Source organism: Massilia sp. CT11-137, from assembly GCF_047302885.1.
Taxonomy (GTDB): domain Bacteria; phylum Pseudomonadota; class Gammaproteobacteria; order Burkholderiales; family Burkholderiaceae_D; genus Telluria; species Telluria orientalis.
Genome location: NZ_JBKYMP010000002.1, coordinates 2,909,066 through 2,966,736 on the forward strand (window position 1 = coordinate 2,909,066; position 57,671 = coordinate 2,966,736).

At 63.3% G+C, this 57,671-nt stretch carries 35 protein-coding genes and 5 pseudogenes (2 of these 40 running past the window's edge); 31 read left to right on the plus strand and 9 right to left on the minus strand.

Features of this window, described 5'->3' with window-relative positions:
• A protein-coding gene (locus tag ACEN98_RS29910) for a GDSL-type esterase/lipase family protein (RefSeq protein WP_413388459.1) crosses the window boundary here: on the minus strand, positions 1–1,791 show its 5' portion. The gene continues 321 nt to the left of window position 1, outside the view; only the first 1,791 of its 2,112 coding nucleotides appear in the window; it begins with the start codon at positions 1,789–1,791; its stop codon lies beyond the left edge, outside the window.
• A gap of 83 nt (positions 1,792–1,874) precedes the next feature.
• Positions 1,875–4,679, minus strand: a complete 2,805-nt coding sequence (locus ACEN98_RS29915) for a TonB-dependent receptor domain-containing protein (RefSeq protein ID WP_413388460.1) — start codon at positions 4,677–4,679, stop codon at positions 1,875–1,877.
• Between the two features lie 10 nt (positions 4,680–4,689).
• Between ACEN98_RS29915 and ACEN98_RS29920 the strand changes: the two genes are divergently transcribed.
• The 4 genes from ACEN98_RS29920 to ACEN98_RS29935 are packed head-to-tail and all read left to right on the plus strand — an operon-like array spanning position 4,690 to position 10,430.
• Positions 4,690–4,911 (plus strand): hypothetical protein, encoded by a 222-nt coding sequence (locus tag ACEN98_RS29920; RefSeq protein ID WP_413388461.1) that lies wholly within the window; start codon positions 4,690–4,692, stop codon positions 4,909–4,911.
• Complete coding sequence (locus ACEN98_RS29925; RefSeq protein WP_413388462.1) at positions 4,908–5,492, plus strand: RNA polymerase sigma factor; 585 nt, start codon at positions 4,908–4,910, stop codon at positions 5,490–5,492. The genes ACEN98_RS29920 and ACEN98_RS29925 overlap by 4 nt, the downstream gene beginning before the upstream one ends.
• On the plus strand, positions 5,476–6,441 hold the full coding sequence (locus ACEN98_RS29930; protein ID WP_413388463.1) for a FecR family protein: 966 nt from the start codon (positions 5,476–5,478) through the stop codon (positions 6,439–6,441). The genes ACEN98_RS29925 and ACEN98_RS29930 overlap by 17 nt, the downstream gene beginning before the upstream one ends.
• The gene (locus ACEN98_RS29935; RefSeq protein WP_413389110.1) at positions 6,441–10,430 is read left to right on the plus strand and encodes a TonB-dependent receptor; all 3,990 of its coding nucleotides are present in this window, start codon (positions 6,441–6,443) and stop codon (positions 10,428–10,430) included. The genes ACEN98_RS29930 and ACEN98_RS29935 overlap by 1 nt, the downstream gene beginning before the upstream one ends.
• Here the strand turns inward: ACEN98_RS29935 and ACEN98_RS29940 are convergent.
• On the minus strand, positions 10,382–11,017 hold the full coding sequence (locus ACEN98_RS29940; protein ID WP_413388464.1) for a hypothetical protein: 636 nt from the start codon (positions 11,015–11,017) through the stop codon (positions 10,382–10,384). The genes ACEN98_RS29935 and ACEN98_RS29940 overlap by 49 nt on opposite strands.
• Positions 11,018–11,273: 256 nt before the next feature.
• On the opposite strand from ACEN98_RS29940, the gene ACEN98_RS29945 reads away from it, so the two are divergent.
• The 4 genes from ACEN98_RS29945 to ACEN98_RS29960 all read left to right on the plus strand — a co-directional run bounded on the left by ACEN98_RS29945 (position 11,274) and on the right by ACEN98_RS29960 (position 18,038).
• Positions 11,274–12,308, plus strand: a complete 1,035-nt coding sequence (locus tag ACEN98_RS29945) for a LacI family DNA-binding transcriptional regulator (protein WP_413388465.1) — start codon at positions 11,274–11,276, stop codon at positions 12,306–12,308.
• A 265-nt stretch (positions 12,309–12,573) separates the two neighbouring features.
• Positions 12,574–15,471: a TonB-dependent receptor gene (locus ACEN98_RS29950; RefSeq protein WP_413388466.1), complete on the plus strand. Its 2,898-nt coding sequence runs from the start codon at positions 12,574–12,576 to the stop codon at positions 15,469–15,471.
• A gap of 98 nt (positions 15,472–15,569) precedes the next feature.
• Positions 15,570–16,733, plus strand: a complete 1,164-nt coding sequence (locus tag ACEN98_RS29955; RefSeq protein WP_413388467.1) for a glycoside hydrolase family 88 protein — start codon at positions 15,570–15,572, stop codon at positions 16,731–16,733.
• 33 nt (positions 16,734–16,766) lie between these two features.
• Complete coding sequence (locus ACEN98_RS29960) at positions 16,767–18,038, plus strand: DUF2264 domain-containing protein (protein WP_413388468.1); 1,272 nt, start codon at positions 16,767–16,769, stop codon at positions 18,036–18,038.
• 43 nt (positions 18,039–18,081) lie between these two features.
• Here ACEN98_RS29960 and ACEN98_RS29965 read toward each other — a convergent pair whose 3' ends face one another.
• Positions 18,082–18,219 carry a hypothetical protein gene (locus ACEN98_RS29965; RefSeq protein WP_413388469.1) on the minus strand — a complete coding sequence of 46 codons (138 nt, stop codon included), beginning with the start codon at positions 18,217–18,219 and terminating at the stop codon, positions 18,082–18,084.
• Between the two features lie 214 nt (positions 18,220–18,433).
• Between ACEN98_RS29965 and ACEN98_RS29970 the strand changes: the two genes are divergently transcribed.
• The 3 genes and pseudogenes from ACEN98_RS29970 to ACEN98_RS29980 form a co-directional block, all read left to right on the plus strand.
• Complete coding sequence (locus tag ACEN98_RS29970) at positions 18,434–19,630, plus strand: flavin-dependent monooxygenase (protein ID WP_413388471.1); 1,197 nt, start codon at positions 18,434–18,436, stop codon at positions 19,628–19,630.
• Between the two features lie 14 nt (positions 19,631–19,644).
• Positions 19,645–20,307, plus strand: coding sequence for an FAD-dependent oxidoreductase (locus tag ACEN98_RS29975; RefSeq protein ID WP_413388472.1), 663 nt, complete (start codon positions 19,645–19,647; stop codon positions 20,305–20,307).
• Positions 20,229–20,537, plus strand: a pseudogene (locus ACEN98_RS29980) (4Fe-4S dicluster domain-containing protein); the annotation flags it as partial. The gene ACEN98_RS29975 and the pseudogene ACEN98_RS29980, both read left to right, overlap by 79 nt.
• Here the strand turns inward: ACEN98_RS29980 and ACEN98_RS29985 are convergent.
• Together ACEN98_RS29985 and ACEN98_RS29990 are read right to left on the minus strand one after the other, a co-directional pair.
• A pseudogene (locus ACEN98_RS29985) lies at positions 20,522–21,071 on the minus strand (gamma carbonic anhydrase family protein). The pseudogenes ACEN98_RS29980 and ACEN98_RS29985 overlap by 16 nt on opposite strands.
• 488 nt (positions 21,072–21,559) lie before the next feature.
• Positions 21,560–22,393 (minus strand): annotated as a pseudogene (locus ACEN98_RS29990) (integrase core domain-containing protein).
• A gap of 151 nt (positions 22,394–22,544) precedes the next feature.
• On the opposite strand from ACEN98_RS29990, the gene ACEN98_RS29995 reads away from it, so the two are divergent.
• Positions 22,545–23,102, plus strand: coding sequence for a hypothetical protein (locus tag ACEN98_RS29995; RefSeq protein ID WP_413388473.1), 558 nt, complete (start codon positions 22,545–22,547; stop codon positions 23,100–23,102).
• Between the two features lie 430 nt (positions 23,103–23,532).
• On the opposite strand, the gene ACEN98_RS30000 is transcribed toward ACEN98_RS29995, so the two are convergent.
• Complete coding sequence (locus tag ACEN98_RS30000; protein ID WP_413388475.1) at positions 23,533–24,624, minus strand: IS481 family transposase; 1,092 nt, start codon at positions 24,622–24,624, stop codon at positions 23,533–23,535.
• Between ACEN98_RS30000 and ACEN98_RS30005 the strand changes: the two genes are divergently transcribed.
• From ACEN98_RS30005 to ACEN98_RS30035, 7 genes are all read left to right on the plus strand, one after another.
• Positions 24,550–29,265 (plus strand): DUF4214 domain-containing protein, encoded by a 4,716-nt coding sequence (locus ACEN98_RS30005; RefSeq protein WP_413388476.1) that lies wholly within the window; start codon positions 24,550–24,552, stop codon positions 29,263–29,265. The two genes, ACEN98_RS30000 and ACEN98_RS30005, sit on opposite strands and share 75 nt — an antisense overlap.
• Positions 29,266–29,267: 2 nt before the next feature.
• On the plus strand, positions 29,268–29,651 hold the full coding sequence (locus tag ACEN98_RS30010; RefSeq protein WP_413388477.1) for a hypothetical protein: 384 nt from the start codon (positions 29,268–29,270) through the stop codon (positions 29,649–29,651).
• Positions 29,652–29,776: 125 nt separating this feature from the next.
• The gene (locus ACEN98_RS30015) at positions 29,777–30,049 is read left to right on the plus strand and encodes a colicin immunity domain-containing protein (RefSeq protein WP_413388478.1); all 273 of its coding nucleotides are present in this window, start codon (positions 29,777–29,779) and stop codon (positions 30,047–30,049) included.
• A gap of 169 nt (positions 30,050–30,218) precedes the next feature.
• Positions 30,219–30,989 (plus strand): hypothetical protein, encoded by a 771-nt coding sequence (locus ACEN98_RS30020; protein ID WP_413388479.1) that lies wholly within the window; start codon positions 30,219–30,221, stop codon positions 30,987–30,989.
• Positions 30,976–32,931, plus strand: coding sequence for a transglycosylase SLT domain-containing protein (locus tag ACEN98_RS30025; protein ID WP_413388480.1), 1,956 nt, complete (start codon positions 30,976–30,978; stop codon positions 32,929–32,931). Before ACEN98_RS30020 ends, ACEN98_RS30025 begins: the two co-directional genes overlap by 14 nt.
• A 23-nt stretch (positions 32,932–32,954) precedes the next feature.
• Complete coding sequence (locus tag ACEN98_RS30030) at positions 32,955–33,437, plus strand: hypothetical protein (RefSeq protein WP_413388481.1); 483 nt, start codon at positions 32,955–32,957, stop codon at positions 33,435–33,437.
• 18 nt (positions 33,438–33,455) lie between these two features.
• Positions 33,456–36,869: a DUF4214 domain-containing protein gene (locus ACEN98_RS30035; protein WP_413388482.1), complete on the plus strand. Its 3,414-nt coding sequence runs from the start codon at positions 33,456–33,458 to the stop codon at positions 36,867–36,869.
• Between the two features lie 755 nt (positions 36,870–37,624).
• Here ACEN98_RS30035 and ACEN98_RS30040 read toward each other — a convergent pair.
• Positions 37,625–38,299, minus strand: a pseudogene (locus ACEN98_RS30040) (IS5 family transposase); the annotation flags it as partial.
• Between the two features lie 8 nt (positions 38,300–38,307).
• Between ACEN98_RS30040 and ACEN98_RS30045 the strand changes: the two are divergent.
• From ACEN98_RS30045 to ACEN98_RS30090, 10 genes and pseudogenes are all read left to right on the plus strand, one after another.
• Positions 38,308–39,402 (plus strand): annotated as a pseudogene (locus ACEN98_RS30045) (efflux RND transporter permease subunit); the annotation flags it as partial.
• A gap of 49 nt (positions 39,403–39,451) precedes the next feature.
• The gene (locus tag ACEN98_RS30050) at positions 39,452–41,068 is read left to right on the plus strand and encodes an AMP-binding protein (RefSeq protein ID WP_413388483.1); all 1,617 of its coding nucleotides are present in this window, start codon (positions 39,452–39,454) and stop codon (positions 41,066–41,068) included.
• Positions 41,065–43,389: a bifunctional salicylyl-CoA 5-hydroxylase/oxidoreductase gene (locus tag ACEN98_RS30055; protein ID WP_413388484.1), complete on the plus strand. Its 2,325-nt coding sequence runs from the start codon at positions 41,065–41,067 to the stop codon at positions 43,387–43,389. The genes ACEN98_RS30050 and ACEN98_RS30055 overlap by 4 nt, the downstream gene beginning before the upstream one ends.
• A complete protein-coding gene (locus ACEN98_RS30060) occupies positions 43,389–44,144 on the plus strand; it encodes an SDR family NAD(P)-dependent oxidoreductase (protein WP_413388485.1) in 756 nt (251 codons plus the stop codon). The genes ACEN98_RS30055 and ACEN98_RS30060 overlap by 1 nt, the downstream gene beginning before the upstream one ends.
• Positions 44,141–44,605 (plus strand): MarR family winged helix-turn-helix transcriptional regulator, encoded by a 465-nt coding sequence (locus tag ACEN98_RS30065; RefSeq protein WP_413388486.1) that lies wholly within the window; start codon positions 44,141–44,143, stop codon positions 44,603–44,605. Before ACEN98_RS30060 ends, ACEN98_RS30065 begins: the two co-directional genes overlap by 4 nt.
• An 8-nt stretch (positions 44,606–44,613) precedes the next feature.
• Complete coding sequence (locus ACEN98_RS30070) at positions 44,614–45,432, plus strand: enoyl-CoA hydratase family protein (RefSeq protein WP_413388487.1); 819 nt, start codon at positions 44,614–44,616, stop codon at positions 45,430–45,432.
• Position 45,433: 1 nt separating this feature from the next.
• The gene (locus ACEN98_RS30075) at positions 45,434–46,591 is read left to right on the plus strand and encodes an acyl-CoA dehydrogenase family protein (RefSeq protein WP_413388488.1); all 1,158 of its coding nucleotides are present in this window, start codon (positions 45,434–45,436) and stop codon (positions 46,589–46,591) included.
• Positions 46,591–46,983, plus strand: coding sequence for a RidA family protein (locus tag ACEN98_RS30080; RefSeq protein ID WP_413389111.1), 393 nt, complete (start codon positions 46,591–46,593; stop codon positions 46,981–46,983). Before ACEN98_RS30075 ends, ACEN98_RS30080 begins: the two co-directional genes overlap by 1 nt.
• Before the next feature lie 140 nt (positions 46,984–47,123).
• Positions 47,124–51,854, plus strand: coding sequence for a discoidin domain-containing protein (locus tag ACEN98_RS30085; RefSeq protein ID WP_413388490.1), 4,731 nt, complete (start codon positions 47,124–47,126; stop codon positions 51,852–51,854).
• Between the two features lie 8 nt (positions 51,855–51,862).
• Positions 51,863–52,465 (plus strand): NF038129 family PEP-CTERM protein, encoded by a 603-nt coding sequence (locus tag ACEN98_RS30090; protein ID WP_413388491.1) that lies wholly within the window; start codon positions 51,863–51,865, stop codon positions 52,463–52,465.
• A gap of 12 nt (positions 52,466–52,477) precedes the next feature.
• Here ACEN98_RS30090 and ACEN98_RS30095 read toward each other — a convergent pair whose 3' ends face one another.
• Entirely contained in the window at positions 52,478–54,604 is a 2,127-nt protein-coding gene (locus ACEN98_RS30095) for a LamG-like jellyroll fold domain-containing protein (RefSeq protein ID WP_413389112.1), read from the minus strand.
• Between the two features lie 458 nt (positions 54,605–55,062).
• Between ACEN98_RS30095 and ACEN98_RS30100 the strand changes: the two genes are divergently transcribed.
• Together ACEN98_RS30100 and ACEN98_RS30105 are read left to right on the plus strand one after the other, a co-directional pair.
• Positions 55,063–56,538: a hypothetical protein gene (locus tag ACEN98_RS30100; RefSeq protein ID WP_413388492.1), complete on the plus strand. Its 1,476-nt coding sequence runs from the start codon at positions 55,063–55,065 to the stop codon at positions 56,536–56,538.
• A 38-nt stretch (positions 56,539–56,576) separates the two neighbouring features.
• Positions 56,577–57,671: the start of a glycoside hydrolase family 2 TIM barrel-domain containing protein gene (locus ACEN98_RS30105; protein ID WP_413388493.1), read on the plus strand. It continues 2,031 nt past the right edge of the window; only the first 1,095 of its 3,126 coding nucleotides appear in the window; it begins with the start codon at positions 56,577–56,579; its stop codon lies beyond the right edge, outside the window.

Consider the following 57,671-nt stretch of genomic DNA (forward strand, 5'->3'; position numbering starts at 1 on the left):
GTAGTCGGTCATGTAGGCGGGCTTGGCCGCGAACGTCGCGTGGTAGGCATCGTCCAGGATGGCCCCCATGACTTCGCGCGACAGCGGACCGTCCGCGTAGGCGGAAAGCAGCCCGGCGGGCAAGCGCATCAGCATCGCCAGCGCCTCGCGGAACTCGCTCGTTCGCATCGGCGCCTCGGGATGGAAGCGGCCCTGCGCATCCTTGTGGAGCGCGCCCAATTGCAGCAGTTTCTCGATCTGGTTGCGATAGTAGGCGCCGTCGCCGTCCGTGATGTCGGCCGCGATTTCCGGGTAGACCGGCGACCAGTCGTTCACCGCGATCGCCCGGCGCACCTCGGGACGAAGCTGGGCCACCATGCGGCCGGCCACCGGATCGCCCGGGTTGCCGTCACCGGCGAGGCGGGCCAGTTCGGTCACCACCATGCGCGCATACTGTTTGGCGAGCGTTTCCTTGAAATGCGTGCCGTCGATCTTGTTGGCGGGATGACCGTTGGCATAGCTGCCGTCGTTGGTCTTGCCCGGCGTCTCCCCGGCTTCGATCGACATCACCATCGCGGTAATGGCCTGCTGGCCGGTGGCGTTGTAGTACTCGACGCTGCGCGCGTTCAGGTCGACGACCGGGACGTCCAGTTCGGCGCCGAGCTTCCGCATCAGGTCCGGAAAGCGGCGCTTGTCGAAGGAATCGACGTAGGGCTGGCCCGGCTTTTGTGCGCCGTTCACGCGCGACATCGGCGTGACGAAGACCGGCACCATGCCGCGTGCGCGGATGGCGGGCACGTAGACCTCGCGGATCATTTCCTCGTACATCGCCTCGGTGGCGCCGCGGCCGAAGCGGCGCGTCTCATCGAGGCTCTCGTCGTTGTGCCCGAACTGGATCATGACGACGTCGCCGGCGTACCCGGTCAGCAGCAGGTCGTTCAGCCGGCCTTCCGCGTAGGCGCTGCGGAACGAACGTCCGCCCATCGAGTAGTTCACGACCCGAACCCTGGTCGAATCGAACAGCCGGCCGATGACCTGGCCCCAGCCGCTCATCGGGGCCTCGTCGAAGGTGTACGACTTGACCGTGGAATCGCCCAGCGTGTAGATGGCGGGCAGTACGCCGGCGGGGCGCGCCTGCGGCGGGATCGGACTCAACACGATTTCCGAGAGCCCGACCGGCACGCCGGCCTTCTTCGGTTCGATCTCGATGTCGATGGCGCCGCGGCCGTTCACGTAGCGGTAGGTCCAGTCGCGTCCCTGCGCCACCGCCATGGTCTTGTTCGGCAGCCGGCCCGCGGCGTCCCAGAAGACCGGCTGGGACAGGCGGCTGGCTTGCATGCCGGTCACGGCAACCGTCGTGTCGGCCGCGTCCGATGTGGTCTTCACGCGGATCGCGAACGCGCCGGGCCCCGCCTTGATGCGGAAGGCCATGCCGAAGTTGTTGTAATGATCGGTGCCTGCGTTCGGATCGAGCGCGGGTTCCGTGACGACATAGCCGGCGGCCGTGCGCCGGATGGACGCCGTGTGGACGGGACGGGCCGGTAGCGCCCCCGTCGCGCCGACGAAGCCGTAGCCGGTGGCGGCGTCATACAGCGGGACATCGTTGCCGGGCCTGGCCTGGACTGCGATCGCGTCCGTTGCGGGACGGCTCGTGAAATCGTAGCGAAGCTCGACGCCGGGCTGGGACGCCTGCGGTTCGGCCCGACCGGGCAGCGCGCACCAGAACAGGCATGCAGCGACCGTGGCGGCGCGTGCGAAAGGACGCGTCCTGGCGAACGGGCGTGCCGCAGTCGGATGAGGGAGGTGTGTCATATGGTCGGCGAAAAAATCCCAGGCAGGAACATCCGGCCTGGGCAAAGGAGACAGCCCCCGCGGGCCGTCATTCGATTCATCGATCAGAACGTGTATTCCGCGCGCGTCAGCCAGGTACGGCCGATCGGCTTGGCGACGTTCTGGGCGAACACCACGCGCGACGAGATGCGCTGGTTCGACAGCGGCGGGTCGACGTCGAACAGGTTGTTGATACCGAAGCTGACCGTCAGGTGCTTGCTGAACTTGTAGTGGGTGCTCAGGTTGTACAGCTTGTACGACGAGATCACGTGGTAGTACGGCTGGCCCGGCTGCTGGCTGGGCAAGGCGTTGGTGTCGATGTAGTGCGAGGTGTACTGCTGGGTCAGCTGGGTCCCGAATCCGCGGTAAGACCAGGACAGGCGCAGGTTCGACTTCCAGCGGAAGACGTAGGTATTGGCCGACGTGGAGCCGGTCGCGAGTGCACCCGGCTGGCCCACCGCATCCACCCAGGCCCCGCCCGAATCGGACTGGGTCTCGTATTTGCGTACGTAGGTGCCGTCCAGGGCGATGCCGAACTTGCCGAGTCTTGCGGTCGGAACCGTGTAGCTGAACGTGGTGTCGATACCTTGCGTATGCAGGCCGCCCAGGTTCATGCGCGAGACGTCGATGTACCTGAGCGTGCCGTCCGGGTTGCGCACGAAGAGGTTGGCGTACTTCTGCACATTGCTGAAGATCGTATCCTCGGTCATTTGCGCGATCGTGCCCTTCATGCGGACATCCCAGAAGTCGAACGAGACCACCGCATTCTTGACCGGTTCGAACACGATGCCGGCGGTGAAGGTCTTCGACTTTTCCGGTTGGAGGTCGGGATTGGCGCCCGTCAGGGTGGTCAGCTGGGTGTTGCAGACGGTCGCCGGATCCAGGCCGAGGTTGGCATAGGCCGGATTGGGCGTGCCGGTGGCCGCGACCGACGGCGTGGGACCTGGGCACAGCAGCGGGTCGTCCCAGCGATGGGTCGATGGCACCAGTTGGCGTGCCGCGCCGTACAGCTCGGGCAGGGTAGGGGCACGGAAGCCCGTGCTGGCGGTGGTGCGCAGCATGATTTTCTTGCTCGCCTCCCAGCGCAGGCTGATCTTCGGGTTGACGGTGTTGCCGAAATCGCTGAAATGGTCGGCGCGCACCGCAGCGGTTAGGTCCAGGCTCTTCGTGATCGGGGCGTCGATCTCCGCATACAGGGCGCCGACGGTGCGTCCGCCGGATGGATGCGTGCCGGGGTTGCCGGACACTTTGTAGACCACCTCCTCGGCGTTCATGCCGACGTCGCTGTTCCAGGTGTCGCGGTGCAGGTCGCCGCCCACGGCCAGCGTCAGCGGGCCGCCGGAAAGATCGGACACGGACCGGGACAGGTTGAAGTCGGTGCCATAGAAGCGTACGCGTCCGCTGCGGTAGGTCTGGCCGTCCATGCTGATGCTGTCCAGGTAGGCCATGCCGTCCGCGTCCTGCTTGCCGAACGGGTTCAGGACGCCGTTCGCCACGCCCTGGTAAAGACCGGGCGTGGAAAAGAACCCGTTCTTCCAGCTGACGGTTGCGCGGCTTTGCGAAACGTTCAGGCCGACGCGGTAGTCCCAGCCCGCGACGACGCCCTCGTCGTTGACGACGATCCGGTTGGTGCGTTGGCGGCCGTCGGTGACGGCGGCGCCGGCTTCGTCCAGGCTCCAGGTCAGGGCCAGGTCCTGTCCCGTGACGCCGGCGACGGCCGGCATGCCGCCGGTGCCGCCCGGGTACCACTTGCTGGAGTTGGTGATGAACAGCGGCTTGCGCAAGGTGGGCGTCAGCACGGAGTATGCCGTCTGCGCGCCGACGATCTGCGGAGGCAGCGTCGCGTCGATATACGACTCGGTGTTGAGCATCTCGACGGTCAGCAGGCCGTCCTGGCCATGGCGCAGCGACGCCTTGGTGAGCAGCGTGGTCTGCATCGCGTCCGGCAGCAGTTGCGGGTACAGGGTCGGGTCGAGGATGCACGTGGTGTTCTTCGCCCTCGTCGACGCCAGGCTGTACCTCGCGTCGTAGTTGCTGGCGCAGCCGCTCGACCAGTACGGGTTGCCAGTGGTGCTCGTCGCCTTGCCGTTGTTGTAGACCGTAAAGTTAGCCGGCGCCGACGACGAACCCGAGGTGTTGGTCGTGAACGCCGTCCCGCCCAGCGCGACGATGGCGTCCGGATTCCAGATATTGGGGCGGTCCTTCTGCATCAGCGAATAGCGCCTTTGCGTGTCGAAGGCGGCGTACACGTTCCAGCCGTCCTTCTGCAGGTCGCCCTTGCCGGCAAGGATAGCCAGGCGCGGCTGCTGCCCTCCGCCGTGGCGCTCAGGGTCGACATAGCTGCCGGTCAGCCTGACGCCGTCGTAGCTGCGCCTGGTGATGAAGTTGACCACGCCGGCGATCGCGTCGGTGCCGTAGATCGAGGAAGCACCGTCGCGCAGCACCTCGACGCGCTCGATGGCGCTCATCGGGATCACGTCCACGTTGACCGAACTGGCACCGCTCGCCTCGTTCGGCAGGCGCCGGCCGTTGAGAAGGACCAGCGTGCGGTTGGTGTTCAGGCCGCGCATGTTGATCATTGTGCCGCTGCTGCCGCCGCCGACCGGTTCGTTGGTCGAAGCCGTCACCAGCGAGGTCGCCACTTCGGACATCGTGGTCAAGCCCTGGGCCTGCAATTCCTCGGCCTTGTAGACCGTGAGCGGCAGCGCGCTCTCGGTGGCGATCCGCTTGATCGAGGAACCCGTGACGGTCACCTTTTCCATCGGTGTGTCCGCCTGCTGGGCCTGGGCCTGATGCATGAGGGCCAGCACGGCCAGCGTGAACGTACTCAGTGCAAGTCGGGGCGTTGCGGGGTGGTTGGCATGCTTCATCGTAGTCTCCATGAGCTTTATTCTGGTCTATCCAAAAATATTCTTTGGTCCGACCACATCTGTAATTGGTCTGTTGGCGATCATTGCAGTTTCGATAGGTGTTCGCAACTGGACAGACCGGTTTTGGCCTGGAAACGACAATCTGGACAGCTCCCATGAACTATCTTCAATTTTTTTTAGGGAAAATTCCGCGCCGTTCGTCCATACTGTTTGGGGCGATAAAAAGAGATGAACAAAGACACTATCAACTGGCTTACCGTGCACCTGCTGCCGTTCGAAGCAGAGCTGCGTCTCCGCTTGCGGCGCGTGTGTGCCGGCGCCGCGGACGTGGACGACGTGATCCAGGAGGTGTACTGCAAGGTGATGCAGATGGACGACGTCGCGCACGTGAACGACCCCCGCGGCTACATCGTCCAGATGGCGAAGAACCTCGTCACCGACCGGCTTCGGCGCGACGCCGTTGTCGACATCGAAGTCATGTCGAACCTGGGCGACCTGGAGGTGTGGGACGACAGTCCGGGCCCCGAGCGAACCGCGTTTGGCCGCGCCGAACTGCGCTGGGTGATGGGACTGATCGGCAAGCTGCCCGATCGATGCCGGGCGGTATTTCGTGCGCGGCGGATCTATGGCTTGTCCCAGAAGGAGACCGCGGATTCGCTGGGTGTCACCGAGAAAGCGGTCGAATATGAGTCCACCAAGGCGATGGAACTGATCTCCGAGATGATGAAAAGGCAGGGCGTGGATTGCATCCCGGCGACCGCGCAGCCTCGCAAGATCCACCGGGGAAGGAAAGCCAATGTCAGCGATCGATAACCAGGCCCTCGCGTGGCTGCGGAAGCAGTCGGAACGCGAGCTCGACGCGGACGAGCGGGCGGCTCTCGATGCGTGGCTGGAAGCGGATACCCGTCACAAGGGGGCGTATGTCCGTGCGCTGGTGATCGATAACGCGATCTCGCAGGCCGTGTCGGATCAAGATGTCCACCCGGGGGAAGACCGTTACGGGCTGCGGTCGGACGGGTACGGGAGCGCGAAGGCCAGCCGCCGCACCTGGCTCAAATACGGCGCTTTGGCGGCCGGGGTCGCCATACTCGGCGTGGGCGTGTCGCTGCAATCTCGCGATAGCGTCACGACGCTGGCAACATCCACAGGCGAATTCAGGCGGGTCGCATTGGCCGATACCTCGATTGCCAACCTGAATTCCGACAGCAAGCTGGAAGTCAGGTTCACGACCGCGCGACGCCAGGTCGACCTGGTCAAGGGGGAAGCGTGGTTCGAGGTGGCCAAGGACAAGCACAAGCCTTTCGTCGTGGCGGCGGCCGGCGTGGAAGTGCGCGCCGTCGGCACCGCATTCGGTGTCCGGCGCTTCCCGAATGGTGCCGAAGTGCTTGTCACGGAAGGAACCGTCGAGGTATGGACCGGCCGGGCCCGGGCACGTCTTGGTGCCGGCGAGCGTAGTTTTCTTCCTTACAATGCTGCGCGGATTACCGTTACCAGGCAGCCCGAGGAAATACAAAGGAAACTGGCCTGGCGGGACGGGAATCTCCAGTTCACGCGACAGACCCTCGGCGAGGCGGTCGCCGACTTCAATCGCTATAGCGCCAGGCAGATCGTCATTGCCGATCGGGCACTGGAAAGCGAACGTATATTTGGACAGTACCGGATCGACGCGCCCGAACAATTTGCGAAGGATATCGGCGCCTACCTGAACGTCCCGGTCGAGGTCAGTGCCGAGCGCATCGTCATCGGTGCAAAACACCCGTGATGCGCGGATGTCATGGCGGTCTCCTGGCCTCGGTCTTCCTTGTCGCGGGTACGGCAGCATGTCCTGCTACAGGCCGCGCCCAGGACGCCAAAAAGGACTTCGATATTCCCGCTGGACCGGCCACGAGCACCATCAACCTGTTCGCGAAACAGGGAGGTATCAACGTCCTGGCGTCCGAGGACGTCCTGAACGGCATCTGCACGAATCCGGTGCGGGGCAGCTTCCTGGTAGCCGACGCGCTGCCGGCGCTCCTGGCCGGGACTGGGCTCGACAGCAGGGTCACCGCCGGCGGTGCCGTATTCATCGTGGCCGCAGGGAAGGCGCGCAGGGACCGCCCCTCAACGTGCGCACCCGTCGGTCATGACCCGGCGAAAGCGGCTCGACACGCGCAGCCGGCATCCGCCAGCACTGCGGTCGGCGAACCGTACCAGGTAGCGATCGTCGCCACCAGGGCCTCGCAACAATCGGGCATCGAGCGCAAGAAGGGGGCTGCCACCCTGATCGACTCGATCGTGGCCGAGGACGTCGGCTCGCTGCCTGACCGTAACGTCGGCGCGGCGATCTCGCGCATGTCGGGTGTCGCCCTGGACCGCGGCACCTTCGGCGAAGGCGTCAGCGTCTCCGTGCGCGGCAATGAAGCCAACCTCACCCGCGTGGAACTGGACGGGCAGGGCGTGCAGTCCGCAGGGGGCATCGACATGAACGGCGGCGGCGGCGGCCGCGGCGTGGAATTCCGCCAGCTGTCCGCCGACCTGATCAAGAGTGTAGACGTGGTCAAGGGCTCGACGGCCGACATGACCGAAGGTTCATTGGGTGGCAGTGTCGTGATCAAGACGCGCACCGCACTGGATTTCAGGAAGCCGTTCGTGTCGATTCGCACGGCGGCCTCGCAAAGCGCGCTGAACAGGAAATGGGCGCCGGACGCGAACGTCATCCTTGCCCACCAATACCTCGACGGCCGCCTTGGCCTGCTGCTGAACGCGACGTCGACCACGCTCGACAACGAAGCCCATGCGGCCCAGGTCGCGCAGTCTGCGCAGCAGGGTTACTTTCGCCTGCTCGACTTCGATCAATCGCCCCGGAAGACCTTTACCTACCAGCCGGGCACGGTCAACACGGCGGACGCCGCGGCCACGACGCCTTTCCTGCGCGCGCCGCTCGCGGGTGGGGGCTACCTGGATTCGGCAACACCGCTCGACCTGGTGAGCCGCTCGGCGGCGGCGCAGACGAAAGCCGATTGCTACGCCGCTTTCCCGGCGCTCACGAAGGTCCAGACGACCGGCATCACGTCGGCGGCCATGCGCGGCCAGGCGGTGCTCCAGCGAGGCAACGAACTGATCAGTTGCCTGAACCAATGGAACGACTACACGCCCTCGAACGTGCGCTACTTCGTCAAGCGGGAGGTGGACAGGCGCCGCAACCTCGATCTGCGTGCCGACTTCAAGGTGAACGACAGGTTGTCCCTGTACGCCAAAGGGAGCTATAACCGTCGCAACGACGACATCAGCCAGCTCACCTACAGCCTGGGAAATCTTCAGCTCAACCAGGCCAGTTCGTACAGCCCGACGTATGCCGGCCCGACCTACAGCGCAAGCCCGGCCACCATGACGCGCAGCGCGGTGCCGGGTTCCGGCTACTACCGGTACGAACAGCCCAGCACGTCGGGCTACAACGTCCTCGCGGGCACGGTCGCCAACGTGAATCCGGCCTCCGTCACCGTCGACGGCAATCACCACGTCACGCAGTACACGATCAGCGACGGCACCGCCACGACCGACCAGTTGCACGATGTGGCGCGGATCACCACACGCTACCTGCAGCTGGGTGGCACCTACAGGAACGGCGGCATGGCCGTCGAATTTTTCGTCGGCGATGCCCGTTCGGGCATGACGCGCGGACAGAAGCGCACCAGCTTCGACAACGCCTACGGCCCCGTGACCATGCACGTCCTGCCGAACGGGTTGTGGGGATACACGCTGCCGGCAGGCAGCACGTTAGACCAGGCGAACCCGGCCCAGTATGCGACGGCGTTCCCGGGCCCGGCAACGGGCGCGGTCCCGATCGGGGCGTACAACACGACGTACGTGCCGGCCTACACGGCCGCGCAGCAGCCGCGGTCGACGCAGGCGCCGGAGACGTACTGGTTGCCGACCATCCGCGCCACCGGCGAACGCACCGTAAAACTCGACGCGGCCTGGGCGACGCCCGAATCGATCCCGCTCTTCAAGCGTTTCAAGACCGGCTTCAACCTGCGCGACACCGGCAACGACGCCTGGGACCCGTATGCCGGGAACAGCCGCGGCTGGGTCGTCAGGACGCCCACGGGCACGTATGGGAAACCCGGCTATGTACCGCCCGTGATCGTCCCGTCGGCCCTGCTGCGCGGCACCTTCGTCGGCTGCCAGGACACGGCCGGCTCGCTGGCGCCGGGCGGTAACGCCTGCAAGTACGGTGATGGCCAGAGTGCCGATCCGCGCAGCGCCCTGCAAGGGCAGAACGTGATGACTGTCGGGCAGTTCCAGGACATCATCGGGCAATCGCTCATTGGCAAGGCGACGCCGACCCGGCTGTTCAGCGGCGCCACCGGGCGCCCGGCCGGCCTGCCGGACAACTGGACCCGGATCGACGTCGACAAGGTGTTCGCGCTCGCGGGCGTGCCGAACCTGAACTTCGACTGCCTCAAGCAATGCATGGGCAGCGACGGCAAACGATACGACCAGCCGGTGCAAAGGCTGACCGAGCGTTCGGCGGCGTTCTATGTGATGGGCGACTTCGGTGTCGACCACATCCCGTTCACCTCGGTCGCGTTCCCTTTCGGCTGGGAGCTGGAAGGGAACATGGGTTACCGCTACATCCTGACCAGGGTGCATGGCATCGGCACGATGAATTTCACGTCGATCGCCAAGACTGCCAGCTATGACCCGGCCAATCCGAATGCCGCGGGCGGCACGGTCAGCAGTACGTATTCGCAAAACACGGCGGTCGACGGCAGGACGCACGACTTCCTGCCGATTTATAACCTGGCGCTGTGGGTCGTTCCGGACAAGGCCGTCGTACGCTACGGACACGCCAGGGCCGTGGCACGTCCCTCCGTGGCACAGCTGCTTCCGGCCGGGACCTGTACCTATGACGAACGCGTCGCCGACGCCGGGCTGCCCCAGACGTGCAGCGGCACCATCGGGAACCCGGCGCTGCAGGCACAAAGGAACGTCAACCAGGACCTGTCGCTCGAATACTATCCGAACAAGGACACGATGTTCTCCGTCGCGGCGTTCAGGCAGGAAGGCAAGACCGGTCCCGCGCTTCCCCAGGGCGTCGGCAAAGGGATGTTGTTCGGCGGTTCGGCGATGGTCGATCCGGGCACCGGTGCGGCATTATCGGGTATCCCTTTCAATTACTCGACCTATTCGAACGGCGTCGCGACCACGCGCAAGGGGCTCGAGCTGGGCGCCAGGACCGCGTTCACGTTCCTGCCGTGGATGCTGCGCCATACCGGGTTCGACGGCAATTACACGAAATTGCGCTCGGTCGCCTCGAGCCTGAGCCTCGTGGATCTGCTGACCGGCGCGCCGCTGCCGCCCGCGCGCGAATCCAGGTACTCGTACAACGCCGCGCTGTGGTACGACGACGGCAGGCTGTCGGCACGCGTCGCGGTGCAGGCCGTGGCATCGTTCTTCAACTGTGTCGCCGGTTGCGGCCAGCCCGGCATGGCCAACTATCCGAGCGCGGCGGGCGGCATCACCAATGTCTTGCCGTATAACCCGGGCTCGCCGAACTTCCGCGACGGTACCCGCTTTATCGACGGCAAGATCTCGTACCGGGTCCGGCCGAACGTCGACGTCTTCATCGAAGGCCGAAACCTTGGCAACGCGATCACGTCGACCAGCCAGGGCCCCTTTGCGCCGTTTGCCGACGGCACGCCCAACCTGCTGGACTATGCTTACTCGGGCCGCCGCATCATGGTTGGCATCAACGTCCGCTCCATGTGAAGCTCGGCGGGCGGATCCGTTGCCGTGTTTTGGTTTGCGGTCGAGAGCGTGACGCCGATCGGTGCCGCAATCCGCGCAGCCTTGGCGTCGACCTTGCGGTGCCAGTCCGCCTGGTCATGGACGTTCTTCCACCAGCCGGCCGCTGCGCCAAGGTAATAGCGTAATGGCTTTCCCGACGCGGCCGTAGCAAGAATAAGCGGGTTATCCCCGTCTTCGGCATACGCCACAGCGGTGGCGCCCGGCATGGTGATCGCGGTGCCGAAGTCGCCATGGCCGCGTTGGGTAACCCATTGCGCCAGCGCGTGACTGTTTGCCGGCGGCTGTGTCTTCACCACCGGTACCGCCGGCGCCGACCGTCGTGCCGACGCCATACATGTCCAGCCCTTCGCGATGCCCGCATTGCCCGGATCCTTGGCCTCCGGATGAATGTTCGTTACCTGACAGGGCAGGACATGGCCCGCCGCATCGGTAACGGCAATGTGCTGTAACAGCGCCCCCGGCAATGCCTTGTTGATTGCCGACCAGGGAATTGCGATCGTCTCGGAAGGCCGGGCCGCGTCGAGGTCGTGAGCGACGTCGAAGATCAACCGTGCGCCGACCGATGCCAAGCAATGGGTGGTGCAACCAAGCGCGCGAAAAGAAATGGATGAATCTTCGTGATGTCTCTGTTGTGTTTGTCAGATAACGTTATCAGTTGCGGTAGCGATTCGCAAGTCGTTCAGGGGCCCGGGCCTGCTCCAGGCGGTGCAAGAGCGCATCGGAGCCAGGCCGCCGAGCGAGGCCAGCACTTTGGCGAGCGACACCGAAATGCTATCCTTCGTCATTTGGCCACCCTGATCGATCATGACGAAAATCGCGACGTTGAATGAAGTTGCTGCACGGGCAGGCGTGTCGGTCATTACCGCCTCGCGCGCGTTACGCGGCACGATTCACGTCGCCAAGGCGACCCGCGAGAAAGTGCTTGCCGCTGCCAGCGAACTGAACTACACGCCGGACGTTGTCGCCCAAACCATGCGCGGTTCGCAGTCGAGGCTCCTGGGCGTGTTCCTGCTGGGCTTTCGTTCCATGGTCTTTCATGAACTCCTCGTCAGCATCGAGGAGCAGGCGCACCGTCGCGGCTATGAACTGGTCGTCGTCAACGTTGCCATCTACGACGACGGTCGCACCACGAGTGTCGAGATGATGCTCAAGCTGTGCGACGGCATCATCTGGCTGCTCCCGAGCGGTACGCACTCGTTGATGCGCAAGCTGGAAGCGGGACAGATGCCGGCGGTGCTCGTCAACTTTTGTGCCCGCCCGGTTGCGCTTCCCGTGGTGAGTGGCGCCAACTACAGCGGGGCGTACGACCTCGTCAATCATCTGATCGGGTTGGGGCATCGCCGGATCGCATTCGTGGAAGGGGCGCTGCATACGGGCCAGAGCCGCGAGCGTCAACGCGGATATGAGCAAGCCCTGCGCGACGCCGGATTGCCTGTCGACGCCGACTACATCGTTCCCGGCGACTTCCTGTTCGGCGGCGGCCGGGAAGGCGCCCGCACGCTGCTCGCGTTGCCGAATCGCCCGACCGCCATCTTTTGCGCCAACGACGAGATGGCCCTGGGCGCTTTCAAGGCGGCCGAAGAACTTGGTCTCAAGGTTCCCGCGGACGTGTCGATTGCCGGCTTCGACGACATTCCCGCCGCATCCACGGTGACGCCGCCGCTGACCACCATACGCCAGCCGCTGGACGAGATCGGCGCGCGCGCCGTCGACGAGGTCCTCGCTTATATCGGCGATCGTGGCCGCAGCCCCTCCCGCATCGAACTGCCGACACGCCTGGTGGTACGGGACTCTACCGGGAAGGCTCCGCAACGCATCCGGCCCGCGAAGCTCGCCTGAGTCCCTCATGCCCGGCCACGCCATCGGTGTCCGGCTGTCTCGATCTGACAACGTTTACCGATAATATTTATCCGGTTAGTGATAACTAATTCGCTCGCTTTAGAGTGAAACTCATTCCTGTTCCTGTCTCCGCAATATGGTGGTCGCGCTGTAATCTCGTAAATATTTCTGATAACGTTGTCAGTGTCAGAAAGCAATGATTGCTCGTGACTCAGCGGCAGCCACTGCCGCTGAATGCAACGCGAAATAAAAACAGGAGACAACAGTGAAGCAAACCCAACTTTCCAGGGCGATCGCCCTGGCGCTCGCCGCTGCATACACACCGCTGGTCCTCGCCCAGGACGCGTCGACCACCGACACCGCGCCCAAGCCAAAGGAAGAAACGCAGGTCGTGACGGTAACGGGCTTCCGCTCCAGCCTGGAGCGTGCCCTGAGCCTGAAGCAGCAGGCGATCGGCGTGCGCGATTCGATCGTCGCCGAGGACATCGGCAAGTTCCCCGAGGCGAACGTGGCCGAATCCCTGCAGCGTATTCCCGGCGTGTACGTCATCCGGGACGGTGCGTCCAACGAAGGCCAGCGCATCAACATCCGTGGCCTGGGACCCCAGTACTCGGTGACGACGATCAACGGCGCGCCCGTCCACACGACGTCGTCGAGTAATGCGGGTGCGGCGGTACGCGACTTCAACTACGACGTGTTCGCGTCCGACCTGTTCGGCCGGGTCGATTTCTACAAGAGCCCGATGGCGGATCTGGAGGAGGGAGGCATCGGCGGTATCGTCGACCTGCAAACGCCCCGGCCTTTCGACAAGAAGGGACGCACGATCCGTTATGCCGCCTCGGCTTCGTACAACTCTGCGTCCGACAAGACCGACCCGCGCTATTCGCTCATTCTCAGCAACACGTGGGGAAATGTTGGCGCGCTGGTAGGGTTCGCCCACAGCGGGAGCACCAACATGAGGTCGGGCTTCCAGTCGACGGGCGGCTACCTGAGCCCGGCACAAGGCCGCAATAACGCGCCGGCCGGTTTTTCCCTGCCGTTCAATTACGACCTGGACTACAACGACCCGCGTGCCAATCTCGGCGGGCTGACGCGCGACCAGGTCGACAATGCCCTGCTGCCGCGCTTTCACCGCGTGTACGGCGCGCTCAACAAGCGCAAGCGCGACGGCCTCGTCACGTCGCTGCAGTACAAGAACGGTCCTCTCGACGTCAGCCTGGACGGCCTGTTCTCGCGCCTGAGCGACATGCGCGACGAGTACACGTTCGGCGTCGCCATCCGGAATTCGCGCACGACCAACACCAGCCTTCCATCCGGTCTGCCCGGACACAACGGCCTGGTGCCGCTCAACGTCTTCATTGATCAGAATAACATCCTGCAGGGCACGTTCGCGAACACGTCGTACATCAACGAGAACTACATCTACGACTCGAAGACCAATTTCGGGCTGGGCTCGATCAATGCCAAATACACGTTCTCGCCGCGGCTGAAAGTGACCGCCAGCGGGGGGCGTTCCAGCAGCAAGGCATACTTCACCAACAACCGCATCTACACGAACATCTATGGCGTGACGAGCACGCTCGACTCGTCGCAGGACAATGTGTATCCGGTGCTGGCCGCGACGGGAGTCGACTATAACGACAAGTCCATCTACAAGGATCCGATCATCACGTACAACTACGTGGACGAGTATGACACCGGCGAGCATTTGAAGACGGCCGTCGACTGGGATTACGACCTGTGGGGCGGCTGGACCGGCAAGCTGAAAGCGGGCGTCTCGTACGTCTCGTCCGGCAAGGAGGTCGGCCGCTACAACGGCACGGCACTCGGCCAGACGATGCGGCTGCCGATCGGCGGCTCGGTGAATTCGCTGGGCAATTCGATCACGTCCTATATGGTCCAGGGATCCCCGCTGCAACATTTCGCGCCCGATGCCCCGGCCACGTTCCCGACCTCGTTCGCGCACTTCGATCGCGGGTTCATCGAGGACGTCCTGCAACCGGGTCGCGCGAAGCTGGGTACGCCGCCTGACCTTGCGTCCAGCTTCAAGACGAACGAAGCCGTCACGTCGCTGTTCGTCCAGTCGGACTTCACCGGCGAACTGTTCGGCCGCGAACTGCGCCTGAATGCCGGCGTGCGTTACGCGCGTACCAGGACGCAGATCGACAACTACACGCAGGTGACCGAGAACGGTACGCGGAAGTACGTGCCGAACCACCGGGAAAGCAGCTACGCGAACGTGCTCCCGAGCCTGTCGGCCGCGTATGACTTGCGCGACGACGTGATCCTGCGCGCGTCGGTTGGCCGCACCATCACGCGGGCCGCGCTGTCCCTCATCGCCGCCAACACGACGATCCCGAACCAGTTCGAACCCAACGCGACGTCGGGCAACGCGAACCTGAAGCCACAGCTTTCCGACCAGGTCGACCTGACTGGTGAATGGTACTTCCAGAAGGGCAGCCTGGTCAGCGTGGGCTACTTCTTCAAGAAGATGAAGGACCTGACGCAGGCGCAGCGCACCGTCGTGCCGTTCAGTTCCCTCGGCCTGCCCTACACCGCACTCGGCACGAACCTGTGGATGCCCGGTACGAATCATCCGGATCCAAACCTGCCGATCACGGTGTCGAGCTACGTGAACATGGCCAAGCAGAATGTCAGCGGCATCGAGCTGGCTTACCAGCAGGCGTTCACGTTCCTGCCCGAGCCCTTCAACGGATTGGGCGCGATGGCGAGCTATACGCGCGTCAAGTGGCCGGTGCCGGACTGGGTCAACCCGGACGGCACGAAGCAGACCGTATGGGAAGTGCCGCGCTATTCCTACAACCTCACCGCTTACTACGAAAAGGGTCCATGGGCGCTGCGTACTTCGTATAACTACCGCGACGGCAACATCCTCGCGCGCAGCCAGCCCGGCATCAACGTGGCGTTGAACGGGCAAGCGCCGTGGGTCGCCGGTCGCCGTTTCGTCGATGCGTCGATCTCCTACAAGATCACGGAGAATCTCGAGCTTCGCCTGGACGGCATGAACCTGACCAACGACCTGAGCTACGTCTATTACAAGGACATGATGGGCCGCCCCAACTACGGTAACGACCACGCCCGGACCGACAACCTGCTGTATGACGGCCGTACGTTCCAGGTCGGCATTCGCGGCAAGTTCTGACGTCGCTTCTTCCAACACCACCCATGTGAAGCGGCTGTCGGCGCGGCCGCTTCACGGCGCATCACATCAAGGAATAGATTTTGAAAAAGAAAGTACTCATGTCAATCTTTGCTGGCTCGCTGGCCATCCTGTCAGGCTGTGCGTCCGTGGCGGGCCACGGACCGGACAGCGTGCAGGCGTCCGCCAGTGCAACGGTGCCTTCCATCCCCGTGCTGCGCTCGGAAGCCCTGGCCGTGATCGCCAGGGTGAACGACCATTGGCAGGCAACGACGCCGGCGACGGAACGGGCGTTCTGGGACGTCGCCGCCTATCACACCGGGAACATGGCCGCCTACCAGGCCACCGGCAACGAGGCCTACCGCCGCTACTCCGAGCGGTGGGCGGAAGCCAACCAGTGGCAGGGCGCCAAATCCGACAACAAGGCCGAGTGGAAGCACACGTACGGCGAAACCGATGACCACGTGCTGTTCGGGGACTGGCAGATCTGTTTCCAGACCTATCTTGATTTGTATGCGCTCGACAAGGATCCGCGCAAGGTCGCCAGGGCCCGCGAGGTGATGGGATACCAGATCGGCACCGCGCGCAACGACTACTGGTGGTGGGTCGACGGCCTGTACATGGTGATGCCGGTGATGACGAAGATGTACACGCTGACGGGCGACGCGCGCTACCTGGACAAGCTGAACGCGTATTTTCAATACACGAACAGCATCATGTTCGACGCCGAGTCGGGCTTGTACTACCGCGATGCGCGCTACGTCTATCCGAAACACAGGAGCGTAAACGGCAAGAAGGATTTCTGGTCGCGGGGTAATGGTTGGGTTTTTGCCGGCCTTGCCAGGGTGCTGGCGGACCTGCCCGCGGACAGCGCGCTGCGACCGGAGTTCGAAGGCAAGTTCAAGGCGCTGGCCGCCGCATTGAAAAGCACGCAGCAGGCGGACGGCTACTGGACGCGCAGCCTGATCGATCCCGCGCATGCACCCGGTCCGGAAACGAGCGGTACCGCGTTCTTCACCTATGGCCTGCTCTGGGGCGTCAACAACGGCCTGCTCGACCGCGCCACCTATCTCCCCGCGGCCATCAAGGGCTGGCATTACATCACCAGGGTCGCCGTTCAACCGGACGGCACGGTCGGCTATGTCCAGCCGATCGGCGACCGTGCGATTCCGGGGCAGGTCGTCGACCGCGCTTCGACCGCGAATTTCGGTGTCGGCGCCGTGCTGCTTGCGGCAGCCGAGATGTCCAGGCTGCACGACCAATAACGCCGGCATGACGGCGCAGATACAGGAGACAATATGCAACGACGGAATTTTTTCGGGACGCTCGTCGCCGGCGGCGGATTGAGCATGCTGGGCGGCGCATTGCCGGCCGGCGCGCTGGCGCAGGCGCCGGATCCCGCCCCGCGCCCGGGCCAGGACCGGGCCTATATGGCAGCCCTGCTGCAAAAGATTGCCGAGCCGGTCTTGTCCAGCATGGCGCGGGGCGCCCTGAAGCGCGAGTTCGACATGGAACTGAGTCCCGTCTGGGACGGCCGCGACAGGAACGTCGGTTACCTCGAGTGCTTCGGCCGGCTGATGTCCGGATGCGCCCCCTGGCTTGCCTTGCCGGACGACGCAAGCGCCGAAGGACGCGTGCGCAAGCATCTGCGCGAACTCGCGCTGCAGAGCTTCGTGCATGCCGTCGATCCGAAGAGTCCCGACTACCTGGCCTGGGGCGACAACTTCCAGGTGCTGGTCGATTCGGCCTATTTCACCAGCGCGCTGATGCGTGCTCCACGCGCCCTCTGGGATCCGCTCGACCGTACGACGAAGGAGCGGATCATCGCGAGGGTCAAGGAATTGCGGCGCATCCTGCCGCTGTACACCAACTGGTTGCTGTTCGCGGCGATGAACGAAGCATTCCTGCTCAGCATCGGCGAAGCGCACGATCCGCTGCGCCTGAACACCGCCATCGACAAGGTCGAAGAGTGGTATGTCGGCGATGGATGGATCAAGGACGGGGAGCATTTCCACTTCGATTACTACGATTCCTTCGTCATCTACCCGATGCTGATCATGGTCCTCGAACAGGCCAGCCGCCATCACGCGCAGGTGCGCGGCAACGCCGGGGAAAAGCTGGCCCTCGCGGTCAAGCGCGCGCAGCGTCTCGGCGAACATCTCGAGCGCTTCGTTTCCCCGATCGGTACGTTTCCCCCGATCGGCCGGTCGGCGACCTACCGGACGGGCGCATTCCAGGTGCTGGCGCTTCTGGCATGGCGCAAGCAGCTGCCGGCATCGCTGCCTGAAGGCCAGGTAAGGGCTGCGTTGCAGTCCATCCATCAGGCCACTTGGTCGCACCCAAGCAATTTTTCGGCGAAGGGTTTTCTCACGCTGGGGTTCACGGGACACCAGCCAGGCATCGCCGACGTGTATTCGAACAGCGGCAGCATGTACATCGCCACCGAGAGCTTCCTCGCGCTCGGATTGCCCGAGAACGACTCTTATTGGACCAGCCCGGCGCAGGAGTGGACGCAGCAAAAGGCATACAGCCAGAAGCCGTTTCCACGGGATGGCTACGTGTCATACTGACAGGGGCGTGCCCGCGGCCAGCAGGCGCGGGCCGTCCAATTGGTCATTGAACAGACTTGTTTTTGTATTCACGTGCGGGATGGTCTCTGGCAGGTTGAGTTGGCCCGGGTAGCGTGGTGAACTCGGCCATGCAAGCAGCGATCGCCGCATTCTGCTGGGTCACCAGGTCAAGCTGTGCCATCGCGTCGCCTATGTTTTCGATGTCGCTAGACTGAGCCACGATCGATAGCAGGATCACAAGGGCAAGGCCGGACCCGGTTCCTGATGCGATTGGGCTTGCACGCAGGATATCCGTTTCCGTTAGTCTTTTTGGACGATGTCCGCAGCGTCGCCGAGTTGGAACATACGCTCAACGAGCCACGACAAAGTGGCCCAGCGACCAACCGGAGACATCCATGCAGCCAGTACCGAAGACCAGCGACCCGACCGAAGCCGAATTGCTGCAGCGCGCGCGCGACCTGCTGCCGTCACTGCGCGAACGCGCGGCGGCGGCCGACCAGGCGCGCTCGGTGCCTGCTGCGACGATCGCCGACATCCAGGCCGCCGGCCTGCTGAAAATCCTCCAGCCCAAGCGCTACGGCGGCTACGAGATGAGCCCGCGCGTGTTCTTCGACGTCCAGATGACGCTGGCCGAAGGCTGCATGTCGACGGCGTGGGTGTACGGCGTGCTGGGCGTGCATCCTTGGCAGCTGGCGCTATTCGATGTGCGCGCGCAGGATGACGTGTGGGGCGGCGACGCCAGCACCCTGATCGGCTCGACCTACATGCCGGTCGGTAAAGTGACCCGCGTCGAAGGCGGCTTCACGTTGTCCGGCCGCTGGGCGTTTTCCAGCGGCTGCGACCACGTCGAGTGGATCTTCCTGGGTGCGATGGTGCCGCCGGCGGAAGAGGGCGGGGCACCGGAATACCGTACGTTCCTGGTGCCGAAAGTCGACTTCAGCATCGTCGACACCTGGCACACCCTGGGATTGAAGGCGACGGGCAGCCAGAATATCGTCGTCGAGGACGCATTCGTACCCGACTACCGCACCCACCGCACCCGCGACGATACGACCGCGTCGCGCCCCGGCATCGCGGTCAACAAATCGCCGATCTACCTGCTGCCGTTCATGCAGGTGTTCGCGCGCGCCGTGTCGAGCGCCTGCATCGGCGGGCTGCAGGGCGCGGTGAACGCATTCCGCGAATCGGCGTCGCGCCAGGTGAGCCGCAACATGCTGGGGCGGACCGCCGACGACCCGAGCGCCCAACTCGTCATTGCGGAAGCACTGACCGCGGTCGACCAACTGAAGCTCACCCTGGCGCGCAATATGGACGACATGGTGGCGCACGCGGGGCGCGGCGAGTCGGCGCCGATCGAGGACCGGTTGCTGTACCGGTACCAGTCGTCGCAGGTGCCGGAGATCTGCGCGCAGCACGTCAGCCGCCTGCTCAAATCCTGTGGCGGCAGCGGAGTCTATCTGCACCATCCGGTGCAGCGCTACTTCCTCGATATTCATACGGCCCGCAGCCACGTCGCCAACAACGTCGACATGGTCGGACGTAACTTCGGCGGTGTCCTGCTCGGGCTCGAAAACCGCGACCCGACGGTGTGAGCACGGTCCGTCCGATGAAACGTCAAGCCAACAAATTCAGTTTCGACGTCGTGATCGTCGGATCCGGCGCGGGTGCCATGACCGCCGCGTTGCGCGCCCACGATCTCGGGCTGTCCGTGGTCGTGGTCGAACAATCCGGCCAGTACGGCGGCACGTCGGCCGTGTCGGGCGGCGGCATCTGGATACCCAACAACGACCAGATCGCCGGGCTCGGCGGCAGCGACAGTCCGGAGGACGCGCTGGCCTACCTGAAAGCCGCCACGGCCGGAGAAGTGCCGGAGGCGCGGCTGCGCAGTTATATCGATGCCGCCCCGCGCATGGTGCGCTACCTGGGCGAGCACTCGCGCCTGCGCTATCGCGCGATTCCCGGCTATGCCGACTACTACCAGGACCTGCCGGGGGCCAAGACGGGCTTGCGCTCCATGGATCCGGAGCCGTTCCACGCCGGCGCATTGAAGGACGAATTCTACCGGCTGCGCGAGCAGTCGCCGGGCATGCTGGTCTTCGGCCGGATGACGATGACGACCTTCGAAGCGCATACCCTGATGAGCCGCACCCACGGCTGGCGCAAGCTGGCGCTGCGCATGGGCATGCGGTACTGGCCTTCGACCGCCTGTCGTCCGTGTTCATCTCGAACACGAACCACGCGGAAGACCAGCCCGTGCACCTCACGCTGAAGAACCCGAACGTGCCGGTCGAGACCAACCTGGCCAGGTTCGCGGGTCCGGAACAGAGATACTGCCCGGCCGGCGTGTACGAATTCGTGAAGACGGACGAAGGCAAGGATCGCCTGCAGATCAACGCGCAGAACTGCGTACACTGCAAGACCTGCGACATCAAGGACCCGACGCAGAACATCGTCTGGGTGGCGCCGGAAGGCGGCGGGCCGAACTACGGGAACGTGTGAGCGGATGACTTCATGTAGTCCGCCTTCAGGTGCACATAATGCTCGGCGGCCAGGCGAAACTGGACGATGTCCGCCGCCGTCAGCGCCCGCACCTTGCGGACAGGTCGTCCCGTGTAAAGGAACCCACTCTCCAGTGTCTCGCCCCGGCGGGATGAGGCTGCCTGCGCCAACCATCACGTTGTCGCCGATCGTCACGTTGTCCATCACGATCGTCCCCATGCCGATCAGGCACTGGTTGCCGATCGTGCAGCCATGCAGGATCACCGAGTGGCCGACCGTCACGAAATCGCCCACGATGAGCGGGGCACCTTGCGGATTGGTCGGGTTGGGATTCGTGACATGGCCCATCGTGAGATCCTGGATATTCGAACAGCGGCCGATACGGATATCGTTCACGTCGCCGCGCAGCACGGCATTACACCAGACCGAGCTGTCGTCACCGATCTGGACGTTCCCGATGACTTGCGCCGACGGGTGGAGAAAGACGCCATGGCCGAGGACGGGAAGGGCATCGAGATGGCGGGTGATGGGCATGGCCGGGACTCCGGGAAGTGCTGTTGTCGGCCAGCATATGGCGGGTGCGGGCGACAGGCATCGGCCATTGGGACGATGTGGGGGAGTCAGCCCCGCGTGTGGGGAAGTGCATCCTGAGACTGGCGAAAGGGAGCCTTCATTGCTTGTTCTGTTGACCAGCACGGAAGGGCCATCTCGCCCGCAAGATTTCCCCGATGATGCCGGCAGCATTGCGCTTGGGCTGGGCGCGATGGGATAAGGCCGGCCATGTGGCCACGGGTGTCTTAAAACTGTGCATATAACGAGCCGCAGAAATTCTCCGGCTCGACCTGCGCCCGCGTACGGGAAGCACACCACCATGGTGGCGCGGGTGAACGGGAGCCTCCCATTCGTCGGACGGGCGACTCGTGCTTCATCGTCCTTATCCGTGACCCCGCCCATCGGGGTCGGACGTAAGTGCCGCTGACAACGCCGCCTGGCCTGTCGGGCCATGACGGCTGTCGCACCGCTCACGCGATGGATCGCGACGCTTCGAAACACATTCCACTCGGGATGGGACAAGTTGCTGCCGGCCGAGTGTCGAGTCCCGTTTGATCGTGGATGCGTTTGACGAATAGTTCCGGCCGCTTCTTCTGCCATTCCTTGAGTGCCAGGATGGGCTGTTTTGGCGTCGAGTGCGCGCTGCGGAATGTGGTGGTTGTACAGCTTCAAATAGTTCAGCAAGGTCGTCTCCAGGTCCGCCTTGCTGTCGAAACGGGGTTGCTGCAGCAGTTCATTGATGCGGCTGTTAAAGCGCTCGACCATGCCGTTCGTTTGCGGATGGCGCGGTGGCGCCAGGCGATGCTCGGCGGCGATAGCGGCGCAGGCCTCATCGGAGGCGTGCTTGCCGCTGGGATCTGCGGCGGGTACTTGATGTCGATGTGGATGAAGCCGGGCTCGTAGTCCTTGCAGGTCTTCTTCGGTGCGATGGTTTCGCCTTCGGCCGTCGGGATCACGTCTTCCAGGCGCGACATGCCTTCGCGCTTGAGCAGGCGCGCGATGCCTGAGCGGGACACCTCGGGATTGATGTACTGCCGCGTGATGAAAAGCAGGTCATCGAGCGGCAGGTAGAGCGACTGGCGCAGCGCCAGGACGATGGCTTACCGGGCCGTGCTCAGCGTTGTATGCAGCGTGTGCGCACGATGGGAACGGTCCTGTACGTCCTCTCGTTTGAGCCACTTCGCCGCGGTTGCCCGCGTGATGCCGAAGACCTATGCCGCCTGGCGATCGGACAGACCGGAATCCCTGATCTCCTGCCGGACCTTCGGGGTGGTGCGAGCTTGTGGATGGATGCGTGAACCCATGCTGCGGACTGCTCCTGTTGCGGCTGAATGCCAGGACTGCTGAACCCAGCAATCAAGTCGCCCAGCATAGCTCTTGCACGAAACAAAGGCCAGCTACGACGAGGCAGATGATCGCGCGAAACTAAACAGGTAGGGGGCTGTTGTCGTCACCTTGAACAAAGTCCCGGGCCTTGGGACGGACGTCGGGGAACTGTTCTCGAATCTTTTGAAGCCAAAGAGCATTGGTGGAACAACCATCGAGACTATCGACCAAGCGCTTCTCGACAATAATTTTTACCGCGACGGCATCCAGATGCCTCCACTTGCTACGAGCGGAGGCATAATTCCGTCGACGCCGGGCAAGACCACTACTGTCCTTGGCCGTTGGAAGCCTGATATGCAGAGTGTCATTGTCGATCAAACGGAAATACCGAAAGGTGCTGACTTTGGGCCAAAGCCAGGCGGTTTCAATTTGCTTAACGTTGACACTGAACTGACGGGCGACGACTTCTGGAAGGCATACAACCAGCCGTTCTTAGATGAGGCTGTATCACGTGGTGATCCGATCTATTTAGCTACGGTGCCAAAGAATCCGAGTGATATACTTAACGGGGGGATTCCAACTGGCATGTTTGGAAAGGAAGTGGAGTATCTCGTGAGCAAGGATATAAAGCCTGAGAATGTTTCTCTTGAACAATGGAATGAGATAAAGTCTTGGTTTAAAAAATGACGCCAAACGAAAATATTGAGAAATTGCTGAGTACCCGGGTAATAGACGAAATCACATGCAATTTGGGACTGTTAAGTTCTTGGTGTGACTCGACCATTTTTTTATTTTCAGATTCTCGTGCCATCCTGATATCGGACTTAACTCAGGAGTATGAGATAGACGTCCAAATTTATGATCGTCTAGGAAGGGTGGTTACGTTCAATTTATATGGAGTTGCAGCCGACATTATCGATTCTGGTCAAAGAGAGGTTTTTGATGACTTAATATTGAAGTACTTTGAGTCTATTGATTTTGATGAACTCCATTTGCGAACTGATCGCAAGAAAAGATCTTTGTGTTTTTCATTGGCTGTTTTGCGCCTATACGGCGCAAGGATCTTTTCTGATTCATTTCTGCTTGATTTTTCAAAATATTTCTCTTTGGTTATAGATCAAGTTTCAGAAAAATGGGAGCGTTGCATGAATAAAAAATAGTAAGGTTCTTTTGTTTGCGTTGGTGTTTGATAGGTATCAAGATCCGCTTGGTTATATCCGCGTTTCTTGAACAATTCCGGGCGCTTTCCCTGCCATTCCTTGAGCGCCTGAATAGGCGTTTTATGGTTGAGCGCGCGTTGCGGAATGTTGTGGTTGTAGATCTTGACGTAGTTGCGCAGCGTCGTTTCGAGTTCGGCGCGTGAACCGAAGCGGGTCTGGTTGACGATGTCGCTGATACGGCCGTTGAAGTGCTCCACCATCCCATTGGTTTGCGGATGCCGAGGCAGAATAAGGCGGTATTCGATACCGAGCTGCTTGCAAAGCCGGTCAAACACGTGCGTGCCGCTCGGTTCTTTCTTCTTGCCGCCGGCCGTGAAACGGTCGGTGAACTGGCTACCCTTGTCGGTCAGCAGCTTGACGATCTTGACGGGGCAGGCCTGCTGGGCCTTGGCGAGAAAGTCGAAGCTGCTGCTGTCGGTCTGGTCGGCATACAGCTCGATGAAGACCCAACGTGTGCAGCGGTCGATCGCGACGAACAGGTAGCGTCTCGCCGTCTCGTCCGGCATCTGCGGCAGGTATTTGATATCGATGTGCACATAGCCCGGCTCATAGTCCTTGAAGGTCTTTTTCGTGGCGGGTACGGTACCTTCCTGTTCGATCAGGTCACGCAGGTCCGACACGCCATGGCGGCGCAGGCAACGCCCAAGGCCGGCACGCGACACGGCGGGATTGATGAACTCGCGCGTGACCGCCAGCAATTCATCCGTGGGCGGCAGCAGCGTCTTGCGCAGCTCGACCACAATGAGCTCTTGCTCCGGCGAGAGCGTCGTGTACATCTTGTTGGGCGCGTGTGACCTGTCTTCGGGAGACTTGCGGTTCTGCCACTTGCGGATGGTCTGGCGCGTGACGTTGTACAGCCTGGCCAGTTCGGCTTGCGGGAGCGTGAAAAGCTGAAGGGCCTGCGGCGCACCGACATGACGCTCGACCTGCTCGGCCGCGCGACCACCATCGTGCTGCCTGAGCGCAGCGGTGACCGGCTGGTGGTCCACCAGACGTTCGACCGCTGGGGCAATCTCCTCAGCCAGAGCACGCTGAACGGCCCTGGTAGCGTCAACGTGTACCGGTACAACGCCAACAACCAGGTCATCAGCACGAGCGAACCAGACGGGAACGGCCAGCAGAGCGCCGCCAGCCTGGTCACGCGCTACTACTACGATCGCCTGGGCCGGCAGATCGCGGTGCGCGACAAGAACGGCAATGTCAACGCCGTGGCGTATGACGCCGCGGGCAACGTGGCCGAGGAACGGCACGCCGACGGTGGCATCGTCAAGCACTACTACAACGCCTTCGGCGAAGAGAGTGCGCGCCGGGACGCGGAGAACCACCTGGCCACGATCTCACGTGACCACCTTGGCCGTGTCGTGGCGACCAGCAGCGATGCCGTCGACAGCTATACGATCGGTGCCGGCGGTGCACTGAACCGCACGGCCGGGCACGTGGTCAACGGCACGCGTTATGACGAAGCGGGCCGCGTCGTCGCCCGGACCGACAGCGCGGGCGCGACGACGACCTTCGACGTCGACCTGCGCGGCAATGTCACCGCGACCCATCAGCCGATGGGAGAAACCGACAGTGCCGCGTTCGACGCGCAAGGCAACCGCATCGCGCACCGCGACGCCAACGGTTCGGTCGAAACCTGGAGTTATGACACCAACGGCCGCCTGCAGGCGCACAAGGATATCGGCGGCGCCGCGTACGCGTACAAGTACGACAGCGCCGGCCAGCTGGTGGAGGAGACGAACACCCGCGGCAAGGACATCCGCACGACCTACGATGGCGCCGGCCAGGTGACGCAGTTGCGCGACCTGGTCACCGACAAGACGACGCAGTACGCCTATAACCAGGCCCGCCAGCACACCCGCGAACTGACGGTGCAGGGCGGACAGCTGTACCAGGACAGCCTGCTCGCCTACGATGCCCACGGCCGCCTGGCCCGGATCGATGCACTGGAAGACCAGGTGTCGGCCCTGCTGGAATACGACGATAATGGCAATCTGCTGCATCGCCATGTGACCCAGCAGGCGCACGGCGCGGGCACGGTGGTGCAACAGGTGACGATCGACGGCGTGAACCGGGTCGTGACGCGCAATCTGGCGTCCCTCGCGGGCGAAACCCAGGACCTCTGGTATGCGTATGACGACATGAACCGCCAGGTCAAGGTCGAAGGCGCCGCGAACGGCAACGCCGCCGACACCAACAACCTGACCACGGCGCAGGGTCACCTCGTCACCTACGACAAGAACGGCAATCGCACGAGCGATACGTTCCAGGGCAGCCAGCTGGTGGCGCAGGTCGGCGCCGACGGCGCGACGCGCTACGTGGTCCACCAGGGCCGCATCACGGTGCACTACCGCTACGACGCGGCCGGACGCCTGTCCGAAACCGCGATCGGCGCGATCGATGCCCAGGGCAATGCGCTGGACGAATCGCATGCGACCGTCGTCTCGCAGAATTACTACGACGCGGCCGGTCGCCTGATCCAGAGCGGTGGCGGCGACAAGCTGCCAGTGGGCTATGCCCAGGCCGCTGCGAACAACCCGGACGCCGCATTCAACACCGACCGCACGGTCCGCGAATACGACGCCGACGGTCGCCTGCTGCGTGAGCGGATCACGGATCGCGCCGGCGTGCTCGTCCAGGACACCAGCTATGCCGGCGGCTACGACGCGGTCGGGAACGTCCTGTCGTACAGCATCACGGACGGTTCTGGCAATGTCTCGCGCACGACGGTTACGGAGATCAAGGGGGAGGAATACAGCAGGAGCGGCATCACGACAACGAAGATTGCGCCGAGCGGCGTGTTCGTCAGCGCCAGCACGCACTACGCGTACGACGTCAACGGCGAGCTGGTACGCACCGACACGACGTCGGAGATGGGGGCGGTCAGCACGATCAAACAGTCCAACGACTTCGACGGCAATATCCTGCAGACGATCGACGGCAACGAAGCGTGGAACCGCCTTATTGTGGATGGCCAGGTCTACGCGGTTTGGGACCCGCCCACGGAAATCTCGGAAGTGGAAGATCTGATCACGGCGATGTACTGGGAACTGCTGGACCGCGAGCCGGATGCGGAAGGCCTGGCCTGGTGGGTGCACACGTTCGTCGAGGAGGGCTATTCCCTCGAAAGCGTCCGTCAGGGCATTATGGCCAGTGACGAGTACCAGAAGTTGCACAGCGGCGACGGCTCCGGCGGCGGCGACCCGGCACCCGATCCGGGGCCGACGTCGGCCGATCTCGTGACCCAGGCGTACCAGGCGCTGCTGGGACGTACGCCGAGTTCACAGGAACTGCAGTACTGGACCGGGGCGATGGCCAACGGCTTGTCGATTTTCGACGTCGAGGCGCAGATGCAGGCCAGCCCCGAGTACGAGAATCGCCAGGTGACCAGTCCTGATCCGGGCAATTTCGACGCGAGCGGCAACCTGATCGTGAACTACCGGCCGGGCGATACGTTGCAGGGCCTTGCCTTGGCGGCGTACGGTGACGTGTCGTTGGCGTACTTGATCGCACGGGCGAACGGGATCACGGCTGGATCGCAGCTTGCTTCTCGCAAGGAGGTTGTCATTCCGAAGCGCGGCGGCTCGACGTCCACGACTACGACCCAAAACGGTTCAGCGGGTTCCGGAACGTCGACCCAGGGCTCGTCGCAGACACCGGGCGCTAACGCGGGCCCCGCGCCGGCGGGGACCACCTACGTATCGTTGGGCGGAAGCACACCCGACGCCGACACCGCGAAGATACGGAACATCATGAACCATGTGGGATGGTTCCCAGTGGACTCGTCGATACCAACGATATTTTACGTGCAAGCCTACGACGTCTATAAAATGATACAGGGTGGTGCGGACCTGCGTGAGTTTGTCAATACGGACTATTACAGCATCGTCCGTAGGATAGTCGCTCTCAACACGGGCCATCCGGGGCATGGGGAGGACATGGTTGCGCCGGATGTTGCGCCGATCTACGGGAGAGATGCGTCGGACCTTAGATGGCAGCCGTTGCAACCTGTGTCTGCCCAAGCGATCCAAACAGCCATGAACGGCGGCCTGTCCAGCAGCGTGCTTTACGGCGGAGGAACGGATTATCTTGGTGCCATCGGTCCCTATACCGGCGCTATTCCGACTAGTGGTGGCTCTGATGGCCTCGCGTCGGGAGACGGTGGGAGCGGGAACTATGGATCGAATGGAGGGGAATTCGGCAATGCGGGCAATAGCTTTGCAGGCACCTCTGACCAATCGCCCGATCCAGGACAAGGCCAGTTCGACGCGATTGGATCGGAGATTGCCGCTACCCTGAGCAGCGGCTCTGGTTTCACTTCTACCAACGCCGGTGTGCCGGCAAAAACGATGGGCTCTCTCCTTCAAGGTAACGAGGCTAAGTTAACTGATTCGCCTGGATTAGGTGCTGGTACGAACACAGGCGTAGAGCATGCCGGCGACCTGACGTGGCAGAAGTCGGGAGACGGTGGCGCGGGTTACGTAACGCCGAACCCAGGCGGCGCAACGATTACGTTAGACCAGCTTCCTGCTGGACATACCTATAGCCCAGTTCTCTATACGTTAAAAGATAGCGGCCAGTCCGTCCCGGCAATGCAAGCGGAGGATGGGACGATCTACATGCCACCTTCGTCGGTGGCTGGCACTTCCGGTCCGAGCACTCAGAACCAGCAGATCGTTGATGCGTCCTCGGCGAGCGGGCTAGATCCCCGGCCCACGAACAGCAACGCGGCAAATCCGGGAGTCATTAACAATAGCGGTTCTTCGACCACTGCGCTTGTTGGCGGACCGGTGCCATTGCCGCCTATCGATACTTCTGGATATTTTGCCCCAGGATTCGTTACCCAAAGTTACGCGACGGCGGTTAGTATGTTGGGCGACGCGAGCTTGCCGTGGACTCAACGGCTCGTTGCCGGCACATTGGCGACGGGCACTGCTCCGCTTATGCTCATCGAAGAGACCGGGCGAGGTATATTGAACATTCCGGCTGATGCAAGTATTGCTGGGCAGTTGTTGGCGCGTTCCACGCTACAAACAGATCCGGCCGCGGCCACAATAGACCAGCTAAGCGCTACGGTTCATTTTACTGCTGCATTTGGAAACGCATTGGCAGGCGCTACTATGGTTTCGACCACATTAACCGCCAATAGCGCCGTTACTCAGGCTGCAAATGCGAATGCGTATGCCCGCTCGACCTATAATTTGGTGGAGATTGAGCTTCAACCTAAGCAAGGAACCCTAAAAGGGCCTGCTGCTGTTCCGCCTCTGAACGCTAATGCGGACATGGTGAGATCATTTGGTCGACAAAATGAATCTGCTGAAACGCTTTCAAAAGTTGGTCTTGATGTGGAGCAATTGAAGGAAACGGGCGCTCCCGGTGCCAATCCTGATTTGAAAATTAACGGTCAGGTGGCAGATGTGTACGCCCCGAGCGGAAAAAGTGTCCTTACCGTTGCGGATACAATCTCATATAAGGTCAAGTCGCAAGCGCCAAATATTGTTATAAATCTCGAAGATTCTCCATTGACATCTCAACAAATCATTCAATATTTGCAAGCGAATCCTGTATCTGGTCTTAATGCAGTCATTTTTATTAAAAACGGCGTAGTTACTATTGTGGGGATTTTGTAAAAATGTCGCTTGATATCACGCTGGAAGCTGATAGTCGTTTAACTCGATGCCATATGAAGAAGGTGTTAGAAGTTTTGGGTGCCGCTCAAACTGATGAGGCTGATGTATTAACTGCATTTTTTCCTGAATCAAACATGGGTTTTCTGTATCGAGACACCGTAAATATTGCGGAACATCTGACGGAGGGATTCGAGAGCGCTACTTGGCCTGTTCAATCGAGGGCTACCTTTAGATTATCTGCTGCTCATTACGATAAGTGCATGGAAGATCTTCGGAAGTTTCTCGAAAATTTGTCTGAATTGACGGAGGCCTTTTTTACTGTCGCGTTTCAGTATGAGAGATTGATAGCCTATCGTAATGATCAGGGGTTGAATTTCGTTGAATAGCCAGCGATGAGTTCAGCAGTGATTTGGCAGGTTGCTGAACTGCTACCCGGCTGATTGGGGCCTATGCGTTTCCATTCACACTACGGTCACGCGCGATCGATCACCCACACCAATGGAGTTTTGCGATGAGTGAAAGACTTCCAGCATTTGTTAAGGAATTTTTGGGTTCGGAATCTGATCCCGGAGATTTCGCTGATGAATTTATCAGTCAATGGAGGCGCGAACGTGATACTAAGGTTTCTCTTTCTGATGCTCCTAAAGTGAGTGAGGCGTTATCTAGCATTTTTTGTTTGGCAGATATGTTTAACCCTAACGATGATCGTGAAGACTATGAGTTTGATGAACCTAAACTGAGGCTCGAGATAGAAAAGGTGTTAAGAACAGCAGAGCTTTTATAGATGGGTGGTGTCCTGTCCGAACTTCGGACACCCGAGATTCCGGGCCTGCCCTGTTCGGTGTTCGGAACAGTGCCTCTGCCCATGGTTTTTTGCGCGTCATGTCCGTGGTCGTTGACATTGGCGTGGCACCGGCGCTGACGCGTACAAGCACGACAGCGCCGGCCAGCTGGTGGAGGAGACGATCACCCGCGGCAAGAACATCCGGACGACCTACGACGGCGCCGGCCAGGTGACGCAATTGCGCGACCTGGCCACCGACAAGACGAGCCAGTACACCTACAATGAGGCCGGCCAGCACACCCGCGAACTGACGGTGCAGGGCGGACAGCTGTACCAGGACAGCCTGCTCGCCTACGATGCACACGGCCGCCTGGCCCGGATCGATGCACTGGAAGGCCAGGTGTCGGCCCTGCTGGAATACGACGATAATGGCAATCTGCTGCATCGCCATGTGACCCAGCAGGCGCACGGCGCGGGCACGGTGCTGCAGCAGGTGACGATCGACGGCGTGAGCCGGGTCGTGACACGCAACCTGGCGTCACTCGCGGGCGAAACCCAGGATCTCTGGTACGCGTATGATGAAATGAATCGCCAGGTCATGGTCGAAGGCGCCGCGAACGGCAACACCGCCGACACCAACAATCTCACCACGGCGCAGGGCCACCTCGTCACCTATGACAAGAATGGCAATCGCACCAGCGACACGTACCAGGGCAGCCAGCTGGTGGCGCAGGTCGGCGCCGACGGCGCGACGCGCTACGTGGTCCATGCGGGCCGCATCACGGTGTACTACCGCTACGACGCGGCCGGACGCCTGTCCGAAACCGACGGCGGCCGACCTCGTCACGCAGGCGTACCAGGCGCTGCTGGGACGTACGCCGAGCTCGCAGGAATTGACGGACTGGACCAATTCGATAGCCCATGGCATGTCGATCTTTGAAGTCGAGGCGCAAATGCAGGCGAGTCCAGAGTATGAGAATCGCCAAGTCACTAGTCCTGACGCGCGGAATTTTGACGCATACGGTAACCTTCTCGTGAACTATCGCCCAGGCGACACGCTGCAGGCACTTGCACAGGTTGCGTACGGAGATTCGTCGCTGGCGTACTTGATCGCACAGGCCAATGGGATTACATCCGGAACTCAACTTGCTACTCTGGATGCAATTATTATCCCAAAGGCAAACTTGAAATCACCGACGCGATACGGCACCACGATCGTGCAATACAAACCTGGCGATACGGTGGAAAGCCTTGCAGAGCAGGCTTATGGCGACAGCGGGTACTGGGAACTGATCGCCAAACAGAACAATATCACTTGGTATGATGATCTAAGCAAGCTGGGTTCAATTGCGATTCCTGATTTGAGCGTACTTCAGGACGCTGGCGATCGCGCGGAAGGTTTCCTGGAGCAACTTCAAGCTTGGGGATTTAATGAGCAGTTGAACGGCAGCATCGTTGTGCCAGCAAGGGCGAGCGGTGCATCGCAAGGAGCACTGGACTACGCGAACGAAATGTCGATGGCGGGTATGGATTGGAACGCCATCGACGACGTACGAAATTCGGCAACTGATAGCGCGCGTGTTTCGGCCGCATGGTATTTGATGTCCCATCCGAACGCGGCGGATTCCGAGTTGTACAGTGAATACATCAGTGAATATAACTACAGGTATGATGACGGGATGTCGTCGTTGGCTCGGCAAGTAGGGGCTGCTTATGATGGAGACAGAATTGGGGATTACGCAGCCATGGCAGCCGGGGGATTTGCAAGCGATGGCCCTGATTTCGGTAGAATGGACCTGTTTTCAACCGAAATGAAAAATAAGATCACGTCACTATATGGTGGAAAAATGTCCGGGGAGACGGGCATCGATGCGTTATTCCCGACAAAGACTTCTGTAAAAGATCTTACTGCGGAGGAATTTGGGAAGCTCGAAATTGCCCTAGCGTCCTTAGCGGAATATTCGTCCAGTCAGGGGGGCAGTAATAACGGGACGTCAGATTCGTCCAATGACACAATACCTGAACCCCAGCGTGTTGTGGTGGTGGGTGATAAAACGCTTGCTAATGCTACGGACGAAAATGACGAGATGTACCCGTCTCTGACGATATCGCAGCTCTACACTCTGTACAACTCATTTGCTGGTCCGGTCACTAGGATGCCAAAAACTAGAGAACAAATCGAAGCTGAGGTTGCTGCAAATATAAAGGCCGATGCGGAGCAACGTGTCGCGAATGTAATAAAATATTTGGATGAAGCTAAAGAAGCCGTCGGGGATACAGGATGGGATCCGTTACTCTTGCTCGCGATGGCAGCTCGTGAGTCGGCCGGTGATCCAGAAGCTGGTAAAGGCCATGGTTACAAAGGATTGGTCCAGCTTGGCAAGCAAACTTGGGACGAGGCGGTGAGTAAGGATATGATCTATCTTGCAGATTATAAGAGCTATGATAAGAATTGGAATGATCCGTTGGCCAACCTTTCAGTTGCAGCAACTGCTCTGGAGATTAAAAAAGACAGTCTCCATGTTCCCGACGGCAATCCTGCTGCGTTGGAGTTGGCGCTTTTGGCATACAACGGCGGGCAAGGTGCTGTTCTAAAGGCTATCGACTCGGCAAAAGCAGCTGGAGAGAAAGACCCATATGTCGCCGCAGCAACTGAAAAATACCTGAGCCAGGGGGTTGGCGCCTATCCGTCCGTCTATGGGGCCTACATGGATGGAGGAAGGTTAGCGTCTAAAAACCAGGCGATTACAAATAGGGGGAACGCAGCAGAGATAAAGGCCGCCGCAGTAAGCCTGGAACTCCATGAGATGTTGACTTATCCGACAAATATTTTGAATTACTATGATATGCTCAAGGGTAAGGTTTCGGGGTCTGGACACTGACGCTACATAAAGGGAATGAACGTATGAGGTATTTCTTTATATTGCTGTTCATAATTGCCGATGTCACTCATGCATCAGGAATTTCGCCCACTGGGAGCATCAAAGATTGGATGGCCTGTCAAAGGGCAATAGTCGAATCAGCCGAAGCCAAGCAAGTTGAGGACTTTGCGGGAAAAACCGGAGTTATCGAACTCGTAAATAAAAACTGCGGCTTTCGACCAACCATAGTACGTGGCAACGGTCGCGTAGGGCTCGGTGAGGATGATTGTGTGCAACTCTTTGGTTGGAGCAACGACGGTAGTTGCTTTCTTGAAGAGACTGTGGCACGGGATTTGTTCGTTAGAACCCTCAATCCCTGGGTGTTTGATAAAGAAAAATATTCGGCGCGCTGCGTACGGAATCAAGAGTCCGGTCATATTGATGATTATCAATCATTTCGAAAGGAAATTTGTGAGGTAAAGAGGGTGAAAGGCGTACCAAGACACCGCCTCGGTGCTGTCCAGTGAGACCTTGCTGGCGCTACATTGCGTGCGCATAGACATTGTCTTTCGCACAGCTCTCGTGTTGGACCATATGAGCACCGCGACGCCAACGGCTCCCTCGAGACCTGGAGCTACGACACCAACGGCCGCCTGCAGTCGCACACGGATATCGGAGGCGCCGCGTACGCGTACAAGTACGACAGCGCCGGCCAGCTGGTGGAGGAGACGAACACCCGCGGCAAGGACATCCGCACGACCTACGATGGCGCCGGCCAGGTGACGCAGTTGCGCGACCTGGCCGCCGACAAGACGACGCAGTACACCTATAACCAGGCCGGCCAGCACACCCGCGAACTGACGGTGCAGGGCGGACAGCTGTACCAGGACAGCCTGCTCGCCTACGATGCCCACGGCCGCCTGGCCCGGATCGATGCACTGGAAGACCAGGTGTCGGCCCTGCTGGAATACGACGATAATGGCAATCTGCTGCATCGCCATGTGACCCAGCAGGCGCACGGCGCGGGCACGGTGGTGCAACCGGTGACGATCGACGGCGTGAACCGGGTCGTGACGCGCAACCTGGCGTCCCTCGCGGGCGAAACCCAGGATCTCTGGTATGCGTATGACGACATGAACCGCCAGGTCAAGGTCGAAGGCGCCGCGAACGGCAACGCCGCCGACACCAACAACCTGACCACGGCGCAGGGTCACCTCGTCACCTACGACAAGAACGGCAATCGCACCAGCGATACGTTCCAGGGTAGCCAGCTGGTGGCGCAGGTCGGCGCCGACGGCGCGACGCGCTACGTGGTCTACCAGGGCCGCATCACGGTGCACTACCGCTACGACGCGGCTGGACGCCTGTCCGAAACCGCGATCGGCGCGATCGATGCCCAGGGCAATGCGCTGGACGAATCACATGCGACCGTCGTCTCGCAAAACTACTACGACGCGGCCGGTCGCCTGATCCAGAGCGGTGGCGGTGACAAGCTGCCGGCGGGCTATGCCCAGGCCGCTGCGAACAACCCGGACGCCGCATTCAACACGGACCGCACGGTCCGCGAATACGACGCCGACGGTCGCCTGCTGCGTGAGCGGATCACGGATCGTGCCGGCGTGCTCGTCCAGGACACCAGCTATGCCGGCGGCTACGACGCGGTCGGGAACGTCTTGTCGTACACGATCACGGACGGCTCGGGGAATGTCTCGCGCACGACGGTTACGGAGATCAAAGGGGAGGACTACAACAGGAGCGGCATCACGACGACGAAGACGGCGCCGAGCGGCGTGTCCGTCAGCGCCAGCACGCACTACGCGTACGACGTCAACGGCGAACTGGTGCGCACCGACACGACGTCGGCGATGGGGGCAGTCAGCACCATCAAACAGACCAACGATTTCGACGGCAATATCCTGCAGACGATCGACGGCAACGAAGCGTGGAATCGTCTCGTGGTGGATGGACAGGTCTACGCGGTATGGGATCCGCCGACCGGCGACGTGCCGGATCCGACCGACGCGATCACCGCGATGTACTGGGAACTGCTGGACCGCGCCCCAGATGCGCAAGGCCTGGCCTGGTGGGTGAGCACGGTTGTGGAGCAGGGGTATTCGCTCCAGAGCGTCCGTGACGGCATCATGGCCAGTGACGAGCACCAGAAGCTGCACAGCGGCGACGGCTCCGGTGGCGGCGACCCCGCACCTGATCCGGGACCGACGTCGGCCGATCTCGTCACGCAGGCGTACCAGGCGCTGCTGGGACGTACGCCGAGTTCGCAGGAGCTGACATACTGGACCAACGCGATGATCCAGGGCATGTCGATCTTCGAAGTCGAGTCGCAGATGCAGGCGAGCCCCGAGTACGAGAATCGCCAGGTCACCAGTCCGGACGCAGGTAATTTCGCTCCGAACGGCGATCTGATTGTGAACTATCGCCCGGGCGATACGTTACAGGGCCTCGCCTTGGTGGCGTACGGCGACGCGTCGCTGGCGTACTTGATCGCGAAAGCCAACGGCATCACTGCCGGGTCGCAGATTGCTTCCCTCAATGAGGTTGTCATTCCGAAGGTGAGCGGTTTGACGTCCACTACCAAGACTCAAAACGGTTCGGCGGATTCCGGAACGTCGACGCAAGGGTCAGGGCAGATGCAGAGTGCACACGCGGACGTCGCCGCTGGCGGAACTACCTTCAAAGTGCTGGGCGGTGGTACGCCCGACCCCAGAACGGCTACTGTACTGGAGATCATGAACCATGTGGGATGGTTCCAGGACGACCCGTCGATTCCGACAATATTCTATGTACAGGCCTATGACGTCTATAAAATGCTGCAAGGCGGCGCGAACCTGCGGGAGTTTGTCAATAAGGATTACGAAAGCATCGTCCGTAGGATCGTCGCACTCAACACGGGCCACCCGGGGCATCCCGCCGATATGGTGGCGCCGGATGTTGCGCCCATCAACGGAAGGGACATGTCGAATGAGCAGTTTGGCGAGAGTTACTATACCGGTATCCGGAATGGCTACGGCGGGGTAGACCAGCCGTCTGCGCCGAGCAGTGGCGTGGTGTACACCGGAAGCCTGACGCAGGATCACCCGTCTGTGCCGGCCCTGACCGCTGGCGATTTCGTGTCACTGAATGTCGATACCGGCTTGCTCACCGGCTTACCCGCGATTGATGGACAATTCGGACCTGGTACTTCCACACCACAGTCTATCGGAACTGGCACTTCCACTACGCAGCCTATCGGAACTGGTCCTTCTACCCCGCAACCTATCTATTCGACCAGTAGCGGCACCGATAGGACGCCAGCGCAAATTTCGGTAGGTACGACGCCAGTCACTGTTTCGAAAGAGAAAAGCTACGACTATCAGATTGTCCAGACCTTGGCTGAAGGCACTCAGCAGATCACCCGTGTCATTCATGTTAGCCCGGATGACAAAGCAATCAATGCAGTAAATGCCTGGCTTCAATCGGACCACGAATTCGCAGTGGGCGGGGGCATCTATGCTGGGGTTGGTGGTGAGGCGGAAGCAACCATCCAGGTCAACATATCAAAGGGAGAAATTGGTGTGAGTCAGGTGGAGGTTGGTCTTGGAATCGGCGCCGGCGGTAGTGTGCATGGTGGTGCTATCCATCCCGTAGGTACGCCAAACGATCCAGACGACGGCGTTTCGGGATCCATAACTCTGAAGGAAGGCGGAATAGGCGACAAGCAGAAAGACCACACAATCGCAATTTCAACCAAGGTGGGTTTTGAAGCCAGTGTGGCGTTTTTCCAAGGCGCAGTTGATGCCAAAGCAGGCGTACAAAGCCAGATCGGCGGTGGATCGAACTCGACTTTTGCAGGGGTAAACTGGGGAGCGAAAATACTAGTGCCTTCGACTGGAATCGCTTTAATGGGAAGTGGAATGTGTATAATTGGAGTTACAAAAGATAACTTAAGGAAAGGCGCTTGAGATGATTCATGAAATCGATTTACGCTCATTGACTGAACAAGGGCGGCAGAGAAATAATGCTGCTGAATTTCAGAAAAGGAAGGTTAGACTTCTATTTGGGCTCGGCTCAATAGTTCTATTAATCATCATTGGGAAGTATTCCCTACCGCCTTATCAGAAAGTACTTATAGGCTTAATTTTTGTTACGATGGTCGGGACGGTTTTTTTGTTGATGGCGTGTAAGTGCCCTAATTGTGGGGCTGTCCCGGCAGGTGAGGCGATATCGCTTTCATCCGAGATTCGATATACCAAGGGCGTCAATCCGTTCGCTAAACGATGCGGCTGTTGCGGATTTTATTTATCGCAGAAATACCTTGAGTACAGAATAGAGGAAGAAAATGCGAAGCGATCGCTTTAACATGTTTTTGGATAATCGGACCTGAAAGTATTTTCAGGCTACGCAATGTTTGGGTTGCAGTCGACGATTTCGGGCAGGAGCCGTTCGTCTTAATTGAATGCGCCAAGCGATCATTTATCAAGTTGGCGCAATATCTAATTAACTCGTATAAGACGAGCGCAGCCGATCTGTCGCGCAAAATGGTACTTACGCAAGGCTGGTTCGTTGGTCTAAGGAAGCGCTGAACAAATAGGTTTTCCGCCTGAGTCGAGAGGACAAACCAGCATCGGATGTCACGGTGGTCGAATTCGGGTATTTTTCGCGCCTGGTGCGGGGCCTTGAGACGCGGTTTGGCGCGCCACGGTGGGCGCTTCCAGGTTCAGGACGGAGTTCGGGCGTGAGCGCTTCCAAAAGTTCGGCCGGCCAGCACCAGATTGGCGAACGCGAACAAGGTATGCAGCTGCGCGGTGTTCTTCGCCAGCCCACGGTAACGCGTCTTGCGATGCTTGAACAGGTTCTTCAGCACATGGAACGGATGCTCGACCTTCGCGCGCACGCTGGCCTTGGCCTTCTCCAGCTTTTCCTTGGCGCGGCCCAGCGGGTTCTTCTTCATGGCCTTGCGCACGCTGCGCTTCATCGCGATGTGCCAGATGACCGCCTTGTCCGCGTTCTCCGGGCGTTTGTCGGCCCCCTGGTATCCAGCGTCGCCGAACACCATTTTTTCGTCGCCAGGAAGAAGATTGTGGGTTTGCGTGACGTCGGACACGATGCCCGCCGTGGTCACGAGCGTATGCGTCAGACCGGATTTGGCATCGACGCCGATATGGGCCTTCATGCCGAAGAACCAGTTCTTGCCCTTCTTCGACTGATGCATTTCCGGATCGCGTTTTTCGTCGCGGTTCTTGGTCGAGGGAGGCGCCGCGATCAGGGTCGCGTCGACGATGGTCCCTTCGCGCATCATCAAGCCACGGCTGGCCAGATGCCCGTTGATTTCATCGAAGATCCTGCGTGTCAGGTTGTGCTTTTCGAGCAGACGGCGGAACTTGAGCAGTGTCGGCCAGCCTGCAGGAGATCGACCGCATCACGGCTGCCATCGAGGCCGCCGTGCGCAAGGTGCCGGGCGTGTCGTCCGCGTTGGCCGAGCGGCTGAACGGCGGGCGCTACATCGACGTGCGCATCGACCGCGCGGCCGCGGCGCGATTCGGCATGAACGTGGCCGACGTGCAGGGCGTGATCGCCGCTGCCGTCGGGGGCGACAACATCGGCGAGACGGTGGAAGGGCTGCAGCGCTTCCCGATCAACGTGCGCTACCCGCGCGAAGTGCGCGACTCGCTGGAAAAGCTGCGCGCGCTGCCGCTGCTCACCGAGGCGGGTGCCCAGATCCGGCTCGGCGACGTGGCGACCGTCCGCGTCGCCGATGGGCCTCTCATGCTCAAGAGCGAGAACGCGCGCCTGTCCGGCTGGGTGTACGTCGACGTGCGGGGGCGCGACCTGACGTCGGCCGTACGCGCGATGCAGCACGTGGTCGCGCAGGAGGTTCGGCTGCCGCCGGGGTATTCGGTCTCGTGGTCCGGGCAGTTCGAGTATCTGGAGCGCGCGCTCGCGAAGCTGCGGGTCGTCGTGCCGGCCACGCTGGCCATCATCTTCGTGCTGCTGGTCCTCACGTTCGACCGCTTCGACGAGGCCGCCCTGATCATGGCGACCCTGCCGTTCGCCCTGGCCGGCGGCGCCTGGCTGCTCTGGCTGCTGGGACACGACCTGTCGGTGGCGGGCGGCGTCGGCTTTATCGCGCTGGCGGGCGTGTCGGCGGAGTTCGGCGTGATCATGCTGCTGTACCTGAAGCAGGCCTGGGACGCGCGGCTTGCCGCGGGCAGTGACAGCGAGGCCGAGCTCGTCGAGGCGATCCGCGAAGGGGCGGTCCTGCGCGTGCGGCCGAAGGCGATGACGGTCGCGGTGATCGTTGCCGGCCTCGTGCCGGCGATGATCGGCGGCGGGACCGGCTCGGAGATCATGCAACGGATCGCGGCGCCGATGGTCGGCGGGATGGTCACGGCGCCGCTGCTGTCGATGTTCGTGGTGCCGGCCGTGTATCTGCTGCTGCGGCGGCGGACAATGCGCTTGTCTATGCAACCCGGCTTGCGCGCCGAAATACTTTAGGCTTAAAGTATCTCCCGGTATCGACCGATCTTTTCTCCGGGGGCGCTTCATGACGAGCTTGTCCGCTGCAGAGTCAAGTCCTTCGGCCCATGTCGACACGTTCGCGCGGGATCATCTCCCGCCCGTCGACCTGTGGCCGGACCTCGTGTTCGACCTGCCCGCGCTCCACTATCCCGCGCGGCTGAATTGCGTGGCGGAACTGCTGGACCGCCATGTTGCCGCCGGACGCGGCGGCCGCACCGCCATCGTGGGCGATACGGTCACCTGGACCTACGCCGATCTCATGCAGCGCGTCGACCGCATCGCCCACGTCCTGCGCGCGGACTTGAACCTCGTGCCGGGCAACCGCGTGCTGCTGCGCGGCGCCAACTGCCCGATGATGGCGGCCGCGATCCTCGCCGTGTTCAAGGCCGGCCTCGTGGCCGTTCCGACGATGCCGCTGCTGCGCGCGCGCGAGCTGGGCATCATCCTCGACAAGGCGCGGGTGAACGCCGTGCTGTGCGCGCGCCCGCTCGCGAACGAACTCGAGCAGGTCGCGGGTCACCCGCCCGTCGTGTATTTCCAGGACCCGGACGGCCTGGAAGCGCGCATGGCCCGCCACGCTGCGCCGTTCGCACCGGTGGACACGGCCGCGGACGACGTCTGCCTGATCGCCTTCACGTCCGGCACGACGGGCGTCCCGAAGGGCACGATGCACTTCCACCGCGACATCCTGGCGATCTGCGACTGCTTCCCGCCGCACACGCTGGGCGCGCAGGAGGACGACATCTTCATCGGCACGCCGCCGCTGGCCTTCACGTTCGGCCTGGGCGGGCTGCTGTTGTTTCCCCTGCGCGTGGGCGCGGCCGGCGTGCTGCTCGAAAAGCCGGCGCCGGAAGGCCTGCTCGCCGCGATCGAGCGGTACAAGGCCACGGTCTGCTTCACGGCGCCCACGTTCTACCGCCAGATGACGCCCCTCGTCCCGCGCTACGACCTGCGCTCCCTGCAGAAATGCGTGTCGGCCGGCGAGGCGCTGCCGCTGGCGACGCGGGACGCCTGGAAGACGGCGACCGGCATCGCCATGATCGACGGCATCGGTGCGACCGAGCTGCTGCACATCTTCATCTCGGCCAGCGGCGCGGACATCCGGCCCGGCGCGACCGGCAAGCCCGTCCCCGGCTACCGCGCATGCGTCCTCGACGACGACGGCGCGCCGGTCGGTCCCGGTGTGATCGGACGGCTGGCCGTCAAGGGCCCGACCGGCTGCCGCTACCTGGCCGACGAGCGCCAGCGCGACTATGTGCTGGACGGCTGGAACCTGACAGGCGACAGCTACGAGACGGACGCGGACGGATATTTCTACTATCGCTCGCGCACGGACGACATGATCATCTCGGCCGGCTACAACATCGCCGGCGCGGAGGTGGAAGAGGTGCTGCTGCGCCATCCGGCCGTCGCCGAGTGCGGCGTCGTGGGCCGGGCCGACGAGGAGCGCGGCCAGATCGTGGAGGCGCACGTCGTGCTCAAGCCGGAGTTCGACCCGACGCCGGACACTGCGCGCATGCTGCAGGACTTCGTCAAGGCGCAGATCGCGCCCTACAAATATCCGCGCGCCGTGCGCTTCACCGACAAGCTGCCGCGCACGGAGACGGGCAAGCTGCAGCGCTACAAACTGCGACAATCATGAACATCGTCTGCATCGGCGGCGGGCCCGCCGGCCTGTACTTCGCCCTGCTGATGAAGCGGCAGGACCCGTCGCACCGCCTCGTCGTCGTCGAGCGCAACCGCCCGTACGACACGTTCGGGTGGGGCGTCGTGTTCTCCGACCAGACGCTCGCCAACCTCGTCGCGGCCGACGAGCCGACGGCGCGCAGCATCCTGCAGGCGTTCAATCACTGGGGCGACATCGACGTCTTCTTCAAGGGCGAGCGCATCACGTCCGGCGGCCACGGCTTCTGCGGCATCGGCCGCAAGCGGCTGCTGAACATCCTGCAGCAGCGCTGCGAGGAACTGGGCGTGGAACTCGTGTTCGAGACCGACGTGCAGGACGACGAGGCCGTCGCCGCGCGCTACGAAGCGGACCTCGTCGTCGCGGCCGACGGCATCAACAGCCGCACGCGGGCGCGCCATGCGGCCACGTTCCGGCCGTCCGTCGAGACGCGCCGCTGCCGCTTCGTGTGGCTCGGCACGAAGCAGACATTCGACGCGTTCACGTTCGTGTTCAAGGAGACGCCGTTCGGCTGGTTCCAGGCCCACGTCTACCAGTTCGATGGCGACACCTCCACGTTCATCGTCGAGACGCCTGAAGACGCCTGGCGGCGCGCGGGCCTGGCCGACATGCCGCAGGAAGCCGGCATCGCCTTTTGCGAGCGGCTGTTCGCGGAGCACCTGGACGGTCATCCGTTGCTGTCGAACGCCACGCACCTGCGCGGGGCCGCGATCTGGATCGCGTTCCCCCGCATCGTCTGCGAGCAGTGGGTGCACTGGAACGGCGGCTTGCCCGTCGTGCTGATGGGCGATGCGGCGCACACGGCGCACTTCTCGATCGGGTCCGGCACCAAGCTGGCGCTGGAAGATGCGATCGAACTGGCGCGCTGCCTGCGCGACCACGGCAGCGACGTGCGCGCGGCGCTGGAGGCGTACCAGGCGAGCCGCTCGGTCGAGGTGCTGAAGATCCAGTCGGCCGCGCGCAATTCGATGGAGTGGTTCGAGAACGTGGAGCGCTACGGCGCGCTGGACGCGGAGCAGTTCGCGTACTCGATGCTCACGCGCAGCCAGCGCATTTCGCACGAGAACCTGCGTTTGCGCGACCCCGGCTATGTCGCGCATTTCGAGGACTGGTTCGCGCGCCGAGCCTGCGCGCAGGCGGGCGTGGCGCTGCCCGAGAACACGCACGTGCCGCCCATGTTCACGCCGCTGCGCGTGCGCGACGTGTTCCTGAAGAACCGCATCGTCGTCTCGCCGATGGCGCAGTATTCGGCCGTCGACGGCGTGCCCGGCGACTACCACCTCGTGCACCTGGGCGCCCGGGCAATGGGCGGGGCGGCGCTCGTGATGGCCGAGATGACGTGCGTGTCGGCCGATGCCCGCATCACGCCGGCCTGTCCGGGCATGTATGCGCCCGAACACACGGCGGCGTGGCAGCGCATCGTGGCCTTCGTGCACGGCCGGACGGATGCGCGCATCGGCATCCAGCTGGGCCATGCCGGCCCGAAAGGTTCCACGCGCCCGATGTGGGACGGTATCGACCAGCCGCTCCCGGACCGCAACTGGCCGCTGATCGCGGCTTCGGAACAGCAGTACCTGCCGGGCATCTCGCAGGTCGCGCGTGCCGCGACGGAAGCGGATCTCGTGCGGGTGGAGGCGGACTTCGTGCGCGCGACGCTCGCGGCCGACGCGGCCGGCTTCGACTGGCTCGAACTGCATTGCGCGCACGGCTACCTGCTGTCGTCGTTCATCTCGCCGCTGACGAACCGGCGCGAGGACGAGTACGGCGGCAGCCTCGAAAACCGCTGCCGCTATCCGCTGCGCGTGTTCCGCGCGATGCGCGCCGTGTGGCCGGCCGGGAAGCCGATGAGCGTGCGCATCTCGGCGCACGACTGGGTCGACGGCGGCATCACGCCCGCGGACGCCGTGCACATCGCGCGCCTGTTCAAGGAGGCGGGCGCGGACATGATCGATTGCTCGTCGGGCCAGGTCAGCAAGGAAGAGAAGCCCGTGTTCGGCCGCATGTACCAGACTCCGTTCGCGGACCGCATCCGCAACGAGGCCGGGATTCCGACGATCGCCGTCGGCTCGATCTACGAGGCGGACCACGCGAACAGCATCATCGCGGCCGGGCGCGCGGACTTGTGCGCGGTGGGCCGGCCGCACCTGGCGAATCCCGCGTGGACGCTGGCGGAAGCGGCGCGGATCGGCGTCACGGCGGTCGCGTGGCCGAAGCAGTATCTGGCCGGGAAGGCGCAGCTGGAACGGAATATGAAACGCGAACGCCAGGCGGAGGGCTGATGGAGACGTTACAGGGAAAGCACGCGGTCGTGACGGGTGCCAGCCGCGGCATCGGCCTCGCGATCGCGCGCGCGCTGCGGGCGCACGGCGCGCGCGTCACGCTGATGGCGCGCGATGCCCGCGTGCTCGCGGCCGCGGCCGCGGAACTGGGCGACGAAACCGCCTGGCAGACGGTGGACGTGACGGACGCGGAGGCCGTGTCGGCCGCCTTTGCGCGCGCGGGCGCCGTGGATATCCTCGTCAATAACGCGGGCCAGGCCGCGTCGGCGCCGTTCGGGCGCACGGATGCCGCGCTGTGGCAGCGCATGCTGGACGTGAACCTGACCGGTGCCTATCACTGCATGCAGGCCGCGCTGCCCGGCATGCTGGATGCGGGCTGGGGCCGGGTCGTCAACGTCGCGTCGACGGCCGGCCTCACGGGCTACCGCTACGTGGCCGCGTATTGCGCGGCGAAGCATGGTCTCGTCGGCCTCACGCGCGCGCTCGCGCTGGAGGTGGCGGCGCGCGGCGTCACCGTCAACGCCGTGTGTCCGGGCTTCACGGACACGCACATCGTGGCCGATGCCGTCGCCAATATCGTCCGCAAGACCGGGCGCACTGCCGACGCCGCGCGCGCGGAACTGGCGGCCGGCAATCCGCAGGGACGGCTCGTGCAGCCGGACGAAGTGGCGCACGCCGTCGCGTGGCTGTGCATGCCCGGAGCGGCCGCGATGAACGGTCAGGCCATCGCGGTGGCGGGCGGGGAGGTGATGTGACGCCGGCCGACGATGCCCCGCTCGACCTGAAGCTGTGGCTGCGGCTGCTGTCCTGCACGGTGCGCGTGGAGAACACGATCCGCAGCCGGCTGCGGACCACGTTCGGCATCACGTTGCCGCGCTTCGACCTGATGGCGCAGCTGGAACGTCACCCGGACGGCTTGCGGATGGGCGAATTGTCGAAACGGATGATGGTCACGGGCGGCAACGTGACGGGCATCGCCGACCAGCTGGAACGCGAAGAGCTCATCCTGCGCGTGCCCGACCCGCAGGACGGACGGGCGTTCATGCTGAGGCTGACGCCGCGCGGGCGCACCGCGTTCGCGCAAATGGCGGCCGTGCACCAGGGCTGGGTGGCCGACCTGTTCGGCGACATCTCCCCGGACGACAAGGCCACCATGATCGCCTTGCTGGACACGATGAAGCGGCAATTGAATACGCATTCGAGCGACAAGGACTAGGAGACCCCATGCACCGCACGCAGCTGGCCGGCTACCGCGCCGAACATTTTCTCTACGAGGCCGACGGCGGCGTCGCCACCATCACGCTGAACCGCCCCGAGCGCAAGAACCCGCTGACGTTCGACTCCTACGCGGAGCTGCGCGACCTGTTCCGCGCGCTCGCGTATGCGGACGACGTGAAGGCCGTCGTGCTGACGGGCGCGGGCGGGAATTTCTGCTCGGGCGGCGACGTCCACGAGATCATCGGGCCGCTCACGCAACTGGACATGCCGGGCCTGCTCGCGTTCACGCGCATGACGGGCGACCTCGTGAAGGCGATGCTCGGCTGCCCGCAGCCCGTCGTGGCGGCCGTCGACGGCGTGTGCGCGGGCGCCGGCGCGATCCTCGCGATGGCGTCCGACCTGCGCCTCGCCAGCCCCCGCGCGCGTACGGCGTTCCTGTTCACGAAGGTCGGCCTGGCGGGCTGCGACATGGGCGCGTGTTCCATCCTGCCGCGCCTCATCGGCCAGGGACGGGCGGCGGAACTGCTGTACACGGGCCGCGCGATGTCGGCCGAGGAGGGCGAGCGCTGGGGCTTTTATAACCGCCTGTGCGCGCCCGACGAGGTGAGGGGCGAGGCGCAGCGCCTCGCGCGCAGTCTCGCGGAAGGGCCGACGTTCGCGCACGGGATGACGAAGACAATGCTGCGGCAGGAGTGGACGATGGGGATTCTTGAAGCCCTCGAGGCCGAGGCGCAGGCGCAGGCGATCTGCATGGCGACCGGCGACTTCAAGCGCGCCTACGACGCGTTCGTCGCGAAAACCACACCCCGCTTCGAAGGAGACTGACATGGCGGACAAGTCCTATCTCGACTGGCCGTTCTTCGACGGGCGGCACGTTGACCTGGAAGCGGCGCTGGATGAATGGGCCGCCGCGCACGTGCGCGACCTGCACGGCGCGGACGTCGATGCCGATTGCCGGCGCCTCGTGCGGATGCTGGGCGAAGGCGGCTGGCTGCGGCACGCGATCGGCGGGGCCGCTTCTCCCATCGACACACGTGCCATCTGCCTGATCCGCGAGACGCTGGCGCGCCACAACGGCCTCGCCGATTTCGCCTTCGCCATGCAGGGCCTGGGCTCCGGCGCGATCAGCCTGTTCGGGACGGAGGCCCAGCGCGAACGCTACCTGCCGCGCGTGGCCCGCGGCGGGGCCATCGCGGCGTTCGCGCTGTCCGAGCCGGACGCCGGTTCCGATGTCGCCGCGCTGCGCTGCTCAGCGCGGCTTGAGGGCGACGCGTACGTCCTCGACGGCGAGAAGACGTGGATTTCGAATGGCGGCATCGCGGACTTCTACGTCGTGTTCGCGCGCACGGGCGAAGCGCCGGGCGCGCGCGGCATCAGCGCGTTCGTCGTCGACGCGGACACGCCCGGCTTCACGATCGCGGAACGGATCGCCATCATCGCACCGCACCCGCTGGCGCGGCTGCGGTTCGAGGGTTGCCGGGTGCCGGCGGCGCAGCGCATCGGCGCGGCCGGGCAGGGGTTCAAGGTGGCGATGGCGACGCTGGACGTGTTCCGCACATCCGTCGCGGCGGCCGCCCTCGGGTTCGCGCGCCGCGCATTCGACGACGCGCTGGCCCATGCGACGCGGCGGCGGATGTTCGGCCAGACGCTCGCGGATTTCCAGCTGACGCAGGCGAAGCTCGCGCAGATGGCCACGCACATCGACGCGAGCGCGCTGCTGACGTACCGGGCGGCGTGGCAGCGCGACCGCGGCGGCAAGGTGACGAAGGAAGCGGCGATGGCGAAGATGACGGCGACCGAGTCGGCACAGCAGGTGATCGACGCGGCGGTGCAGATGTTCGGCGGCCTCGGCGTCACGAGCGGCCATCCGGCCGAGCGCCTGTATCGCGAGATCCGCGCGTTGCGCATCTACGAGGGCGCCACCGAAGTACAGCAACTGATCATCGCGCGCGAACTGCTGCGCGCGGCAAAGGAAGAACCATGATGGAGATACTGCAACCACCCGGCTGGCCGCGCCCGCGCGGGTACGCGAACGGCATCGCGGCGCGCGGCCGGCTCGTGTTCGTGAGCGGGATGATCGGCTGGAACGCGGACGGGCAGTTCGACAGCGACGATTTCACGGCGCAGGCCGGACAGGCGCTGCGTAACATCGTCGAGGTGTTGCGCGAGGCGGGGGCGCGACCGGAACACATCGTACGCATGACGTGGTACGTGGTCGACCGGCGCGAATACCTGGCCGCCGGCAGTGCCCTCGGCGCTATCTATCGCGAGATCGTCGGCGTCCATTATCCGTCCATGACGGCCGTCGAAGTGAGTGCGCTGGTCGAGGACCGCGCCCGCGTGGAAATCGAGGCGACAGCGGTCGTGCCGGACTGATACCGATTCTGGTATCGATCACAAATATTTCGGAATGACAGGTTTTATACCGGTTTACGCATGCTAGACTCCTCGAGGGGTATCGATAACATCCGCGTTGTCGGGGATCCCGAAAAAACAATACCGAACAGGAGACTACAATGCGTAAATCCCGTACCCGCACGCCCATGTTGCGGGCAGCGGCGCTGGCGGTGTCGCTCGCCGTCGCGAGCCTGCTGCCCGCCGCGCACGACGCCGTCGCGGCCGACACGATCCAGACCATCCTCACGAGCTACCAGCCCGCCATCAACGAGTTCACCGACGCGAACGGCTTCAAACATCCCGGCGTCGGCCTCACGAAGGAAGTGCTGGAGAACCTGCGCACGGAAGTGCAGGCGCAGAAGGAGCCCTGGAACACCTATTTCAACATGATGCTGTTGTCCGGCGCGGCATCGAAGACGGTGGCATCGAAAAACCAGAGCAGCGCGGATCCGACGAAGCCGGCGGTGGTGGCGTTCAACAGCCAGGGCGTGGAATCGAAATTCATCGCGGACGCGCTGTCCGCGTACACCCAGTCCATCCTGTACTACGTGACGGGCGACGAGACCTACCGCGCCAACGCGATGCGCCTGATCCGCATCTGGGCGCAGATGGATCCCACCCAGTACGTGTATTACACGGACGCGCACATCCACACGGGCATTCCCATGAGCCGGATGATGGCGGCGGCCGACATCATGCGCACCACGACGTGCCAGACGGCGGCGCTGGCCTGGACCGACCAGGACACGGTGAACCTGACGAACAACCTGATCGTGCCCGTCACGGAAACGTTCAACCACAGCCCCAATCACTTCATGAACCAGCACCTGTACGCGCTGCTGGGGTCCATGTCCGGCTATATCTTCACGGGCAACCGGGCCCGCTGGAACGAGGGCGTCGAGTGGTTCACGATCAACAGGACGGCCGTCGACCAGGGCCAGAACGGGGCCATCAAGCAGCTGTTCCGTCTCGTGACGAAGAACGACCTGACCGGCGAAGCCGTGACGCCGATGGTGGAGCACGTGGAAATGGGACGCGACCAGGCGCACGGCGCCGGCGACGTCACGAACATGAGTATCCTTGCGCGCCTGCTGATGTCGCAGAACCAGAAGATCGACCCCGTCAACGGCACGCCATCGGCGGCGCCGGATGCCGTGGGGCCGTACGAATTCCTGAACGACCGCATCCTCGACGCCACGGAGTATTTCGCCGGCTTCATGCTGGGCTACGACACGCCCTGGGTGCCGACGGCCGCGCACACGGACGCCAACGGTGTGCCGACCGTCGTCTACAAGACGCTGCAGGGCGGCTACCGGGGCCGCCTCACGCAGAATACGTGGGAGCCGTACTACTATTACAAGTACACGCGCGGGCTGGACATGAACCAGCGCGCACCCAACTATACCCGCATGTTCGCCGACCGCACGGTGTACAACTGGGACGGCGTGGACGGCGGCGGCGACTTCTGGCTCTTCATGCCGCCCGCTGCGGAAAGCGAGGGCACGCAATTCCTGGTCAAGCCCATCGTCGATCCGGTGCGCGAAGTGGAGGACCGTTTCACGTCGCTCGACGGCTTCGGGACCGCCATGCAGGACGACACCGCGTCGTTCATTCGCGTCGCGGCCACGGGAGCGGGCAGCAGGCTGGCCGTCATCGGCTACGGCAACGGGACGCGCAGCGTGGCATTCCGCGTGCGGACCAACGGCGAAGCATCGGTGGACGCGTTCGGCGACACCATCCTGCTGCCGGACACGCAGGGCCAGTGGCGCTATGTGAGCTATGCATTCGGCCAGTACCAGGGCCTCGGCGACTACCTGCCCCTCACCGTCAAGGGCGCCGGCACGACGGTCGACATCGACCACATCAACGTCAACCCGGGCGCCTCGATCACGCCGCCCGTGTTCACGAGCGGCGACGCGGACCTGAGCCTGTACACGAACGCCGGCTCCACGGCGACCGTGTCGTACAGCTTCGCGGCGACGGACGCCACGGCCACCGACGTCCTGACGTACACGATCGACCACCTGCCGCCCGGCGCCCAGTTCGACACGAAGACGGGCGCGTTCGCATGGGTGCCCACGCAGGCCGGCACCTTCAGCTTCATCGTCACGACGACCGACGGCACGGTCGTCACGTCGAAGGCCGTGCAGGTCGTCGTCGGCGCGGACCGCCAGTCCGCCATCGCCGCCGTGACGGCCGGGTACAAGCCCGACACGCTGTACACGACCCCGAGCCTGGCCGCCTACAACGCGGCGTATGCCGACGCGACGAGTGCGGTGTCGACGGCGACCGACGACCAGTTCTACCAGAAGCTGGGCGCGCTGCAGACGGCGTTGAAAGGGCTGTCCGAGCTGACGCCGCTGCTGGCCGACGGCAGCATGAACTACGCGAACATGTTCGTCTCGTCCACCTTCGGCACGCAGGTGCCGAATGCGCTGGACGGCACGCCCGATTCGTTCGTCGGCTATTACCTGGCCCAGAACCTCACCTATTACTTCGACTTCGGCCCGGGCTACAAGGTCAACGCCACCGCCTTCGGCATCCAGGCGCGTACGTCCTTCCCCGAGCGGGGCGGCGGCGTCGTCGCCTTCGGTTCGAACGACAACGAGAACTGGGTCCGCCTGACGCCGGGCATGACCGTCGTGACGGAGGACATGCAGACCCTGGCCGTCAGCGACGACCTCAAGGACCAGCAGTACCGCTTCCTGAAGGTGCAGATGATCCAGCCGTCGAGCTCCATGTTCGAGATGGGCGAATTCCGGATCTCCGGCACGCGCCACGAGACGGTCAACCTGCTGTCGTCCGTGTCGATCGGATCCGACCAGGCGCTCAGGAAGCGCATCGTTCCGGGCAATACGGTCAAGCTGAACTTCCAGGCGACGGCGCCGATCAACGCCGTGGCCGCGACGATCCAGGGCGTCCCGGCCCAGGTGACGACGGCCGACAACGTGAACTACACGGCCAGCGCCGTCATGCCGGGCGACGCGCAGCCGGGCACCGTCAAGTTCACCCTGAATTACAAGACCGGGGCCGGCGCCGACGCGGAACCCGTGCTGTTCACGACCGACAGCTCGTCGCTGTTCATCGCGGACCAGACGAACTACCTGGGCAACCTGCTGGCCATCACGAGCCTGCGGGATTCCAGCGGCCGCAACCCGACCGACCTGCTGGCGACGGTGAACACCCTGTTCGACGGCAATCTCGGTACCGGGACGGACTTCCGCGTCAACGGCAGCGGCTACGGCGGCTGGGTGATGTTCGACTTCAAGGAAGGCGGCAAGGCCACGATCCAGCGCGCGGAAGTGATCGGCCGCCAGGACCAGTACTCGTCGCGCATCAACGGCACCGTCGTGCAGGGCTCGAACGACAACGCGGCGTGGACGACACTCTCCAACGCGGCCGGGAACACGGCCGACTGGCAGACCCTGACCGTGGCGAACCCGCAGCCTTACCGCTACATCCGCGTCATCAACGGTAATAACTGGTACGGGAACATGGAAGAACTGCGCCTGTACGGCGTCGCCGAATCGTCGAACAAGATCGCGACCGTGTCGATGAGTTCCGCGCAGGCGCTGCGCACGCGCATCGTGCCCGGGAATGCCGTCAAGCTGGCGTTCACGGCGAAGGAGGCGATCAGCGGCGTCGGCGTCACGATCCAGGGCGTGCCCGCCACGGTGACGACGACCGACAACATCAACTTCACGGCCACGGCGACCTTGCCCCAGGGCGTGGCGGCGGGTGCGGTCACTTTCGCCATCGGCTACACCCAGGCCAACGGCCAGCCCGGCTTCACGAGCACGGCCACGACCGACAATACGGGCCTGACGCTGGTGGACGAGGCGGACACGATCCGTAACGTGCCGACCGTCGCCACCCTGATCGATTCCACGGTCAACCGCCCGGCCGCCACCACGCAGGCCGTCGTCACGAGCCTGTTCGACGCCAACCTGGGTTCGATCTCGGACTTCCGCACCGGCAGCAACAACTCGGGCGTGGGCGCGTATGTGATCTTCGACTTCAAGGCCGGCAACCAGGTGAACCTGACGGGCGTGGAACTGGCACCGCGCCAGGACAACAACTATGCGCGCATCAAGGGCACCGTGATCCAGGGCTCGAACGACAACACGACGTGGACGACGTTGACCACGCCAGCCGTGTCGACGCTCGAGTGGCAATCGTTCCCCGTCGCCAGCCCGACGCCGTACCGCTACATCCGTATCTATAACGGCGGCACCTGGTACGGCAACCTGTCCGAAGTGCGCCTGCATGGTTCGCTGCATGGCGCCGACACGGCGCCGCCCGTGACGACCGCGAGCACGAGCGCGACACCTGCGACGAACGTGACGGTCACGCTGTCGGCCACGGATACGGGCGGCAGCGTGAAGGCGACGTATTACACGGTGGACGGCGGCGCGCAGCAGACCGGAACGACGGTGTCATTGAACACGACCGGCAGCCACACGGTCGCCTACTGGAGCGTCGACGCGGCCGGCAACACCGAGGCGCAGCACACGCTGGCCGTGAACGTCGCGCCGGTGGACGTCGGCGCGAGCGTCAGGATGACCCAGCAGGGCGCGACCCTGAACCGCATGACCGGCAAATACGTGGGCGGTGTGACCGTCACGAACACCGGCACGACCCCGCTGGCGGGGCCGTTGTGGCTCGCGCTGAACGGCCTGACAAGCGGCGTCACGCTCGACAACGCGGGCGGCACGACGGGGGGCGTACCGTACGTCGCCGTCGCGGGGCCGCTGAATCCGGGCGCGACGCTCACCGTGCCGCTGACGTTCACCAATCCGAACCGTGTCGCGATCGGCTACGTGCCGGCGCTGTACCAACCCCATTTCTGAGGACAGCCATGATCATCCGATTCAAATCCCTTGTTTCCGCCCTCGCGCTGATGCTGGCGGCGAGCGCCGGCACCGCGTCGGCCGAAATGATCCACGTCGCGATCGACACGTCGACGTTCGGCGCCGCCACGGGCTACGTGGATATGCAACTGTCCGCCAGCAGCGGCGTGCCGCTGGCCACCGCGCTGGTCAGCAACATGGTGGGCTTCGACAGCACGGCGTTCATCGATTCGTGGGGCGTGACGCCCGTCGCGGGCGGCTACCTGTTCCGCAACGATACGTCGAACGACCTGTTCCACGCCGTGGACTTCGGCGGGACCCTGTCGTTCGACCTGACCTTCGCGGGCGCGCCGGATCCGCTGACGAGCTATGTGTCGCATTTCGTCGTGGCGGCGTTCGACGACACGTTCGCGCCGCTCGGCCACTATGATCCGTTCACGGGCGCGCTGGCCGATTTCACGTGGACGCCGGCGCTGGACGCGCAAGGGCAGGGGACGATCGCCGGCACGTTGTCGGATCCCGCCGTGACGGCGGTGCCCGAACCGGCGGGATACTGGCTGGCGGCGATCGGGTTGTCGGCGCTGGCGCTCGCGCGCCGGCGCCGGGTGTGACGGGCTGGAAGGTCAGCTGGCGGCGATCAGCGCGGCGATGTCGGCCGCCGCCAGCGCGCCGCGATAGATGCGGAACTCGTCGATGCGGCCGTTGAAATATGGGTCGCCCGCATACTGCGAGCGGCCGATCCAGTTCCGGGTCGTGCCGCCCAGCTGCCACGGCGGCAGGAATTCCGCGCTATTGGTGCCGACCGCGGTGCCGTTCACGTACAGGGTGGCCAGCTGCCCCGACAGGGTGACGGCCACGTGCACCCACTGCGCGGTCGGCAGCGCGGCCGTCCCCGTCACGGCCTGTTCGCCCTTGCCGCCGTCGACGGTGATGGCGAAGCGCACGACGCCGCTGCCGGAGCGCGGCGTCAGGAACATGTAGCGGCCCGTGCCCGAGCCGAAGTCGAAGATCCGTTCCCAATTCCGTGACGCGTTCCAATATACCCAGCAGGCCACGGTGAAATCGGTGAGGTCGGTGACCAGGTTCGCGGGCAGGCTCACGTAATCCGTGCTGCCGTTCAGCGCCGGCGCGCTGCCCGATTTGCCGGTGCCCCACGTGGCGCTGCCCGTCAGCGTGCCCGCGTGACCCTGGCCGCTGGCGTCGGACAGGTTCGTCCCGGTGCCGTCGTTACACGCCAGGTACGTGTGCAGCGTCTTGCCGACCTTGGCGGTGGCGCGGTTCGAATCGGCCGTCTCGCCCGCCGGCGTGATGGCGGAAACGACGTAGTACCAGGTGCCCGCGCCCGGATTGTCGGTGTACGTCAGCAGGTCGGTGATGCCGCTCGCAATCGTGGTCCAGGGACCGCTCGTCGACGTGGCGCGCTTGACCTTGTAGCTCGTCGCGTAGGCGCTGCCCCACCACGACAATTCCACGCCGCCCGCCGGGGTCCGCGCTTTCAGGCCGCTGGGCGGCACGCCGGCGGAGATCGGGTCGCGCGTGCAGGTGAGGGTGCCGTAGCCCAGCTGGTCGTAGCCGCCGCTCGTCGAGCCGTAGTTGCCGCCGCCGCCTTCGGGCTGGATTTGCAGGGCGAACATCTTCGAATACGGCGCCGCGAGGCCCTTGCGGTTCACGTAGTGGTTGTAGACCAGCGCCCAGCAGGGGCGCACGTTGCCCCGGCTGTTCGTCGACAGGACGCCCTGGTTGACGTTGTCGGCGTTGTTGTAGGGGACGTACGGCACCGTGTAGTACGTCGTGCCGGACTGGATCAGGTTCGCCTTGGCCACGTATTCCGCGCCCATCAGGAAGCGGTTGTTGTCGTAGCCGTACAGGTCCACGCCCTGGTTCCAGGCCATCTCGCACAGCGCGCCCATCAGCGCGATGCCGAGCGTGTTGTGGCCCTGGTCGCGTCCCGATTCCTGCCATTGGCCGAGGAAGCCCGGGTGGACGTAGTACACGGCCTGAGCGACGGCCCCGTTGCCCGCGCCCGACTTGAAATAGGCGACGGCTTCGTCGAACAGGCCCCGGTCGTCGCACAGCACGCCGATGGCGAGGATCGACGCCATCTGGCACAGGTCCCAGTTGGCCCAGTAATGCGTGACGTCGGTGTTGTTATGGCGGATGAGGAAGTCGTGGTTGATCGGATAGAACACGGTCTTCATCATGTTCTGGAACGCTGCGAGATCCGCCGCGGCCCAACCGGTGTAGGTGCGCATGATCTCGCCCGCGTTGGCGAATTCGTAGCCGTAGATGCCGGCGGCAAGGGCGGCGTCCGTCGTGCCCTGGATCGAGGCGAGGGTGGACGACCACGCATTCATGATCTGTACGGCCTTGTCCGCATAGGCCGTGTCGCCCGAGATCTTCCAGCGGACGGCGCACGCATACGCGGCGGCCACGTCGTTGAACAGGGTCGAATAGTTTTCCGGATGGACGCCGTCGTAGCCGCGGTACACGACGGTCTGCGGGTGCGGCGTGTAGGACAGGCTGGCGTGCGAATTATTGACCAGCAGGTTCCAGCTGCCCGACCACGGCGACGTGTTGTACTTCGCCTTCATGCGGTCGAAGTCGGCCTGCGTGTGCAGCAGGCCCGGATGGACGAAGGCGGTGGCGGCACCCGTGCCGCTCATCGTGCCGGTGGCGAGCGTGCGGGTGGCCGGTGCCTCGGCGCCGCCGCCCGCGCCGCAGCCGGCGAGCGCGAGGGCGCCGAGTCCCATCAGGAAGTCGCGGCGTCCCAGCAGGGAGCGCGACACCGCGTCGGGGGCTTCGGCCGGGGTCAGGGCGGATGTCAGGGCGGGGGCGTTGCAGTCGTTCGGTTCCATTTTTTTCATTGGTAGTCTCCATGCCATGCAGGCGAATGTTGAACTGCGATCGAAGGTGCTGCCGTACTGCCGCGCCGATGCTAGCACGTATGCATCTGCTTTGTTATCGTTAACCGCGACCTGGATCAACCCCGCTGCCATGTCCAAAACATATCCATTTCGATAAAAAAGGCATGCCTGCGGCGCCACCGCCACCGTTATGATGTGCCGGTATCGTAGGTCGGGCGCCAGGAGCTCGGAGAGGTCTTGACATCGTTCCAGGATGTGATATAACTGGCCAAGTTATCGATACCAAATCAAATGACAAGCCCGGCGGCGGCACGAACCGCACCACGGGCAAAGGAGACGATCCGTTGTTCACGTTACGTGCGTTCGCGCGCCGCTGCGCCGCGCCGCTTGCCGTCCTGCTGGGATGCCTCGCTGCCGATGCCGCCCACGCCATCGAGAACCGGCTGCAAGTGCACCCGTTCCCGAATCCCATCCGCTACACCCACCATAACGACGACTACACGGTGCGCGTGCGCGTGCCCGGCGGGCAGTGGCAGGACCTGTACGAGTACGACGTGAAGGTCGACCTGGACAAGCCGCAGGACGCCTCGATGGTCTACTTCAACTTCGACGGCACGGTGGAAGTGGCGGTCCAGAAGAACAACGGCACGTTTTCGAAAGTGGCGGTGCGCCCGGATGCGAAGGGCGTCAAGCCGGTTGTGCGCGACGGCGTCGTGTATTTCACGCTGCGCCGTCCGGAGAACCTGAGCGTGGAATTCGACGACGACCGCCTGCACAACCTGCACGTGTTCACGCACGCGATCCGGGCCGACATGCCGGCCGTGCCCGCGAACCTGGCATCGAACGACATCGGAATGGGCACGGCGCCCGACTTCACGCAGCCCATCGTGTTCTTCGGACCGGGCATCCACAAGGGCGACTTCCGCCTGCGCTCGCACACGAAGGTATACATCCACGGCGCCGCCATCCTGAAAAGCCCGCTCGTGATCGAGGGCGTCGAGGACGTCCAAGTGTTCAGCGACGGCCTGTTCGACGGCACCGACGTGACGACCATCCGGAATTCGCGCAACATCGCGATCGACGGTCCGATCGCCATCAACCAGCCGCACGGCACGATGCGCTGCATCATGTCGCAGGACCTCGCCGAGACGAATATCCGCACGATCGGGGCCGGCCAGTGGTCGGACGGCATCGGCCACTTCGCATGCGAGCGCGTGACGATCGCGGACAGCTTCGTGCGCACGTCGGACGACTGCCTGACGTTCTACAACCACCGCTGGGACATCTGGGGCAATACGCGCGACGTGCAGGTCCGGGACACGACCCTGTGGGCCGACATCGCGCACGCCGTGATGATCGGCATCCACGGCAATACGCCGACGCCGGCGCACCCGCAGAGCGAGGTGCTGGAGCGCCTGCGCTTCTCGAACATCGATATCCTCGACCATGACGAGGACGACCCGGAATACGAGGGCGCCCTGGGCATCATGGCGGGCGACGACAACCTGGTGCGCGACGTCGTGTTCGAGGACATCCGCGTCGACCGTATCGAGGAAGGCAAGCTCTTCAACCTGAAGATCGCGTACACGGCCAAGTACAACACGAGCCCGGGGCTGGGCATCGAGAACGTCACCATGCGCAACATCCATTACACGGGCAAGGGTTCGCCGAGCGCATCCGCCATCACGGGCCTCGATGCCACGCGCAAGGTCAAGAACGTGACGATCGAGAACGTGACCGTGGGCGGCAAGCGCCTCACCGCGCCCGAGGCGGGGCTGCTCGAGGTGAACGGCTTCGTCGACGGACTGCGCTTCCGCTGACACGACAACGACCATAACAATAACGACACAGGAGAGACATGGAATCCACGAACATCATCGCGGCCGTGCTGCTGGCGACGGCGGCCTTGCCCGCGCTGGCCGCGCAGCCGAAACCGGCCGAGTGGGAGCAGCCGGAAGTGGTCGCGGTCAACCGCGAGCCGATGAAGGCGACGTTCTTCAATTTCGAATCGCGCGAGAAAGCGCTGGCCGGCGACAAGGCCGCGTCGCAGTATTTCCTGTCGCTGGACGGCACCTGGAAATTCGCGTACTCGAAGACCCCGGAAACGCGGCCGAAGGATTTCTACAAGCTGTCGTATGACGTGAGCAAGTGGGGCCAGATCCAGGTGCCCGGCATGCTGCAGACGCAGGGCTACGGCAAGCCGATCTTCACGAACATCCGCTATCCGTTCCCCGCCAACGAGCCGTTCATCCCGCATGACCTGAACGAAGTCGGCTCGTACCGCCGCGAGTTCGACGTGCCCGCCGCGTGGAACGGCCGCGACGTGTTCCTGCAGATCGGCGCGGCCGGCGCGGCCTATTACGTGTGGATCAACGGCCAGAAGGTCGGCTATTCCGAGGATTCCAAGCTGCCTTCCGAATTCGACCTGACCCGCTACGTGCACCCGGGCCGCAACACGATCGCCATCGAACTGTATCGCTGGGCGGACGGCTCGTACCTGGAAGACCAGGACTTCTGGCGCGTCAACGGCATCGAACGCGGCGTGTACGTGTATGCCGAACCGAAGACGCGGCTGCGCGACTACCGCGTGACGGCGGGGCTGGACAAGGCCAATTACCGCGACGGCCGCTTCGAACTCGTCGCCGAGATGGCGGGCGCGCCGGCCAAGGTGGACGTGGAGGCGCGGGTGCTGGACGGCACGCGCGAAGTGCTGCGCGTGCAAGGCACGCCGGGTGGCGACCGCAAGGTCGTCCTGGCCGGCGCGGTCCCCGCCGTGAAACCCTGGTCGGCCGAGACGCCGAACCTGTACACGCTGCTCGTGGAGGTGACGGATGCGCAGGGCCGGCTGGTGTCGGCGACGTCGCGCCGCATCGGCTTCCGCACGGTGGAGATCGCGGACGGCGAAGTGCGCGTGAACGGCAAGCGCGTGATGATCAAGGGCGTCAACCGGCAC

Excerpts from the sequence above, each read along its gene's own strand:
- ACEN98_RS29915 (WP_413388460.1), bottom strand. The coding sequence starts at position 4,679 with ATGAAGCATGCCAACCACCCCGCAACGCCCCGACTTGCACTGAGTACG.
- ACEN98_RS29920 (WP_413388461.1), top strand. The coding sequence starts at position 4,690 with ATGAGCTTTATTCTGGTCTATCCAAAAATATTCTTTGGTCCGACCACA.
- ACEN98_RS29925 (WP_413388462.1), top strand. The coding sequence starts at position 4,908 with ATGAACAAAGACACTATCAACTGGCTTACCGTGCACCTGCTGCCGTTC.
- ACEN98_RS29930 (WP_413388463.1), top strand. The coding sequence starts at position 5,476 with ATGTCAGCGATCGATAACCAGGCCCTCGCGTGGCTGCGGAAGCAGTCG.
- ACEN98_RS29935 (WP_413389110.1), top strand. The coding sequence starts at position 6,441 with ATGCGCGGATGTCATGGCGGTCTCCTGGCCTCGGTCTTCCTTGTCGCG.
- ACEN98_RS29945 (WP_413388465.1), top strand. The coding sequence starts at position 11,274 with ATGACGAAAATCGCGACGTTGAATGAAGTTGCTGCACGGGCAGGCGTG.
- ACEN98_RS29955 (WP_413388467.1), top strand. The coding sequence starts at position 15,570 with ATGTCAATCTTTGCTGGCTCGCTGGCCATCCTGTCAGGCTGTGCGTCC.
- ACEN98_RS29960 (WP_413388468.1), top strand. The coding sequence starts at position 16,767 with ATGCAACGACGGAATTTTTTCGGGACGCTCGTCGCCGGCGGCGGATTG.
- ACEN98_RS29965 (WP_413388469.1), bottom strand. The coding sequence starts at position 18,219 with ATGGCACAGCTTGACCTGGTGACCCAGCAGAATGCGGCGATCGCTGCT.
- ACEN98_RS29970 (WP_413388471.1), top strand. The coding sequence starts at position 18,434 with ATGCAGCCAGTACCGAAGACCAGCGACCCGACCGAAGCCGAATTGCTG.
- ACEN98_RS29975 (WP_413388472.1), top strand. The coding sequence starts at position 19,645 with ATGAAACGTCAAGCCAACAAATTCAGTTTCGACGTCGTGATCGTCGGA.
- ACEN98_RS30005 (WP_413388476.1), top strand. The coding sequence starts at position 24,550 with ATGACGCTCGACCTGCTCGGCCGCGCGACCACCATCGTGCTGCCTGAG.
- ACEN98_RS30010 (WP_413388477.1), top strand. The coding sequence starts at position 29,268 with ATGTCGCTTGATATCACGCTGGAAGCTGATAGTCGTTTAACTCGATGC.
- ACEN98_RS30015 (WP_413388478.1), top strand. The coding sequence starts at position 29,777 with ATGAGTGAAAGACTTCCAGCATTTGTTAAGGAATTTTTGGGTTCGGAA.
- ACEN98_RS30025 (WP_413388480.1), top strand. The coding sequence starts at position 30,976 with ATGTCGATCTTTGAAGTCGAGGCGCAAATGCAGGCGAGTCCAGAGTAT.
- ACEN98_RS30030 (WP_413388481.1), top strand. The coding sequence starts at position 32,955 with ATGAGGTATTTCTTTATATTGCTGTTCATAATTGCCGATGTCACTCAT.
- ACEN98_RS30050 (WP_413388483.1), top strand. The coding sequence starts at position 39,452 with ATGACGAGCTTGTCCGCTGCAGAGTCAAGTCCTTCGGCCCATGTCGAC.
- ACEN98_RS30055 (WP_413388484.1), top strand. The coding sequence starts at position 41,065 with ATGAACATCGTCTGCATCGGCGGCGGGCCCGCCGGCCTGTACTTCGCC.
- ACEN98_RS30060 (WP_413388485.1), top strand. The coding sequence starts at position 43,389 with ATGGAGACGTTACAGGGAAAGCACGCGGTCGTGACGGGTGCCAGCCGC.
- ACEN98_RS30070 (WP_413388487.1), top strand. The coding sequence starts at position 44,614 with ATGCACCGCACGCAGCTGGCCGGCTACCGCGCCGAACATTTTCTCTAC.
- ACEN98_RS30075 (WP_413388488.1), top strand. The coding sequence starts at position 45,434 with ATGGCGGACAAGTCCTATCTCGACTGGCCGTTCTTCGACGGGCGGCAC.
- ACEN98_RS30080 (WP_413389111.1), top strand. The coding sequence starts at position 46,591 with ATGGAGATACTGCAACCACCCGGCTGGCCGCGCCCGCGCGGGTACGCG.
- ACEN98_RS30085 (WP_413388490.1), top strand. The coding sequence starts at position 47,124 with ATGCGTAAATCCCGTACCCGCACGCCCATGTTGCGGGCAGCGGCGCTG.
- ACEN98_RS30090 (WP_413388491.1), top strand. The coding sequence starts at position 51,863 with ATGATCATCCGATTCAAATCCCTTGTTTCCGCCCTCGCGCTGATGCTG.
- ACEN98_RS30095 (WP_413389112.1), bottom strand. The coding sequence starts at position 54,604 with ATGGGACTCGGCGCCCTCGCGCTCGCCGGCTGCGGCGCGGGCGGCGGC.